General features: G+C 41.0%; 55 protein-coding genes, 4 tRNA genes and 1 pseudogene. 21 read left to right on the top strand and 39 right to left on the bottom strand.

Going from position 1 to position 57,671, the window contains the following annotated elements:
- Positions 1-48 precede the first annotated feature (48 nt).
- The 3 genes from FTU29_RS17695 to FTU29_RS17685 form a co-directional block, all read right to left on the bottom strand.
- A complete protein-coding gene (locus FTU29_RS17695) occupies positions 49-414 on the bottom strand; it encodes a hypothetical protein (RefSeq protein WP_180121998.1) in 366 nt (121 codons plus the stop codon).
- 20 nt (positions 415-434) lie between these two features.
- Positions 435-659 carry a hypothetical protein gene (locus FTU29_RS17690; protein ID WP_180121995.1) on the bottom strand — a complete coding sequence of 75 codons (225 nt, stop codon included), beginning with the start codon at positions 657-659 and terminating at the stop codon, positions 435-437.
- Positions 660-748: 89 nt separating this feature from the next.
- Positions 749-931, bottom strand: coding sequence for a hypothetical protein (locus FTU29_RS17685; RefSeq protein WP_180121993.1), 183 nt, complete (start codon positions 929-931; stop codon positions 749-751).
- Between the two features lie 825 nt (positions 932-1,756).
- Here FTU29_RS17685 and FTU29_RS11815 point away from each other — a divergent pair.
- Positions 1,757-3,277: a catalase gene (locus FTU29_RS11815; RefSeq protein WP_111884100.1), complete on the top strand. Its 1,521-nt coding sequence runs from the start codon at positions 1,757-1,759 to the stop codon at positions 3,275-3,277.
- Between the two features lie 81 nt (positions 3,278-3,358).
- Here FTU29_RS11815 and FTU29_RS11810 read toward each other — a convergent pair whose 3' ends face one another.
- From FTU29_RS11810 to hcaE, 9 genes are all read right to left on the bottom strand, one after another.
- Positions 3,359-4,414 (bottom strand): MBL fold metallo-hydrolase, encoded by a 1,056-nt coding sequence (locus tag FTU29_RS11810; RefSeq protein ID WP_180121991.1) that lies wholly within the window; start codon positions 4,412-4,414, stop codon positions 3,359-3,361.
- 60 nt (positions 4,415-4,474) lie between these two features.
- Complete coding sequence (locus FTU29_RS11805; protein WP_180121989.1) at positions 4,475-5,416, bottom strand: cation diffusion facilitator family transporter; 942 nt, start codon at positions 5,414-5,416, stop codon at positions 4,475-4,477.
- A 230-nt stretch (positions 5,417-5,646) separates the two neighbouring features.
- The gene (locus FTU29_RS11800; protein WP_180121988.1) at positions 5,647-6,549 is read right to left on the bottom strand and encodes a DMT family transporter; all 903 of its coding nucleotides are present in this window, start codon (positions 6,547-6,549) and stop codon (positions 5,647-5,649) included.
- A gap of 435 nt (positions 6,550-6,984) precedes the next feature.
- Complete coding sequence (gene hcaD, locus FTU29_RS11795) at positions 6,985-8,220, bottom strand: 3-phenylpropionate/cinnamic acid dioxygenase ferredoxin--NAD(+) reductase subunit (RefSeq protein ID WP_180121986.1); 1,236 nt, start codon at positions 8,218-8,220, stop codon at positions 6,985-6,987.
- Between the two features lie 11 nt (positions 8,221-8,231).
- Complete coding sequence (locus FTU29_RS11790; protein WP_180007135.1) at positions 8,232-9,194, bottom strand: 3-carboxyethylcatechol 2,3-dioxygenase; 963 nt, start codon at positions 9,192-9,194, stop codon at positions 8,232-8,234.
- Between the two features lie 65 nt (positions 9,195-9,259).
- A complete protein-coding gene (gene hcaB, locus FTU29_RS11785) occupies positions 9,260-10,078 on the bottom strand; it encodes a 3-phenylpropionate-dihydrodiol/cinnamic acid-dihydrodiol dehydrogenase (protein WP_078192772.1) in 819 nt (272 codons plus the stop codon).
- A gap of 2 nt (positions 10,079-10,080) precedes the next feature.
- Positions 10,081-10,407, bottom strand: a complete 327-nt coding sequence (gene hcaC, locus FTU29_RS11780; RefSeq protein ID WP_067763933.1) for a 3-phenylpropionate/cinnamic acid dioxygenase ferredoxin subunit — start codon at positions 10,405-10,407, stop codon at positions 10,081-10,083.
- On the bottom strand, positions 10,407-10,925 hold the full coding sequence (gene hcaF / locus FTU29_RS11775; protein WP_067763936.1) for a 3-phenylpropionate/cinnamic acid dioxygenase subunit beta: 519 nt from the start codon (positions 10,923-10,925) through the stop codon (positions 10,407-10,409). Before hcaF ends, hcaC begins: the two co-directional genes overlap by 1 nt.
- Positions 10,922-12,289 (bottom strand): 3-phenylpropionate/cinnamic acid dioxygenase subunit alpha, encoded by a 1,368-nt coding sequence (gene hcaE, locus FTU29_RS11770; RefSeq protein WP_078192774.1) that lies wholly within the window; start codon positions 12,287-12,289, stop codon positions 10,922-10,924. Before hcaE ends, hcaF begins: the two co-directional genes overlap by 4 nt.
- A gap of 278 nt (positions 12,290-12,567) precedes the next feature.
- Here hcaE and hcaR point away from each other — a divergent pair, with 278 nt between their 5' ends.
- The gene (gene hcaR, locus FTU29_RS11765) at positions 12,568-13,473 is read left to right on the top strand and encodes a DNA-binding transcriptional regulator HcaR (protein ID WP_078192775.1); all 906 of its coding nucleotides are present in this window, start codon (positions 12,568-12,570) and stop codon (positions 13,471-13,473) included.
- Between the two features lie 406 nt (positions 13,474-13,879).
- On the opposite strand, the gene FTU29_RS11760 is transcribed toward hcaR, so the two are convergent.
- The 8 genes and pseudogenes from FTU29_RS11760 to FTU29_RS17680 all read right to left on the bottom strand — a co-directional run bounded on the left by FTU29_RS11760 (position 13,880) and on the right by FTU29_RS17680 (position 22,444).
- A complete protein-coding gene (locus tag FTU29_RS11760; protein WP_078192776.1) occupies positions 13,880-14,737 on the bottom strand; it encodes an alpha/beta fold hydrolase in 858 nt (285 codons plus the stop codon).
- A 294-nt stretch (positions 14,738-15,031) separates the two neighbouring features.
- The gene (locus tag FTU29_RS11755; protein WP_180121984.1) at positions 15,032-16,300 is read right to left on the bottom strand and encodes an OprD family outer membrane porin; all 1,269 of its coding nucleotides are present in this window, start codon (positions 16,298-16,300) and stop codon (positions 15,032-15,034) included.
- A 536-nt stretch (positions 16,301-16,836) separates the two neighbouring features.
- Positions 16,837-17,856 carry a 4-hydroxy-2-oxovalerate aldolase gene (dmpG, locus tag FTU29_RS11750; protein WP_111884105.1) on the bottom strand — a complete coding sequence of 340 codons (1,020 nt, stop codon included), beginning with the start codon at positions 17,854-17,856 and terminating at the stop codon, positions 16,837-16,839.
- Positions 17,857-17,867: 11 nt separating this feature from the next.
- Positions 17,868-18,764: an acetaldehyde dehydrogenase (acetylating) gene (locus FTU29_RS11745; RefSeq protein ID WP_078192779.1), complete on the bottom strand. Its 897-nt coding sequence runs from the start codon at positions 18,762-18,764 to the stop codon at positions 17,868-17,870.
- Positions 18,765-18,800: 36 nt separating this feature from the next.
- Entirely contained in the window at positions 18,801-19,598 is a 798-nt protein-coding gene (gene mhpD / locus FTU29_RS11740) for a 2-keto-4-pentenoate hydratase (protein WP_078189749.1), read from the bottom strand.
- Positions 19,599-20,287: 689 nt separating this feature from the next.
- Positions 20,288-20,956, bottom strand: coding sequence for an HAD-IA family hydrolase (locus FTU29_RS11735; RefSeq protein ID WP_180121983.1), 669 nt, complete (start codon positions 20,954-20,956; stop codon positions 20,288-20,290).
- A 152-nt stretch (positions 20,957-21,108) separates the two neighbouring features.
- Complete coding sequence (locus FTU29_RS11730; protein ID WP_111884107.1) at positions 21,109-22,080, bottom strand: RluA family pseudouridine synthase; 972 nt, start codon at positions 22,078-22,080, stop codon at positions 21,109-21,111.
- Between the two features lie 55 nt (positions 22,081-22,135).
- Positions 22,136-22,444, bottom strand: a pseudogene (locus tag FTU29_RS17680) (hypothetical protein).
- 394 nt (positions 22,445-22,838) lie between these two features.
- Between FTU29_RS17680 and FTU29_RS11725 the strand changes: the two are divergent.
- The 6 genes from FTU29_RS11725 to FTU29_RS11700 all read left to right on the top strand — a co-directional run bounded on the left by FTU29_RS11725 (position 22,839) and on the right by FTU29_RS11700 (position 29,070).
- Positions 22,839-26,267 (top strand): Rne/Rng family ribonuclease, encoded by a 3,429-nt coding sequence (locus FTU29_RS11725; protein WP_180122055.1) that lies wholly within the window; start codon positions 22,839-22,841, stop codon positions 26,265-26,267.
- A gap of 185 nt (positions 26,268-26,452) precedes the next feature.
- On the top strand, positions 26,453-28,294 hold the full coding sequence (locus FTU29_RS11720; RefSeq protein WP_078192782.1) for a long-chain-acyl-CoA synthetase: 1,842 nt from the start codon (positions 26,453-26,455) through the stop codon (positions 28,292-28,294).
- Between the two features lie 140 nt (positions 28,295-28,434).
- A tRNA-Lys gene (locus FTU29_RS11715) sits at positions 28,435-28,510 on the top strand.
- Between the two features lie 21 nt (positions 28,511-28,531).
- Positions 28,532-28,607 (top strand) — tRNA-Lys (locus FTU29_RS11710).
- A gap of 49 nt (positions 28,608-28,656) precedes the next feature.
- Positions 28,657-28,732, top strand: a tRNA-Lys gene (locus FTU29_RS11705).
- Positions 28,733-28,994: 262 nt separating this feature from the next.
- Positions 28,995-29,070: transfer RNA gene (locus FTU29_RS11700), tRNA-Lys, on the top strand.
- A gap of 137 nt (positions 29,071-29,207) precedes the next feature.
- Here the strand turns inward: FTU29_RS11700 and FTU29_RS11695 are convergent.
- On the bottom strand, positions 29,208-29,861 hold the full coding sequence (locus FTU29_RS11695) for a hypothetical protein (RefSeq protein ID WP_257226926.1): 654 nt from the start codon (positions 29,859-29,861) through the stop codon (positions 29,208-29,210).
- Between the two features lie 301 nt (positions 29,862-30,162).
- On the opposite strand from FTU29_RS11695, the gene FTU29_RS11690 reads away from it, so the two are divergent.
- Complete coding sequence (locus tag FTU29_RS11690) at positions 30,163-30,420, top strand: PspC domain-containing protein (RefSeq protein WP_180121981.1); 258 nt, start codon at positions 30,163-30,165, stop codon at positions 30,418-30,420.
- A gap of 118 nt (positions 30,421-30,538) precedes the next feature.
- Here FTU29_RS11690 and FTU29_RS11685 read toward each other — a convergent pair whose 3' ends face one another.
- Positions 30,539-31,645, bottom strand: a complete 1,107-nt coding sequence (locus FTU29_RS11685) for an HPP family protein (protein WP_078192783.1) — start codon at positions 31,643-31,645, stop codon at positions 30,539-30,541.
- 258 nt (positions 31,646-31,903) lie between these two features.
- Complete coding sequence (locus FTU29_RS11680) at positions 31,904-32,416, bottom strand: hypothetical protein (protein WP_180093243.1); 513 nt, start codon at positions 32,414-32,416, stop codon at positions 31,904-31,906.
- Positions 32,417-32,616: 200 nt separating this feature from the next.
- On the opposite strand from FTU29_RS11680, the gene glyQ reads away from it, so the two are divergent.
- From glyQ to FTU29_RS11640, 8 genes are all read left to right on the top strand, one after another.
- Positions 32,617-33,600, top strand: a complete 984-nt coding sequence (glyQ, locus tag FTU29_RS11675) for a glycine--tRNA ligase subunit alpha (protein ID WP_078192785.1) — start codon at positions 32,617-32,619, stop codon at positions 33,598-33,600.
- Positions 33,600-35,669, top strand: coding sequence for a glycine--tRNA ligase subunit beta (gene glyS / locus FTU29_RS11670; RefSeq protein WP_180121979.1), 2,070 nt, complete (start codon positions 33,600-33,602; stop codon positions 35,667-35,669). The genes glyQ and glyS overlap by 1 nt, the downstream gene beginning before the upstream one ends.
- Positions 35,670-35,776: 107 nt before the next feature.
- Positions 35,777-36,250, top strand: coding sequence for a hypothetical protein (locus FTU29_RS11665; RefSeq protein ID WP_180121977.1), 474 nt, complete (start codon positions 35,777-35,779; stop codon positions 36,248-36,250).
- 234 nt (positions 36,251-36,484) lie between these two features.
- Positions 36,485-36,769: a DUF3060 domain-containing protein gene (locus tag FTU29_RS11660; RefSeq protein ID WP_180121975.1), complete on the top strand. Its 285-nt coding sequence runs from the start codon at positions 36,485-36,487 to the stop codon at positions 36,767-36,769.
- A gap of 106 nt (positions 36,770-36,875) precedes the next feature.
- Positions 36,876-37,265 (top strand): hypothetical protein, encoded by a 390-nt coding sequence (locus tag FTU29_RS11655; protein ID WP_180121973.1) that lies wholly within the window; start codon positions 36,876-36,878, stop codon positions 37,263-37,265.
- A gap of 353 nt (positions 37,266-37,618) precedes the next feature.
- Positions 37,619-38,266 (top strand): hypothetical protein, encoded by a 648-nt coding sequence (locus FTU29_RS11650; RefSeq protein ID WP_180121971.1) that lies wholly within the window; start codon positions 37,619-37,621, stop codon positions 38,264-38,266.
- A gap of 259 nt (positions 38,267-38,525) precedes the next feature.
- The gene (locus FTU29_RS11645; RefSeq protein ID WP_180122051.1) at positions 38,526-39,014 is read left to right on the top strand and encodes a hypothetical protein; all 489 of its coding nucleotides are present in this window, start codon (positions 38,526-38,528) and stop codon (positions 39,012-39,014) included.
- A 111-nt stretch (positions 39,015-39,125) separates the two neighbouring features.
- The gene (locus tag FTU29_RS11640) at positions 39,126-39,635 is read left to right on the top strand and encodes a hypothetical protein (RefSeq protein ID WP_180121969.1); all 510 of its coding nucleotides are present in this window, start codon (positions 39,126-39,128) and stop codon (positions 39,633-39,635) included.
- A gap of 30 nt (positions 39,636-39,665) precedes the next feature.
- Here FTU29_RS11640 and FTU29_RS11635 read toward each other — a convergent pair whose 3' ends face one another.
- From FTU29_RS11635 to FTU29_RS11620, 4 genes are all read right to left on the bottom strand, one after another.
- The gene (locus FTU29_RS11635) at positions 39,666-40,091 is read right to left on the bottom strand and encodes a hypothetical protein (protein WP_180121967.1); all 426 of its coding nucleotides are present in this window, start codon (positions 40,089-40,091) and stop codon (positions 39,666-39,668) included.
- 55 nt (positions 40,092-40,146) lie between these two features.
- On the bottom strand, positions 40,147-41,100 hold the full coding sequence (locus FTU29_RS11630; protein WP_180121965.1) for a 2-hydroxyacid dehydrogenase: 954 nt from the start codon (positions 41,098-41,100) through the stop codon (positions 40,147-40,149).
- Between the two features lie 97 nt (positions 41,101-41,197).
- Positions 41,198-41,389 (bottom strand): hypothetical protein, encoded by a 192-nt coding sequence (locus tag FTU29_RS11625; protein WP_078189765.1) that lies wholly within the window; start codon positions 41,387-41,389, stop codon positions 41,198-41,200.
- A gap of 124 nt (positions 41,390-41,513) precedes the next feature.
- Entirely contained in the window at positions 41,514-42,785 is a 1,272-nt protein-coding gene (locus tag FTU29_RS11620) for an alpha/beta fold hydrolase (RefSeq protein WP_180122049.1), read from the bottom strand.
- 116 nt (positions 42,786-42,901) lie between these two features.
- Between FTU29_RS11620 and FTU29_RS11615 the strand changes: the two genes are divergently transcribed.
- Together FTU29_RS11615 and FTU29_RS11610 are read left to right on the top strand one after the other, a co-directional pair.
- Positions 42,902-43,678, top strand: a complete 777-nt coding sequence (locus FTU29_RS11615; protein WP_180010256.1) for a class I SAM-dependent methyltransferase — start codon at positions 42,902-42,904, stop codon at positions 43,676-43,678.
- A gap of 9 nt (positions 43,679-43,687) precedes the next feature.
- The gene (locus tag FTU29_RS11610; protein ID WP_180084743.1) at positions 43,688-44,266 is read left to right on the top strand and encodes a hypothetical protein; all 579 of its coding nucleotides are present in this window, start codon (positions 43,688-43,690) and stop codon (positions 44,264-44,266) included.
- A 78-nt stretch (positions 44,267-44,344) separates the two neighbouring features.
- On the opposite strand, the gene FTU29_RS11605 is transcribed toward FTU29_RS11610, so the two are convergent.
- The 3 genes from FTU29_RS11605 to FTU29_RS11595 all read right to left on the bottom strand — a co-directional run bounded on the left by FTU29_RS11605 (position 44,345) and on the right by FTU29_RS11595 (position 46,691).
- Positions 44,345-44,755, bottom strand: a complete 411-nt coding sequence (locus FTU29_RS11605; protein ID WP_180084744.1) for a GFA family protein — start codon at positions 44,753-44,755, stop codon at positions 44,345-44,347.
- Positions 44,756-44,828: 73 nt separating this feature from the next.
- Positions 44,829-46,034, bottom strand: coding sequence for a TIGR03862 family flavoprotein (locus tag FTU29_RS11600; RefSeq protein ID WP_180084745.1), 1,206 nt, complete (start codon positions 46,032-46,034; stop codon positions 44,829-44,831).
- Between the two features lie 6 nt (positions 46,035-46,040).
- Positions 46,041-46,691 (bottom strand): SAM-dependent methyltransferase, encoded by a 651-nt coding sequence (locus tag FTU29_RS11595; protein ID WP_180122047.1) that lies wholly within the window; start codon positions 46,689-46,691, stop codon positions 46,041-46,043.
- 83 nt (positions 46,692-46,774) lie between these two features.
- Here FTU29_RS11595 and FTU29_RS11590 point away from each other — a divergent pair, with 83 nt between their 5' ends.
- On the top strand, positions 46,775-46,960 hold the full coding sequence (locus tag FTU29_RS11590) for a DNA gyrase inhibitor YacG (protein ID WP_078189771.1): 186 nt from the start codon (positions 46,775-46,777) through the stop codon (positions 46,958-46,960).
- A gap of 87 nt (positions 46,961-47,047) precedes the next feature.
- Here the strand turns inward: FTU29_RS11590 and FTU29_RS11585 are convergent, their stop codons facing one another.
- The 5 genes from FTU29_RS11585 to FTU29_RS11565 all read right to left on the bottom strand — a co-directional run bounded on the left by FTU29_RS11585 (position 47,048) and on the right by FTU29_RS11565 (position 51,485).
- Positions 47,048-47,692, bottom strand: coding sequence for an MBL fold metallo-hydrolase (locus FTU29_RS11585; RefSeq protein WP_180101481.1), 645 nt, complete (start codon positions 47,690-47,692; stop codon positions 47,048-47,050).
- 12 nt (positions 47,693-47,704) lie between these two features.
- Positions 47,705-48,727: a ferrochelatase gene (gene hemH / locus FTU29_RS11580; RefSeq protein WP_180121963.1), complete on the bottom strand. Its 1,023-nt coding sequence runs from the start codon at positions 48,725-48,727 to the stop codon at positions 47,705-47,707.
- 65 nt (positions 48,728-48,792) lie between these two features.
- Positions 48,793-49,821 carry a DUF4062 domain-containing protein gene (locus tag FTU29_RS11575; RefSeq protein WP_067764038.1) on the bottom strand — a complete coding sequence of 343 codons (1,029 nt, stop codon included), beginning with the start codon at positions 49,819-49,821 and terminating at the stop codon, positions 48,793-48,795.
- A gap of 121 nt (positions 49,822-49,942) precedes the next feature.
- Positions 49,943-50,827, bottom strand: a complete 885-nt coding sequence (gene murI, locus FTU29_RS11570) for a glutamate racemase (RefSeq protein ID WP_180121961.1) — start codon at positions 50,825-50,827, stop codon at positions 49,943-49,945.
- A gap of 49 nt (positions 50,828-50,876) precedes the next feature.
- Entirely contained in the window at positions 50,877-51,485 is a 609-nt protein-coding gene (locus tag FTU29_RS11565) for a DUF1285 domain-containing protein (protein WP_180121959.1), read from the bottom strand.
- A gap of 194 nt (positions 51,486-51,679) precedes the next feature.
- Between FTU29_RS11565 and FTU29_RS11560 the strand changes: the two genes are divergently transcribed.
- Positions 51,680-53,392, top strand: a complete 1,713-nt coding sequence (locus tag FTU29_RS11560; RefSeq protein ID WP_180089040.1) for an electron transfer flavoprotein-ubiquinone oxidoreductase — start codon at positions 51,680-51,682, stop codon at positions 53,390-53,392.
- Between the two features lie 223 nt (positions 53,393-53,615).
- Here FTU29_RS11560 and FTU29_RS11555 read toward each other — a convergent pair whose 3' ends face one another.
- From FTU29_RS11555 to FTU29_RS11540, 4 genes are all read right to left on the bottom strand, one after another.
- The gene (locus tag FTU29_RS11555) at positions 53,616-53,999 is read right to left on the bottom strand and encodes a hypothetical protein (protein ID WP_180121957.1); all 384 of its coding nucleotides are present in this window, start codon (positions 53,997-53,999) and stop codon (positions 53,616-53,618) included.
- A gap of 341 nt (positions 54,000-54,340) precedes the next feature.
- The gene (locus tag FTU29_RS11550; protein WP_180121956.1) at positions 54,341-54,820 is read right to left on the bottom strand and encodes a hypothetical protein; all 480 of its coding nucleotides are present in this window, start codon (positions 54,818-54,820) and stop codon (positions 54,341-54,343) included.
- Positions 54,821-54,948: 128 nt separating this feature from the next.
- Positions 54,949-55,740 carry a hypothetical protein gene (locus FTU29_RS11545; protein WP_067764051.1) on the bottom strand — a complete coding sequence of 264 codons (792 nt, stop codon included), beginning with the start codon at positions 55,738-55,740 and terminating at the stop codon, positions 54,949-54,951.
- Positions 55,741-57,671 (bottom strand): type VI secretion system Vgr family protein (locus FTU29_RS11540; protein WP_180121954.1); only part of this gene is annotated, 1,931 nt, incomplete at its 5' end.

Raw genomic sequence — 57,671 nt, 5'->3', positions numbered from 1 at the left:
AAAGTGCTTTCGAAGTTAAGCTTTTATTGCTAACTTACTTATCTCATTTTACGCCTTTGCAATGCTAGCCAGTTGTAAGCTCTTTAAAAATTCAGCCTTATATTTTGGACTATGGCCTAATGCACCCCGATGATAGCCATTTGGGATCGCCTGATAAACTACTGGCAATTTTTGTTTGCACACTTGCTGGTAATAACTTTGTGTACCGCGATGATCGAGCAAATGGTCTGCTGTACCCTGAACAAACATCAATGGTACGGTTGGCTTCATATATTCAATCGACTGTCGTTTTAAGTAGCTTAATAAAGGCTTTAAGTCTGCATCTTTTTTAAAGATTGGCTGAGGTGCTTGTTCTAACTCAGTTTGTAGTTCTGACAAACAGCGTTTACGGGCCTGATTTAGTAAAGACTGCATATCTGGACTAACCTGTTGATCTACATTGATGGATCTGCTGCGGCTGCTCCCAACAACACGATTGGGAAAAATGCCGCTACATTGGTATCTGGATTTGGATTGGTTTCTACGTATTCAGCAATACATTCATATTGATAACCATCTGGTGCCAAGGGTATTGCAGCTTTAAAATTTAATTCAAGCGCATCTTTTTGTCCCTGAGCTGCAACCGCAATAGCAGCTGCACCACCTTGACTATGCCCCATCACCATCCAGTCTTTATTAAATTGCCTCGGCTTCCAAGAATGCAGTGCATGTACAGAATGCACCAAATTATAAACTTAACTGACTACATTCATATGAGGGTGCAGTTTTGGCTTACCCAGTCCTTATAATCTGTTGCAACCACTACATAGCCATGCCTCAAACAACTGTCGAATGCACCATCTATGACTTGTTGCAAACTTAGCACACGCACACCTGTATAATCACTTGAAGGAGCACTTGTATCAGCCACACAGTCGTGCCATGTGCTCATGCCAATACGGTCCAGTCTTGTTTAAGTGCTTATCCTTTTGGGCGTAAAATATATCCCGAGGTCAAAATGGGTTCGCCATTAACCCCCTCAACTACGATATGCGATCACGTAAGGTTGCCTAGTATGTTGATATGATGTAGGAATCGACTCAAGCTGGAGTGACAACACCTGACCTGACAACAATAAAGATAGCTGTACCAACTGGCATCACCCCATAAAAATTTATTTACAATTTTCTAAAACAACTTAGACCACTTGCCAATATTTCTTCAGCTATATTTTTAGCTTATTTTAAGTATTAAATAATGTCTTTAATGTTGAAAAACTCTCCAATATTAATAGCTCAAAAATGTCTTTCATTAACTAGAATCAGCTAAGAAAACCTATATTAAGGCCAAAATCCATAATATAAATATGGATTTAATTAGTTCGTCCTCTTCAACCTATCATAGCAACATATTTGAGTTTAATTCATGGATAAAATATTAAAACAAAATATATAAATAAATAATATAAATTCAATAACTTAATCAATCGAATTAACCATTTATTCAAAACTATTTTTCCATTTGTCAAAAGCCACAGAAAGCTTTAGAGTCAATAAGTATATAAAGATTTTTAAGCTTTTAACGGCTACAGTTTTATGACTTCTCTTCGATTGATTGCTGCTTGAAAAATTTTAGAATGAGAGAAAAACTGTTGTCACATTGTCACTTTAAAATGAATTAACAAAACGGTTAATGTCATGTGCTGTTGAGCGTGTTATCAATTGATAAGGTTATAACTCCCAACTTTAATACATGATTATAATAATGGAGATACTCAATGAGCGACGACGTTAAAAAATGTCCTGTCACCCACCTAACAACTGATGCTGGTGCTCCTGTTGTAGACAACCAGAACAGTATGACGGCAGGTGCACGTGGTCCTTTACTTGCCCAAGACCTATGGCTTAATGAAAAACTCGGTAATTTCGTTCGTGAAGTAATTCCAGAGCGTCGTATGCATGCCAAAGGTTCTGGTGCTTTCGGTACGTTTACCGTGACTAACGATATTACCCAATATACCCGCGCTAAAATTTTCTCAGAAGTTGGTAAAAAAACTGAACTTTTTGCTCGTTTCTCTACCGTAGCGGGTGAGCGTGGTGCTGCAGATGCAGAACGCGATATTCGTGGTTTTGCCCTGAAATTCTATACTGAAGAAGGTAATTGGGATTTAGTTGGTAATAACACACCTGTCTTCTTCCTACGTGATGCTCGTAAATTCCCTGACTTAAATAAAGCAGTGAAACGCGATCCTAAAACCAATAAGCGTAGTGCAACTAATAACTGGGATTTTTGGACTTTACTACCTGAAGCTCTACACCAAGTTACGATTGTGATGTCTGACCGCGGTATTCCAGATGGTTACCGTCATATGCATGGTTTTGGTAGCCATACTTTCAGTTTTATTAATGCCAATAATGAACGCTTCTGGGTTAAATTCCACATGCGCACTCAACAAGGCATTAAAAACTTAACCGATGCTGAAGCTGAAGCGATTATTGCCAAAGACCGTGAAAGCTCACAAACCGATCTGTTCAATGCAATTGAACGCGGCGATTTTCCAAAATGGAAAATGTACGTTCAAATCATGCCTGAACTTGATGCAGAAAAAGTACCTTATCACCCATTTGATTTAACCAAAGTATGGCCTAAAGGCGACTATCCGTTGATTGAAGTGGGTGAATTCGAACTCAACCGTAATCCTGAAAACTATTTCCAAGATGTTGAACAAGCCGCTTTTGCACCAAGTAACTTGGTGCCGGGCATTAGCTTCTCACCTGACCGTATGCTGCAAGCGCGTTTATTCAACTATGCTGATGCTGCACGTTATCGCGTGGGTGTAAACCATTACCAAATTCCTGTAAATGCACCACGTTGCCCTGTTCATTCCAACCGTCGTGATGGTCAAGGCCGTATGGATGGTAACTATGGTGCAACACCGCATTATGAACCAAACAGCTTCAGCCAATGGCAAGAGCAACCACAATACAAAGAACCACCATTGAAAATTACTGGTGATGCTGACTTGTGGGATTATCGTGAAGATGACAGCGACTATTTCAGTCAACCACGTGCATTATTCAACTTAATGAATGATGAACAAAAACAAGCATTGTTTAATAACACTGCTGGCGCAATGGGCGATGCACTCGACTTCATCAAATATCGTCATATCCGTAACTGTTACGCATGTGATCCAGCTTATGGTGAAGGTGTTGCAAAAGCATTAGGCTTAACTGTAGCGGATGCGCAAGCTGCTCGTGCAACTGATCCAGCTCAAGGTAATCCAGGCTTGCTTTAAGTTTTATCTTTGAATAAAAAAACCACCTTTTAAGGTGGTTTTTTCTTGGCATTAAATATTCCAATTACCTTCTATTAATCCTTAAACAATCAATTTTTTGCCTTCATGCATGGTTAAAAATGGATTCATTAACTTTGATGTTTTTCGCATTGCATGATGTAAGTCATGTTCTGGTTGGTCTCTAGCTTCATCAGTCAACTGAAAAGTCCGATAATGCATTGCCAATGAACATTTTGACTGTAAATCTTTATGCGCCTGAAAAGCTTCTTCGGGATTCATGTGCAAATATTTCATTAAACGACGTGGCTCATAAGCTCCAATCGGTAATAACGCTACTCGGGGTGCACCTAAGCGTGTATGGATTTGTTTGAAATGTGCGGCATAGCCCGTATCTCCAGCAAAGAAGAAATGTCCTGTACTATGCACGATGGAAAAACCTCCCCATAAGGCATGATTTTGATCTCGCCAACCACGACCTGAACCATGCTGTGCAGGCGTATAAACGATACGCAAATCTTCAAACATTTCCGATTGCCACCAATCAAGTTCAATGACATTGAAATGTGTGGGTAAATAATAAGCATTGCCTAAACCAGTATAAATCGGCATAGCAAATTGTTCATGTAACCAATTCAAGGTTGCTAAATCCATATGATCATAATGATTATGGCTCAGTAAAACCCCATGAATTGTAGGTAATTCTTCTAAGGCAATTCCTGCAGGACAAGCACGTCGTGGTCCAGTCCCTTGACGTGGGCCTGCATACTCCGCCCATACAGGATCGGTCAAAAAATTATATGGCCCAATTTGAATCAAAACCGTCGCATGTCCGACAAACCAAACCAACCAATCATCCATTTTAGCCAATGGCCGATTGTGCGGAATGCTACGCGAAGAAGCAAAAAACTGTTGATATTCTTGCTCACGATCTACTTTCCATGTATCGCTTTTACGCGTCATGATCCATTTCAGCATATCTTTACGCGTAAACGCATCGGGATTTCGAATGGTATTAAAGAATTTTTCCCCATTAAAATGGTCAGTTGCCAGATAATCAAATACAGGCTTCGTCCACGTATGTTTCATACAGCTTTTAGTACTGATTTGAAACTGTGCTGATTGAGTTTTTTGATTCATGTGTATTTAAAATTCATTCACTATGCTGACAAACCTTGCAAAGTATTTAACCTCGCAGACCTATTGATCAAGACGACCTTTCATGCGCTCAAGCCAAACCTTCCGAGATTGAGGCTTGACAAAGAGTGCCACAATTTCAGGATGAAGCTGTTTAATTTGTGCTTCAATTCTGTTGACACAAGCTTCTATATCATCTGACGTTAAATTATCTTTAAATTCAAGACTCAAAGATGCCAAAACTTGATGTGCACCCATCTGCTCTGTTAACACCCCATTGGCAGAATGCACTGCTGGATCTTGCTCTGCAACTATCAAGACATTATGCCTCAATTGTGGGTCAGCAGTTTCTCCCATGAGCAATCCTTTAGTCTCACGTGCAAGTAAAATTGCTGAAATAGCGAGTACAACCCCAATTAGAATTGATGCCAGACCATCAAGCATTGGCATATTCAGCGCGTGTGATAAATAGATACCGATCAGGGCAATAAACAGACCAATCAGCGCTGCTGAATCTTCAAATAACACGGTAAATGTCGTCGGATCTTTACTGCGTCGAAATGCTTCAAAATAGCCCTGTTTCCCTTTGATTTTACGAAATGCTTTCAATGCCACAAACCAAGAGGTCCCTTCACACAAAATCGCAATACCTAATACCATATAGTTAATCATCGGATTTTGCATTTCTTCGGGGTGATAAATATGACTAATCCCTTGATAAATCGACACGATCGCACCCAAAGCAAAGACCATCAACGCCACAATAAAAGCCCAAAAATACAGCTCTCTCCCATAGCCAAACGGATGGCGTGCATTTGCTGGCTGCTGCGATTTTTTCATACCGTAGAGCAGTAAGATTTCATTTAAAGTATCAACCACAGAGTGAATAGCTTCACTCAACATGGCCGAACTATTCGTGATATAGGCAGCGACAAACTTCACCAGTGCAATCGCTAAATTGCCGAAGAGCGCTGCATATACCACGATTTTGTTAGATTCAGACATTTAAAATTGTCCTAAATTTATTTTTATCAAACAGATCTATTTGATTTTATAGCTCATTCCATAGTACTCAAACTGACTGTAGCTGTTGTTTGTTATTTTGTTGTTTTTACACCAACTGTCGATTGTTTCGACAATGCCATCATGTTCCATGTGAAACACGCTCTTTAGCGCAAAGGTATAGAAAAAAAAGGAAGCCGCAGCTTCCTTATAATTCTGTAGATGTACACGGTTCAACGCACTTTATTAAAATATTGCTCGCGCCACTCTTTCCAAAAGTACATCACAATACCAAACATCACAATGATGATGCCAACAAAGGCATTGGAGCTAATATATTCACTGTTCAACGTAGCTCCCAAAACCAATGCTATGACAGGTGTCATCACATTACTGAGTGACACCGTTGATGCCGCCAAACGTTTGATCAGCCAGAAGTAACACAGCATTGCTACAATGGATGACATGATCATGGTAAAGACAAATCCAATCATCGCACGGCCGCTTGGCAATTCGGTTGGAAAATGCTGCCAAATAAATGGAATAATGAGCATCGATCCTAAAGCAGAAACAATCAGAGAACCGGTTGCCTGTGACATCGGCTTTAACGGTGCGTTAATCTGTTTCACCCAAAAAATCGAACTGATATATGACACCATACTGATTAGCATCAGTACAACGCCAATTGGATTGACTTTGCTATCAGCAGAATCTGCAAAGACAAAAGTTAGACCACCCACTGCAACCGCCATGCCCAACCACTGCAAAGCGACCAATTTATGTGTTTTTAAAATTACATGCCCAATCAAACCGGCAATTAAGGGTGAAAAACCAAAAATCAGTGCCATTAAACCAGAGGTGAGATAATTGGCTGCCAGATAAATAAATAACTGTGCACCAATCAAATTTAAACTCCCTGCCACATAACTTTTTAATGAGGTTTCATCAAACGGCAAAGGATCACGCATCAATTTCAACAGAAACAGCGCAATAATAGATGCGCCGAAGTAACGGATAATCAACACCCACATCGGATGTATTTCCTGCACACTCCACACAATCGCGAGCGGCGTCGTCGCCCAAATCAGTACCAAAAGAGCATATATACTTGCCGTCAGCGGCAGTGAAGATTTCATTTCATTCTCAAATTTGATTGTTCTAACGACTTAACCTGAAACCCACTATTCAGATCTGGAACTACTCGTAAGACCAGTAACTAATAAAGTTTAAGACCAATTATTGCTCTCCACTTTATCAACTAAATTGGAGGCGGTATGAATGCCACCCGATCGTTTGGGGTATAAGGACTTCTCTTCAACCGATCAATAATCTCCCCTAACCACTCTTAAAAAAAAGAGGGGGAAACATCTAAACGAAATCCATTCTTCACAAAGACTACTCCCTCCTTTGAAAAAGGAGGGCTGGGGAGGATTAAAACCGTTGAATAGATCTATATAAGCTAAAACTATATACATGGACTACAAAATAGCTTTATAAGTGCGATGCTAAAACTAAAGACATAAAAAAACAGACCTACGTTACCGCAAGTCTGCTCATCTTAGACATTCAGCTTACTTTACAAGTTTACGTAAATCTTGGCTTAAATCTAAATATTTATCCGCTTCAAACGCTGCATTCTTGCTAATCAATTTTTTCAAATGACGCATCTCTTTCGCAGCATTCACCGTAATACCACCAACAATGACACCGTCAGTTACACCAAACAATACAAATGAAGACTCAGCCGCCAATTCAGGATTTACTTCGCCACGTGCAATCCATTCGCTTGCAGCCATATCACCCACAAATTGATAGTTGATATTCAATTGATCTGTCCAGAACCACGCTGGATTTGGGGTTGGATGTTCAACACCCATTACATGACGAGCAAAGATACCTGCTTGAAGATTGGCATTTTCCCAAGTTTCGACACGACGGTGGTTACCACAGTCACGAAGCTGAGTCGCAACATCACCCGCTGCATAAATATCTGGATGTGAAGTTTGGCAGTTATCATTCACTTTAATGGCAAAATCAACGTCTAAACCTGCATCAACCGCAAGTTGAGCATTTGGCACAATGCCAATACCGTAAACTACAGCATCTGCACGAAGTTCTTCGCCGCCTTCAAGCGTGATCACCACTTCTTCGCCATCAAGCTTACAGTCAGCAATAGAAGTCGAAAGACGAACATCTACACCTGCAAGACGTTGTTGAGCCAATAAGAATTCGCTCAATACGCGTGGAGATGAACGCCCCATCACCATTGGACCCATTTCAATCACGGTCACGATACAGTCTTTAGAACGTGCTGAAGATGCAAGCTCAAGACCAATCACACCACCGCCGATCAATACAATACGGCGACCCGCTTGTAATACAGGCACCAATGCTTGTGAATCTTCAAGGTTACGTAAGGTATAAACGTGTTTACCCAAAGCATCGAAATTCGGTAAACGGCGTGCTGCACCACCAGTTGCTAGAAGCAACTTGTCAAATGACACAATTTCACCATTTTTCAGTTCAACTGTTTTCGCATCGCTATGGATTTTCACAGCGCCATTGCCACGAATATGTTCAACACCGAGTTCTGCCAATTTTTCTTCTGACAGAATTTCGATTTTGGTCTCTTCAGGTTTTAGAATTACGTCTTTAGACAAAGGCGGACGTTCATAAGGAAGATGTGTTTCATCACCCACCAAAATGATTTTGCCTTCATACTTGTTCGCACGGAGTTCTAAAATGGCGCTAGCACCAGCTTGACCAGCTCCAACAATAACGATGGTTTCGATACCATTTTGGCTCATGGGTTTGTTCCTTATTTCAATTCTGCAGATACGATGCCGAAGCCCGCAATCCACTCACTAATATCTTCGTAGCAATGTGTTGTCATGTCGTATTCGCCCACTTCATGTAGTGCAGCAAAAGCAGCCATCCAAGAACGAACTTCTTGACCGCCACGACCGCCTTCAACACGAATTTCAGCTTCAGTCATCGCTTCAATGGCAGCAAAGTCAGCTTTGGCGAAAGTATCAAGTAATGCACGATCCCATTCTGGGTTTAAAGGCACTGCGACAGAAGTATCACCCGCTGCGAGTTTTTGACCGACAGCAATGATTTTGCCTTGACGTGTATTACGTGCCTCTTCAGTTGGATTACGACCTGCAATCAGGAACTCTTCCACTTCTGGTGGAACTGAACCCATTTGCGGTGTTGGTGGATCATGAGACAAACCACCTGTACCCAAAACAAGTACACGTTCATTCTCTAAGTTCAATGATTTAATGAACTGACCGACTGCACGACCCAAAGCGACTGTACGCTTGGTTGTTGGCATCGGTGCAGCTGCACCATTGATAAAAATTGGAATCGTTGGATAACGATCAAGCTTGCCACCACAAAGGAAATGTAATGGTTGAGTCACACCGTGGTCTGCCTGCATACGATAAGAGTATGCAACATCGACACCTTCATCCAATACGCGACGAACCAGACTAATTGCTGTTTCTTCAGGCACATTGATGTGGTCATTGTCTTTACCATAATCCCAATCACCTGCTGCTTTGGCACGAATACCGACGCAGAAAGATGGCATGAGGTCATAGAAGAAACCATTGAAATGGTCTGGACCAAAAGTAATGATCAATGTTGGATTATAGTCTTCAACTTCTTTAGCGAGTTTGGCAAAAGTTTCGCGAACTTTTTCCTCTTTGTATTTCTCTTGCGGAGAAGCGAATTCCATTAGGGGACTGTGCGATGCACAAATAAGTTTAACGGCCATGGGTGACTCCTAAACGGAAGGCAGCCAAGACGGCTGCCGAGTAAGTCCTTTACGTATTTGGCGAATTAAATCTCGTCAAAGAAGCCAGCACGTGGTTGACGTAAACCACGGATACCCAGACCACATTCAGCATTAATTAAAACACCAGTTAATGGGCGGTTGTTTTGACGAGAAGCCAATAACACGTATGAACCAGTCATATCTTCAGGTTCGGGTAAGAAATTGAGCGGCATGCCGCGTGCAATCTTCTCAGGATCACGTGCATCGAGTAGACCAAGGTTTTCTTGGCCTAAAGAAGCAGCACCTTTGATGTTGACATTCATACCCGACGGAGCAACAGCGTTCACTCGTACTTTAGGCGCAAGCTCATAGGCTAATTCTTTCATAATCCCAACGCCAGCATGCTTAGACGCTGTGTATACAGGGCCTCCGCCTGCCGAATACAGTGCTGAGTTAGACAAAGTAAATATGATAGAACCTTCCGAAGCTATCAATGCATCAAGTGCAGCTTTGGCACCTAAGATGAGAGATTTGGTGTTAATACCCATAATCTCATCAAAAGCTTTCTCCAGCTGTTCACCCGATGTATTGACGATATCTGCGTAATGATCCCAGATACCTGCGTTTCCGACGAAACAGTCAAGTTTGCCATAATGTTCTACAGTTGCTTGAACTGCACGAACATTATCCTCATAGCTGGCTACATCTCCTGCGATCGCAAGCACGCGGTCACCAAAATGTTCTTTCAATGCATCAACTTTCGATTGAGAACGTTGAAGAACAGCAACTTGTGCACCTTCTTCTAAGAAACGTTCAACCAATGCCCAGCCTAAGCCTGAACCACCACCGGTAATAAGTGCAACTTCGCCTTGTAGCCAACCCATGATTACTCTCCTGCCATCTCTACGTATAAAGCACCATCTTCAACAATCACAGGGAATGTCTTGATAGGATCTGTTGCTGGTAAGCATAATGCTTGACCAGTTTTCAAACAGAATCGAGCCGAATGAAGTGGACATTCAACAGTGCCATCATCTTCAAGGTAACCTTCAGACATTGAAGCATTACCATGTGAACAACGGTCGTTCATCGCGAAAAATTCGCCATTGTTGTTGAATACTGCAAGCGCATCGATACCGTTAACGCCGCAATCTACTTTCAATGCTTCGCCTTCGTCTAATTCGTCAACTTGGCAAACAAAAATCTTATTCATTAGAAGAACACGCTCAGGTTATGTGAGTTGTAAGTCACCTGATCAAGGGTAATCTTACGGTTGAAGATTTCGAAACCTTGCTCAGTGTCGACTTTGCGGATCTTGTCGTGACGCTTACCACAGTAGATTGTTACATCTTTCTCTTTCTGGGTACGGTACAACAAGTACGTTACGTAAACGTCGTATTCGCCTTCAACTTCAGTCGCTTCAACAATCACATTTGAAACCATGTGTGTTGTACGTGAAGGAGGTTCTTCGGCCCATGCCATACCTGTCTCAAGACGGGCAACACGGCGTTCCAACAAATCTTTGGTATCGTTAAATACCCAAGTTGTAGGTGGCTCGATCGAACGACGACGGTCACGTGTTTGCGCGTTTGGTGTTGTGCGTAGCGTATAAGAAATATCTTCCGCTAATACAGCTAACCAATCACGGAACTTCCAATCGTCCAGCAATTTTGCTTCACGATAAAGAAACTGACTAATTTGGTGATGGAGTTCTAAACTAATTTGACTCATTTCATAAGCTCCTTCTCATATTCGTCAGCCGCAGCTTCAACGTCTTCCCATTTTTCATGAATCAATAGGTCAGCCCAACGACGGTACATACCTCGTGCAGCTGTTTCTGAGAAAATGTAGTTGGTGATACCAGGGATACCATCTTCACGTACTTTCTCGTTACCTTTACCCATTTCCATAATTAATTTGTTTTGACGGGCTTTATAACCACGTAAAACTTTTTGAATTTCAATCCAGTTTTCAGAGTCATCTTGCTCTAGGAAACCAGCAGGACCGAAGGCACGTGTTGCAGAACGTTCAAATGCTGCTTGTACATCTTCTGGCGCGTCCGCATCACAGATACAGAATGCCCATACTTCAGTTTTGTTTGGACCACGTGGGTGCCATACACGAAGCGTTGCAGTACCGTTCAACCAAGATAGTGTTGGGAACATGGTGTTGTGACCAGCAAGACGCAGTGCACGAGTTTCACCTAGGCGTTCTTTCACTTCTTCATACGTTTCACGGAAGTAGTTTGCTACTTCACCATCCACCCATACGTTTGCGTCTGGTTTCTCAGTGAAGAAGAAGCCTGAACCGTGACCACGTGAACCGTATTGGATCGCGTCTTTGGCAGTTTCCCAAACTGGACGGGCAGTTTGTGCAGCACCTAATTTCTTAGAAGATTCATCATCTGGTTTAGCACCAAGCACCTGAATCGCAGATGCATGAGAGAACAACGCGTGGTATTGGTCAGAAGCGAACTGTTCAGCTGCAAATTTCCAGTTACAGTCGATTTCCCATTTGTGTACACCACCAACGATCACAGTACCACCTTCACGACGGTCTACAACGCCGTCCAGGTACCAAGCGATATCGCCCATGTATTCTTCTAGATCTGGAGTTGTTTCATCCCAGCAGCCGAATACTAAGCCTTTGTATGATTTAACGCGGTTAACTTCTACCAGACCCCATTGCTCTTTACATGCACCATGTGGGTAAGCACGATCTTCAAGCGGGATATCTTTTAGAGAACCGTCAATACCGTATGACCAGCCGTGGTATGGGCAAGTGAACGCACGTGTATTACCACAGTCCGCGAAGCTCACACGCATAGAGCGATGACGACATTGGTTTAAGAATGCTTTGATTGAGCCATCTTTTTGACGTGCCACGATGATTGGATCTTCACCCATATAGGTATTGAAGAAATCGCCGGCTTTAGGAATTTGGCTCTCATGGCATAGGAATAACCATGTACGACCGAACACACGTTCTAATTCAAGTTCGTAAATGTCTGGATCGGTATAGATAGATGGCGTGATACGTCCATTTTGTGCATCGACTAAAGCATCGATTTCGCGCACATCAATTTTTCCACTCATGAAAAGCTCTCCTGTGACCATAAGGCACAAAGTAATAGACTCAACTTTTCAACGATGATGGATTTTAGAGCGATATTCGGGAAATATTTATTTTGTTTTAATTAAGAGATTTTATAGATTATTACGGTAGATTTTTTTTATAGTATTTTTTTTAAATTACCGAGAACACCATTTATTTCGTGAATGGCAAAATAATCCTCACGCAATAGTTGTTTATAGATTATACTGAACGAACTTCTAAGTAAGACATTTTTTGGATTACTCCACGGGTTGATTATATGGAATTACGACACTTACGCTACTTCATTACTGTCGCTGAAGAACTCAATTTCAGTAAAGCTGCGTTAAAACTTTATACTGCTCAACCTTCTTTAAGCCAACAAATTAAAGATCTTGAAGAAGATGTCGGCGTAAAATTGTTGCACCGGACTAAACGCAAAGTTGAGCTCACAGAAGAAGGTGCCGTATTTCTAGAACAAGCACGTTTGACACTAGCTCAAGCAGACAAGGCCGTAGCGATGGCACGTCAGGTTTCACAAGCCAAACAACAGATGCTACGGATTGGTTTTGTGCCTGTCGCAGAGATGAAAATCTTCCCTTATGTACTGCCTAATCTACGTGTTCAAAACCCAGAACTCAAAATTGAATTACTTAGTTTAAATAATCGCGATCAGATGAAATTGCTACAAAAAGGTGAACTAGATATCACTTTTACTCGCAATAACTTTCATAGCGACGAAATAGAAAGTCAGTTTGTACTACGTGAACCATTGATCTTTATTTTACCCAAAGATCACCCTTTAGCGAAGTACGAACGTATTCCAGTTAAAGCATTGAATGGTATTGATTTTATCATTCCTGCACGCGAACAATCAGGCACATTGCATGAAGCCATTTTAGACTTTGCTTCTAACCATGGCGTTCAATTTAATATCGTGCAAAAAGCCGACAATATCCTGTTTAACATTAACTCCATCGGCATGGGCTTAGGCTGCACGATCCTACCGGGATACATCGCGCCATTAACCATGAACAATACTGTGATTCGTCCTTTAGATGTCGAATTACCGTATCTAGACCTGTACGTAAGTTACCGAAAAACGGCGAGTTCTGTGGCTGTAGATAAATTCCTTGAACTGCTAACCAAAGTTTTTTATCTCGATATCAATCGCGAACAGCGTTAATTTTCGCCAAGTCATAATTTATAGATATAGCACCATTATTTTTAAAATGAATAATGGTGCTTTTTTTATGGCTAAAAAGTCGCTTTTTTAATCGTTTAAATGTTTTAATCGACGCATTTTATCTATCATACATATCGACTTGATGGAAAATAACTTATAAATTTTAGTTTAGACATTGATAAAAATTGCTAAAAATAGCCGATTTACAACTTAAGTCTAATAAATAATTCCCCTTCCCCAACCATTTAGATGAGCTTATTTTATGCCTTTTTACTGATTTAGACCGTACACTGTCGACCTTTTAATGAGAATAATACTCATTTAAAGTATTTCTTTCAAAAGATTTATATAAAAAAAAGGATGGCAAAACCATCCTTTTTTTGAATTTCATGTCAGTGACAAGAAATTACACACCACGCGCTTTTAAATAATCTTTAATCACGGTGTTGAATTCTTCTGCTTTTTCAACTTGAGACCAGTGGCCACATTGGCTGAAAATATGCGCATCAGCATGAGGAACGGTATTCAAAATATCCCACGTACGAGATACAGGAATCACCACGTCTTGTACACCATGAATCAACAATACTGGCACAGTAATGTCTTTCATTTTTTCAAAGTCGAGTGGGAATTCGAAACGGTCACGGTCGCGTGCGCCAACAACATCCATCAAACGATTTGATGCATAGTCATTTGCAGCAGAAGCGAAACGTACTTTTACCAATTCGTCTGTGATCAAGTCTTTGTTTACAACAAACATAGACAAGGTTTTCTTGATGCCTTCCTCGGTTAATACAGGGTTTGCATGTGCCTTAAGTGCTGCAGTTTGTTTAGCACCGCCTGTACCCATAGACACGATACCCAATACACGTTCTGGATAGTCCAAAGCCATTTGGAATGCTAACCAGCCACCGAGTGAGTTACCCACTAACCAAGTTTTTTCAATACCTAGGGCATCTAACGTACGTACAGCGTGATCAACCCAAGCACGGATACCATAAGCAGTATTCGGTGCAACAACAGTTTGACCATAACCAATCGTATCGATAGCGATACAACGTGCTTGTTCACCAATTTGTGGAAGGTTTAACCACCAGTTTGCAGCAGCAGATACACCTGTGCCTGAACCGTGTAAAAATAGAATTGGTGTGCCTTCACCCACTTCGTGGTAATGCGTTAATTCGCCTTCAGCAGTTTCAATCCATTTATCTTCTAAACCAAAGAATGAATCAGTTGTATAGTCAGGAATCTGAACAGTGCTCATACATGCTCCTCGTATTGCGTAGAGCTTATGTTTCAATCCATAGCGGATTTAAACACAAGGGGGACTCTTTTGGATTTTGTGGTTTTTACAGTCTCATATTACCTGTTCAGCCACTGCTAACTGATACATATTTACGATCATAAACAACAAATAGACTATAATTTAAGTTATTGTTTTTTAAATATATATCTCAAAAATATATCCATAAAATCTTTGAGGTATTTCTTTTTTAAATAACCCAGCAAATAAAAAGGGAAGCAATGAATCCACTTCCCTCTTTTTTATCCTGAGAAATTAGAACTTATAGGTATAAGTTGTCGCGACACGGTACTCTTGCAAGTCAGATTTGTAATCGAAATCGGCATCGATATACATTGCCTGGAAGCCTAAGCCCTTCAACTTACCTTCAGGCACGGTGTAGTTCACAATTAAGTTCAATTCATCTGACTTCTGATCTTTAAGACCAGCAATTTCTGCATCTGAACCAGTGAAATACACAGCAGTTGTATTTAAGCCTTTCACACCCATTTCTGAGAAATCATAACCATAAGTAAAGCCCCATGATTTTTCATTTTTTGCAGTAAATGTTGCTATACCCCAGTTGACTAAGTACGGCTGCGGCACCCATCCACCCAGTGTTGGGAATGCATTATCACCAAACATTTGTTGATAACCCAAACCAAAGGTATGCGAACCGTAATTCACTTTCGCACCAACCGATAACGCTTGGTTATCAATTTCGCCATACAGTTTGTCACCCGAATCTGAGTTATCAAAATAGCGGATATGACTGTCTAACTTGACTTTTTCACCCAGTTTAGTTTTGTAGTTCGCACCTATATAGTGCTGTTGGTAGATATCCTGTACATCGGCATACCAGTAGCTACCACCAATTTCAGGCGTAAATTGGTGATCAATCCCCGCAATATACATCCCGTCAGATGCTGGACCGTTGTCAAAATGACCTATTTTTCCATTCGGCAGCTCTTTACCTGGTGAAAATAAAGTTAAATCACGGAACTGGTTATCATAACGATTATTAATACCGTCAATATAAGCCACGGTCAACTTGGTATCTTTCAGGTCTTTCGACTCCAGCCATGCACCGCTATAAGTCGTCATTAACTGACGTGATGGATCAAATACTAGCACTGGAGATACCGGCAATAGCTCACCGACTTTCAATTCAGTTTTTGACACTTTGGCTTTCAGGGTCACACCCACTTTACCAAAGTTATCTTTTGATTCTTTACCATCGTGCGGCAAAATAAAGTCTGCATTGGTATCACGGCCATTGAGTTTAAAGGCATGCTGTACCAGCAGGTCCGCGCCGACTTGAATGCCCGCGCCAATATCCTGATAACCTGACTTCGCATCCAGCGTAATGCCTTGCGACCATGAACCCCAATTTTTATTTGGAGTATCTTCAATTTGACGATCCAAATAAAAGTTTTTAAATTTCAATTGCACTTGGCTGTCGTCAACAAAGTCCGCATAAGTTGCAGATGTTCCTAATGTTGCTGTCGCAGCAAGAATTGCTATCCATAAATTTTGACGACGCATGGCTTATTCCCAGTGATCAAATTAAGCTATGACATCATCATGCTCAACAATACCTTGGAAAAAAATCCGACTACAGTATTAAGGTTTATCAGGCTTTTGTACGACTTGAACTTTGGAAGTTATTTCTGGTTATTTTCCTTAGAGATTAAAACAATAACTCTTATTTATCATTTAGAACAACTGATTAAATTAACCCCATGTTTTATTAACATAAAATTTAAAGTTTTTTATTATTTGCAATTACATGCGCTGTATTAATTGCTTTTAAGTTTAATCAAAGTTTTCTAATGAGATTTATCCTCATTTAATTTATAAAATTTAGCTATGACATGATATTTAATTTATATAATCATCAACAACTTAAAGTTAAATTCTACTACTATGGCTGCTCGAAATCAGCCATTGGTTCGCAGAACTTTTCTTATTTCAATCCGCTTTCTATGCATCAATTCAATCTCAACTAAAAACCAAGCCCATATAGTCAGTGGAGACATAAAAAAAGCGCCCATTTCGGGCGCTTTTTGATTTAAAGCAAATTAAGCATTGGCTTCTTTTGCTTTAGACATGGTCAATGCCAAATCTTCGATCATATCTTCTTGACCACCAACCGTACCACGACGACCAAGCTCAAGAAGAATTTCACGCGCAGAAACGCCATATTTCGCTTCAGCACGTTTCGCGAATAACAAGAATGATGAGTAAACACCGGCATAACCTAAAGTTGCTGCATCACGGTCAGCACGGATCTGATGTGTCATCATTGGAATGATTAAATCTTCCGCAACATCTTGAACTTTAAACAAGTCCACACCTGTCTCCATTTGCATACGGTTGGCAACCGCAACAAACAATTCAAGTGGAGTATTACCTGCACCTGCACCTAAACCTGCAGAAGCTAAATCGACACGCGTTGCACCAGCTTGAACCGCTGAAACAGAGTTCGCAACACCCATACCTAAGTTATGGTGACCGTGGAAACCGATTTCGATCTCTGAAGCCAGGTTGGCACGTAAAATACCCACGCGGTCAGTCACGTCTTGAGGCAACATATAACCAGCAGAGTCAGTCACATAAATACAGTTTGCACCGTATGACACCATTTTGCTGGCTTCTTCCAAAAGTTTTTCAGGAGTTGCCATGTGCGCCATCATCAAGAAGCCCACAGTGTCCATGCCAAGTTTACGTGCAGCAGTAATGTGCTGTTCAGAAACGTCAGCTTCAGTTGAGTGCGTTGCAACACGAATGGTTGCTACACCAACATCATGTGCCATTTTCAAATGGTCAACCGTACCAATACCAGGAAGTAAAAGTGCAGATACTTTCGCCTGTTTCAGGTTTGGAATCACCGCTTTTAGGTATTCTTCATCGGTTGCTGCTGCAAAACCATAGTTCACAGAGTTACCGCCTAAGCCGTCACCATGCGTAACTTCGATTAAAGGTACACCTGCATCATCCAAAGCAGTTGCAATGGCAACCATTTGTTCAGGTGTAGTTTGATGGCGCATAGGATGCATACCATCACGTAAAGTCATATCATTAATAATAATCTTAGACATTTTGGTATTCCTTAAGCTTCAGCAGTGTTTAATACGCGTTCTGCAAACATTTCTGCAGTACGTGCAGCTGCCGCAGTCATAATATCGAGGTTACCTGCATATTTAGGAAGATAATCACCTAAACCTTCAACTTCTAAGAAGATTGAAACACGGTTACCGTCAAATACAGGACCATTTACAAGTTTGTAACCTGGTACATATTTTTGAACTTCAAGAATCATCGCATGTACAGATTCAGTGATTGCTGCTTGATCTGGTTCACCTTCAACAAGACAGTGAACAGTATCACGCATCATCAGTGGTGGCTCAGCAGGGTTAATGATGATGATCGCTTTACCTTGTTTCGCACCGCCCACTTTTTCAATAGCGCCAGCAGTCGTACGAGTAAATTCATCAATGTTTTTACGTGTACCTGGACCCACAGATTTTGTTGAAACTGTTGCAATGATTTCGCCGTATTCAACAGGCTGAACTCGTGAAATCGCAGCAACCATAGGAATCGTTGCCTGACCACCACATGTCACCATGTTGACGTTCGGAACTTCACCTGCGTCCAATAACGCTTCTAAGTTTACTGGTGGTACGCAGAATGGACCGATTGCAGCAGGTGTTAAGTCAATCATTAACACGCCAAGTTCATTTAATTTGCGGCTGTTTTCAGCATGAACATAGGCAGAAGTTGCATCAAATGCGATTTTAATGTCGTCTTCAATTACGTGTGCAAGTAAACCATCTACGCCTTCAGCAGTGGTTTTTAAACCCATTTTAGCAGCGCGAGCCAAACCTTCAGACGTCGGGTCAATACCAACCATCCATACTGGTTCTAAAAATTCGCTGCGTTGAAGTTTGTAAAGCAAGTCAGTACCAATGTTCCCTGGACCGATCAATGCACATTTAATCTTTTTCATGAATGTGTACTCTTAAAAATTCAGTAAAACCCAAGCTTATTTCGCTGCAAATGCTGCAGTCACAGAACCAAAGCCTTCAATTTCAACTTTGAATTCATCACCAGGATTTGCCACAACCATTGGGCCTAAGGCACCGGTCAATACGATGTCACCTGCAAGCAATGGACGACCACGACGAACCATTTCGTCAGCCAACCACACTGCTGCATTTAATGGGTTAGAAAGACACGCTTTACCCACACCTTGTGAAACCACTTCTTCACCACGAGTCATGACCATTTTGCAATTTACAAGGTCAAGATCTGCAAGTTTTACAGGCTTAGAACCCAGCACAAAACCTGCTGAAGATGCGTTATCTGCCACAGTATCAATCAACGAGATTTTCCAGTTTTCAATACGGCTATCGACCACTTCAATTGCAGGCAGTGCATATTCTGTTGCACTAATAATGTCTGCATAGGTGTGTTTTTCTTTGGTCAAATCTTGGTTAATCACCAAAGCAATTTCTGCTTCAACTTTTGGCTGAATCAATAAACCAGCAGGGATTTCTTCACCATCGCCATACGCCATGTCAGCAAACAACATACCGAAGTCAGGTTGATCAACGCCTAACTGCGCTTGTACAACTTTTGAAGTTAAGCCAATTTTACGACCTACAAGGCGACGACCTTCTGCCACCGCACGTTTGGTATTCACTTCTTGAACGGCATAAGCAATATCTACATCAGCACTTTCACCACCAAGTTGTGGACGGATCGGTGCAATCGCAGCCTGATTTACTTCCGCATCGCGTAATGCTTGCGCAACTGATTCAACAACAGCAGAATTCGACATCAATGTTTCCTTAAACTGCAAAAATTGGATGCACAACGTGTTTCATCCCGATCACCATCAAAATCAAAGTGATGAAAGTCATGTCAGGATTCGCCTAAAGCATTTCACTTGACATACTACACGTTATGTTTAGATGCATTTAGCATCGAGATTTTAGAAAGTGAATACCAATACTTATTTTATTTATGACTATAGCTATTAGCTATAAATTAATCATTATTTATTATTAATATTCAAAAACTTAAGTCAAAATAATTAAATAAAATTCACTATTTTTTTCGCCCTTAAATCTGAATCTCTACTAAAAAACTTGGCTTATACGACTAAAAGATAAGATTAAAAGATTATTTTAGCGTCAGGCCAACTTTTACACATAGGTGTTCAATTTCATCTGATTTAGTTTAATAAATTAAAAAATTAAAAATAAATCAATAAACAACAATAAGATAAAACCAAAAATTCAAACAAAAAATCTATTCCAGCTTGTGGTAAAAGGCCAAATAGTTGCGCTCAACTTTTTAAGGTAAATTTGCTAGAAGACTGCTTGTTATTGTAGAAAAATCTAGTGTTATTACTTTTTTAAATAATTGAATTTACTCATTTCATCAAGTAGAGCTTGCGTTACTATTCATTTGGTAACAAAAAAGGTGAAAACAAATTTCACCCTTTTTACTCGTTTGTATCTAAAACTATACAGCTAGACGTAATTTCACGTGTTCTAGTAGAAATTCAGTCAAATCACCTACGCTATGTGCAATATGTAAGGGTTGAAAACACTGGAGTGTTTCTACAGTATGCACTCCATAGCTCACGCCTACACGTGGCATCTGAATATTGAGGGCCATTTCTAAATCATACGACGTATCACCAACCATAATGGCTTGATCGGCACGTAGTCCTGTTTCCGCCAAAATTTCTGCCAACATCAACGGATCTGGCTTAGATTTGGTTTCACTGGCTGCTCGGGTCGCACAAAATAGCTCATGACTTTGCGTTTGAGCCAAAACACGGTCTAGACCTTTACGACTTTTTCCTGTTGCAACAGCCAATTGTAGACCGACATCGCGTAATTCCTGCAACATATCTGCGACACCATCAAACCACATATCCCCTTTGGAATGGGCCACATAGTGATCGGCATAACTTTGCAAAATGTCGCTGTGTAATTCGGGAACCGTCGGAAATAACCGCTGTGCGACTTCTGGTAGACCTAAACCAATAATACTTTTCGCATCAGCATCGGTCAGCGGCTGTGAAAATTGATCTGCTGCAAATTTTAAACTCTCCACAATTTGACCCACAGAATCAAATAAAGTGCCATCCCAATCGAAAATGACTAGTTTTATAGCTGAGTTCATACGTTTTCCTAGATTTGATTCAGTGTTTGGTAATTCAGATTCTGGAGTGCATCAATTTATTTACCTCACCCCGGCCCTCTCCTTAAAGGAGAGGGAGAAAGAAAACTTACGAAGCAGTCCTGCTCAGGGGGGAGAAGTCTAATATTTAAAACTTACTCGTCATCTTCCGAAGACTTCACCACTTTGTCGGCTTTTTGCGCGCGTAGCTGCGCCACAAGGCTTTGCATATCTTCTGGCAATGGCGCTTCAATGGTTTGGTAACCCGGAATTTCTAAACGCATGGCATGCAGACATAAACGACGTGGCTTTGGACCACGGTATTCAGTTTCATGACCATATTTTTCATCGCCCACCAATGGATGACCAATACTTAAACCATGTACACGGATCTGATGGGTACGGCCCGAAAGTGGAGACGCATACACCAATGTGGCATGCATAAAACGTTCTTTCACGTTCCACAGCGTCTTCGACTCTTTACCTTCTTTAGGTGATACACGAACACGACGCTCGCCATTTGCCAGTTCGTAACGATGCAAAGGCTGATCAATCAGCTGCTTATCCAAACTCACCACGCCTTTCACCACAGCAGCATAAGTTTTTTGGATTTTGTGTTCGCGCAGCATGTCTTGCAAGGTTTTCAGCACACTACGTTTCTTGGAAATCATCACCAACCCAGAAGTGTCGCGGTCAATTCGGTGAATCAGCTCAAGGTATTTCTTCCCTGTTGCGGCACGTAAGCCTTCGATCAAGCCATACGCCACACCACTACCGCCGTGAACAGCAATACCAGAAGGTTTGTTTACCACCATTAAGCCTTCATCTTCGTACACCACACGGCTCAGTAAACTTTGTGCCACTTTGTCAGATACGGGAACCGCAGACTCATCTTTTTGCTCATAACGAATTGGAGCAACTCGAACTTGGTCACCAATATTGAGTTTGGTTTCCGCTTTGACGCGTTTTTTATTGACGCGGACTTGGCTTTCACGAATCAGACGATAAATGCGACTTTTAGGCACACCTTTCAGACGACTAAACAGGAAATTATCAATACGTTGACCCGCCTGATGCTCGTCCACTTCAAACCAGGTGACGCTTTGCCATTCTTGCGTAGAATTCATACAGTTACTGTGACCTAAAAAAATACTAAAATTGATTAAAAATTGATCATTTAAGCTATACTTTTCGCAAGAAACATAAGCTTAGCCCATAGGCAGATGATGCAAGGTTTGATATAGTCAGCGCACGGAAACCACCGTAACTGAGTAAAAGTTGATTCATTTCAGTATTTACTGTCATTGAACTTTCAAGCAATTACTCATTTAGCTCGGAAAGGTCCCAAAAGAATTATGCCGACGCCGAAGGCTTATTATATCGGCAAAACTGCAAACTGTTGCGTTTAATTGTGCCGTAGGTACATAAAACAGTTTGCCCCAAAAAAATATGTGCCAACCAAGGTTGGTTTTTAAACGTAAACTGATACACATCAGACCAGTCGCTCCCTGGAAATCGTGTTCAGGCCACAACGTTTGATGCATTGGATCTGCACAGTTTGTAAAGGTACGATGATAATTCCGTATCAAGACGCTCTATCAGATATGAATGGATGCTCTTCGAGCAATGTGACAGTGAAAGTTACTCACATCCAATGCACCGTTTGTCCGCCAGTGAAACGCGTTCAGGTGACTTTAATCGTTTAAAAGATTGAAGCCGTATTGCCATCATCAATACGTGAATCAAAAACCGTTGCCCGCCCAAAGAAGGTCGGTACACATGCACAGATGATGTTTTTCGATCTGTGCAACTTGATCCATGCTATCTGATGCTCGCTACGAGTCAGGCGATGTTCTTCTGTGTATCACTATTAGGTGTTACACCCATGAAACGTATGTTGATTAATGCAACACATGCCGAAGAAATTCGCGTTGCACTTGTCACTGGTCAGCGTCTTTACGATTTTGACTTAGAGAATCGTACCCGTGAACAAAAAAAATCGAATATCTATAAAGGTCATGTGACTCGCGTAGAGCCGTCTTTAGAAGCTGTATTTGTTGAATACGGTGCAGGTCGTCAAGGCTTCTTGTCGATGCGCGAAATTGCTAACTCTTATTACAAAGCTGATCCTCGCCAAACTTCAAACATCCGCGAATTGATCACTGAAGGCACTGAGCTTTTAGTTCAAGTGGAAAAAGAAGAGCGTGGTAATAAAGGTGCTGCCCTTTCTACATTTATCTCACTTGCTGGTCGTTATTTGGTCTTAATGCCAAACAACCCGAAAGGTGGCGGTATTAGCCGTCAAATTTCAGGTTCAGTTCGTGAAGAATTGAAAGAAATGTTGGCGTCTTTAAATGTCCCTCGTGGCATGAGCGTGATTGTACGTACTGCAGGTATTGGTCGTTCTCAAGAAGAACTGCAACTTGACCTGCAACACTTGCTTGACCTTTGGGCACAAATCCAAAGCACATCAAGTTCAGGTCCATCACCAATGTTGGTTCACCAAGAAGCCGGTGTGGTTACACGTGCAATTCGTGACTATTTACGTGATGATGTTGCTGAAATTCTGATTGACTCTGAGCAAGCGTATAACGAAGCGTATAACTTTGTTAAAGCAGTGATGCCACGTCAAATCGACAAATTAAAAACCTATACGTTAAATGAACCGTTATTCGCTCATTTTGGTATCGAAAGTCAAATCCAAACTGCCTATGAACGTGAAGTAAAACTTCCTTCTGGTGGTTCAATTGTGATTGACCAAACTGAAGCATTGGTTTCAATTGATATTAACTCTGCAAAATCAACACGTGGTAGCGACGTAGAAGATACAGCGCTCAATACCAACCTTGAAGCTGCTGAAGAAATCTCTCGCCAATTACGTTTACGTGATATCGGTGGTTTGGTTGTGATCGACTTCATCGACATGACCAAAGACCGTAACCAACGTATGGTTGAAGCTAAACTTCGTGAAGCAACACAAAGTGACCGTGCACGTATCCAATTCGGTCAATTGTCACGCTTTGGTTTGATGGAAATGAGCCGTCAACGCTTACGCCCATCGCTTGAAGAAGCCACTGGTTATGTGTGCCCACGCTGTCATGGCACAGGTATGGTACGTGACCTACGTTCTTTATCACTTTCAATTATGCGTAAAGTGGAAGAAATTGCGCTACGTGAACGTCATGGTGAAGTTCAAGTTGAAGTGCCTGTTGAAATTGCTGCATTCTTATTGAATGAAAAGCGTCACAGCCTTGTATATCTTGAACAAACTTCAAATGTTCGTGTGACTGTACTTCCACACCCTCACCTAGAAACACCACATTACGAAATTTCGTATAACCCTGAAGGTTTTGCACCAACAAGCTATGAACGCACTGAAGCGACACGTTCTAGCGAAAAAGAATTGGGTTACGAAGCATCTGAATGGCATTTAGGTGAAGAACAGGCCGCTGCTGCTCAGCAACAAGCACCTGTACAACAACAAGAAAAAGGCCACAAAAAGAATAAGCAACAACCCGTTGCTGCTCAACAAGCACCTGCACAAGTTGCCGCTCCTGCAGCATCATCTAGTCCATGTGCATGGTTAGAAAACTTATTTGTTCAAAAACAAGCTGCAACCGTTGACCAGTCGCGTACTGCAAACAATGCCGCTGCTGCAATTGAACAAATGGTAAATAGCGGTGCTGCAAGCCGTGGCCAGTTTGGTCAAATTACCCCTGCATCGGCAGCGCCTGTTGTTGTCGTAGACAATAATGCTTACCTTGCGCCTTCTTCTGTTGTGCACAAACAAGAACGTGACAGCCATTCAGAAAAAGCTGACCGTGAAGAAAAACGTCACAACAAAAAGCGTACTAAGCATAAAGAACCACGTGAACAAGAAGCTCAATCGCATCAAGTTCATGAAGAAGTGTTACAACCTTCACGTCAAGACCGTCAAGAACAGCGTAATAACGAAGCACGTCAAAACGAACGCCAAGAGCAACGTTCTGAACGTCAAGAACCGCGCCAAGACAACCGTCAAGACCAACGTGAAAACCGTCGTAACTCACGCCGTCAACATAACAATGAACAAGTACAGCACGATGTTCAAAACAATGAACAACCGCAGTCTGTTCCACGTCGTGACCGCAACAACCAACAACGTCCAAATCGCCCAAATCGCCACCGCGATCAAAGCGTATTGAACGAGCAAGTGATTGCTCAGGAAGTTGCAACTGAGCAACAATCTGAAAACCGCAATCAACGTCAACCTAAAGTTGAAGTTGTTGATGCACCACGTCAAGACGTGATACCAACAGCACTTGTAGTAAATGTTGATCAAGCTCAAAGCGAAATCGTAGCGCTAAATACTGCCCCAGCAGTTGAAAAACCTGTAGAAACCCCAGTAGTCCAAAAAGCCGCTGTCGTTGAAGCAGAAAAAGTGGAAAAACCTGCGACTGAAACAAAAGAAGTAGGACATAAACCACAGCATGCTCAGCAAAAACCGTCTCGTGCAAGCAATGACCCACGTCAACGCCGCCGCGAACAACGTGCAGCTCGCGCTCAACAAGCACAGGCTCCGAAAATTTCGCCATCTCAAGTGCCGACACTGGGTCAATACACTGTAAGCAGCTTGATTAAGCATGTATACGGTGAAGACTGCTCAGTACTGATTGAGCAATTTGGCTTAATTCCAACATTCAACCGTGCATTGCAAAAATTCACGGAAGAATATGCCGCGACTTTGACTGCACCTGCAGCTGAAGCAGCTGTAGAGAAAAAGCCTGTCACTCGTGATGTTCAAGTTACAAAAGCTGCACCTGAAGCTGAACCAGCGCCAATGTTGGATTTGACACCACCAAAGCCTGTGTCAGATAAACGTGTTGCTAATGACCCACGTGAGCGTCGTCGCCTTGCTAAACTTGCCGCTGAACAAGCGAAACAAGACCAAGCAAAAGCACATGCTGAGGTGGAAGCTACGCCTGTCGCAGACACTGCTATTGAGGCGCCTGTAGTTGCAGAAGCTAAAGCTGCTACAGTTGAAGCCAATGTATCCGACGTTGCAGGTCAAACTGAAGCACCTGAACCCGTTCAAGCTGAAGTACCGACACCCGTTCAAGCTGAACTGGATGTGAGTGCGCAGCCTGAAAAGACGGAAGAAGTGTCTGAAGCTCCTACTAAACCAGTAGAAGAAAAAGCTCAAGCCGTTGAAGCGGAAAAGAAAGTTGAGGTTCCTGTAGACGAAAACTCGGCCGCTGAAGGTGAAAAACCTGCACGCCCTCGTCGTCCTCGCGGTCGTCCACCGAAAAAAGCAAACACCGCAACTGAGCAGTAATTTGCTATTTTGCAGGTGAATAAAAAAATCCAGTCATTTCGGTGACTGGTTTTTTTTTGATACTTTTGTCAAATTAGGTTGATTGCACTAGATCGAAACGATTAAAAGACAATTGTAGAATTTGCTGCAAATTTCATTGCAAAGAAATAGACCGTATCGGATTACGAAAAATAAATAGGATTCACATGAGCCAAACTACACAACACGACCTTATTGGGATTGCTGATGTTGCAGCAAAAATTCCCGCGTTCATTAGCAAAGTACCCAACCTGTTGAGTGGTCTAAAGCAAGCCTATTTACGTACCCCAAATACTTCCGCAGGCTTGGGAATTGCATTTGAAAAAGCCGTAAAGCGTAATCCTAAAGGTTATGCGCTTTATTTTGAAGAGCAAAAATATACCTATAACGAACTCAATGAATGGGCCAATCAAATTGGTCACTATTACCTTGCACTCGGTGCAAAAAAAGGTGATGTGATTGCGGTGATGATCGAAAACCGATCTGAACTCGTGGCAACCATCGTAGCTTTAGCCAAAATTGGCGTCACCAGTGCTTTGGTCAACACATCACAAGTCGGCAAAGTCCTGACACACAGCATCAACTTAGTAAACCCAATTGCGGTAATTGTGGGCGAAGAATGCCGTCAAGCCGTAGAAGAGATTCGTGGTGATCTCAGTGTAGCTGCAGATCGTTTACATTGGTTCGCAGATCAAGCCACTCGTGTAGATGCTGGTCAAGCACCTAAAGGCTTCTTAAACCTTGCAGAAGCGATTGATGAATTTCCAAAGTTCAACACACCCACCACTGCAAGTGTAAAAGGCAAAGACGGTCTATTTTATATCTACACCTCTGGGACAACAGGCTTACCTAAAGCGGTGATTTTCACCAACAGCCGTTGGACTTTGGCTTATGGAACATATGGTCACGTCCTTAATCTGAATAAAGATGATGTGATGTACGTAACTTTGCCGCTCTATCACGCTACAGGCACTGTAGTTTGTTGGTGTGGGGTGATTGCCGGTAGCGCCACCCTTGCCCTGCGTCGCAAGTTTTCCACCTCATCGTTTTGGAAAGATGTACAAAAGTTTGATGCGTCAGCCATTGGCTATGTGGGTGAACTTTGCCGTTATTTGATGGATGCTCCACATTCAGACCTTGAAAAAGGCCATCGTGTGAAAAAAATGATTGGTAACGGCATGCGACCAAACATTTGGGATAAGTTTAAAGAACGCTTTGGGGTCGAAGAAGTCCTTGAACTCTATGCTTCAAGTGAAGGCAACGTCGGCTTTAGTAATGTGTTTAACTTCGACAATACCGTTGGTTTTTCACCAACGCCTTATGCGATTATTCAGTTTGATAAAGAAAAAAATGAAGCTGTACATGATGCTAAAGGTCGCTGCATTAAAGTCAAAAAAGGTGAAGTCGGCTTACTCATCGGTAAAATTACCCGTCGCTCACCTTTTGATGGCTATACCGACACGGAAAAAAACAAATCCGTCATTATGAAAGATGTATTTAAGCATGGTGATTCATACTTCAACACTGGTGACTTGGTTCGTGACATTGGCTTCCGCCATGCACAATTTGTCGACCGTCTAGGTGATACTTTCCGCTGGAAAGGTGAAAACGTTTCAACCACTGAAGTTGAAAACATGGTGAGTGAGTACGATAAAATTGCTGAAGCTGTGGTTTATGGCGTAGAAATTCCAGATACCAATGGCCGTGCAGGTATGGCTGCCATCACGCTCACCGATGGTGCCGAACTCAACGAACAAGATTGTAGTGAAATGGTTCTGCAATTTAAAAAATGCTTACCAGCTTATGCCGTGCCAGTATTTTTACGTGTACAGAAAAAAGTCGAAACCACAGGCACATTTAAATACCAAAAAAACAAGCTGAAAGAACAAGCTTTTGATCCTAAGCAAACTGATGAACGTTTATTGGTATTGCTGCCAAATGCAACTGCTTACTGTGATTTAACTCCTGAAATTTATGCCAATATTCAGGCATATAAATACCGTTTTTAAGCAAATAGCGCTCATTTTAGCGACAGATATCCGCTAAAATGAGCTACTTTGTTGTATTTATAATCAAACACAAGCAAGTTTATGAATTTTTACTTGCGCTTGAAGCAGATCTTGCTACAATACGCACCATCAAGCGAAATGGGTCGTTAGCTCAGTTGGTAGAGCAGTAGACTTTTAATCTATTGGTCCCGCGTTCGAGTCGCGGACGACCCACCATTTCCTTCGATACCACAAGATGGGTCGTTAGCTCAGTTGGTAGAGCAGTAGACTTTTAATCTATTGGTCCCGCGTTCGAGTCGCGGACGACCCACCATCTTTCTAAAATGCCAGTTTTAGATTACAATCTTGTGCATACCCCCTAAGGGTCGTTAGCTCAGTTGGTAGAGCAGTAGACTTTTAATCTATTGGTCCCGCGTTCGAGTCGCGGACGACCCACCATTCTTTCTTAGGGCTTCTTTCTTCCGGCAGTTGAAGAAAAAGAAACCTGCAGGTTCCGACCAAGACAAACCATCACCATTATTGGTTTTGATTCGCCATTCTCGAAATTTTGCTATAGCGATGTTGCGAAGTATCATTCTTGTCTTGCTAGATGAAGTATTTGACCTGAAAAATTTTAGATAACAAATATTCCCTAGTATTCAAAACTACGCGCTTCGTTTATCTTGCTAAAATTTTAAAATGCTCTTTTAAAATTTTCCCAGGGTTGTTAGCTCAGTTGGTAGAGCAGTAGACTCTTAATCTATTGGTCGTGGGTTCGAACCCCACACAACCCACCAATTCTGTTTTGTCTTAACTATATCGTATTAATAATTCAATTTTTTATAAGCTAGTTGCATTCGATTAGCCAAGAACTACGAATTTCACGCCGATACTCAAACGCAATTTATAATTTTATTTACTTCATTCGCAGTATTTAATTTGGGTCTTTCACCAAAGTATAGGCATGTTGAGGCTGAGGATAACCTTTAGAAAATAATTCCTGATTTCGATCGACTTCACCTTGACGAATTTTGTCTAAATCCATAGTGATTTTATTTTCATTAATCACGTGATAATAAAAATTCACGCCTTCTTTTCGATGAACCACCAGCTCGGTATGTGCTTCATTGACACTCCACGTATCCTTACGATATTTCACATTAATGCCTGGCGTATTGGTTTTTTCAGCAAATACTTTTCCAATTTGAATAATACTGCGGTGTACCGTGCCATCTGGTAATAAGTTGAGGATGAACTCCGCATCGCCTTCTGGGCATGGAATAAAACTGTCATCGCATTTTACTTTAGCATGAAAACGTCCAATAAAAATTTTGGCATGTTCAGGAACAGGAGCTGACTTTAATTCATCATCATTCGGCAATGTCGCCTGCCCTGCCACTTGGGTTAATTTTTTTCCATGATCTTGCTTCGCTTGAACTTCCGATGCGACAGTTGATGCCGAACTTTCACCCTTATCCGCTGCGGGTTGAGGCGTTGGACTACAACCAATAAAAGAGAGGCTGAACACTCCTGCAAACACTGAAAGATATGCAAATTTCATCAAAAAAGGTGAAGCCGATGTTTTCATATAATGTGCCAAGACCAATCATTCATTGGTTTTTTCAGTTCTTGCTGACTTAATATTGTAATCAAAAAATCAACGCTGTATACATATATTTGCGATATATGTTAATCATATCTCATTGTTATCGTTGATATTTAATTAATACTCAAGCTATTTTAAAGGCAAACTAATCAAACCAATTCTTCAAATTACATAACTTTACTTAATTTTTTTTCTGCACCCTTTAAATCGCAAAGCTTGTCACCATTTCTATAATATGAATTTGGAAATATTCAAATTTATTCTTTTTTTGAAGGAGACCTGAATGGCCAATGTTGGTTTATATCGCTCAAACCGCTCTAACATGATTGCTGGTGTGATGGGGGGTATTGCTGAACGTTTTGGTTGGAACGCAAATTTACTGCGTATTATTTTTATCTTTGTATCATGCTTAAGCGCAGCCTTTCCCGGTATTTTGGTGTACTTGGTTTTATGGTTAGTCATGCCTAAAGCACAAGATAACTTTTTCCGTACCAATGGCTATTCAGACCCTATTCGTGCTGTGAATGATGACAGACGTTAAAATCCTTTGACCCAGTTTGGTCGCTACGGTTTCTCCCCCAAGATTCCGTAGCTTTTTTTTGCCTATATATTGGCAAAGCCATATTTAAGTCTGATGAATTTAAATCAAAGTTTAAGGCTTAAGATTTTGTTTGCTGATTTAACTGTTGATATAAGGCGGCAATCATATCGGCACGGCTAATCATTCCCACCAACCGTTTTTGCTCAACAACTGGAATATAATTAAAAGATCTTTCCACAAAATATGGTACCAAGTCTTCAATCGGTTGATCAGGCTGCACAGTCACCACTTTGGGATTCATAATTTGATAAACGTGATTTTCCCAACTGGCTTTGGGGTCTGCGGCACGTTTAAACCATTCCACTACATCATATAAAGCCAAATTTCCCACCAAGCGATCCAAATCACTCACCACAGGCAAACTCATCAAATTGACTTGTTTAAACTTTTCCAATGCTGACTGAATATCATCTTCTGCACGCAGGGTAATCACTTGCTGACTCATGATGTCACGACAATGAAACTGGCTTAGGCCACGACGACTGGCTAATTGCTGTGCTTCTAAAATAATTTTTTGTAAGTCATATTCACTAATATCAAGCAACTGACTTTGCTGTTCTAAGACTTGCTGAATATCCGCTGGCTGAATCGACACTTTTTGTGTCGGTGTTGGATCTGTCGTCCGAGTATTGACTTGTGCTTTTTGTGGATACTGCTTGCCTAGTAATCGGTTATAAATGATAGCAACCACCATCAAGAGGACCGAATTTAAAAGGACTGGATAAAAAAGAAAGGCATAGCCTAAATCATGGACTGCCTCTCCGCCCAATACCGCTGTAATCGCCACGGCTCCACTTGGTGGATGCAATGAGTCTGTGGTCATCATTAAGATAATCGCTAATGCAACCGCGATACTAAATGCTTCGGTTAAATTAGGAATAAACATCGCACACGTCACGCCAATCAAGGCCGCAAGACTATTACCGACTACCATATTCCACGGCTGTGCCAATGGGCTGGCAGGTACAGCAAAGAGCAGTACGGACGATGCGCCCATCGGGGCGATATACCACGCATTTAAGTCATCTAGCGCCAGCCAACTGATCAGTGAAGAAATACTCAGGCCCAGCAAAGCACCTACCCCACACAGGATGCGGTCTTTTAAAGGCAGAACTTTAAAGTTGGGTTTAAGCGTATTGAGCCAAGCTGATTTTGCGTGAAACACGAGATACCTTGTTTGTTGTTTTGCGAGATGTGGCAATTATAAAGCCATGCAAGCAATAAGATGTATTCAACTTACATCTTTATCTTATAAATTTTACTTTTGATTCTTTTGAATGATGTATACGCCGCTTACTTGCGTAGTTTTATCCCAAGAAATGAGCCTAAAATTCTCATTATATGTTACTGATAATTAAAATAAAAAATCTATCAGCGCTCACATCTGTACTCACTAAAACAAAGGAACATTTAGGCGGTCAGCTTATTCATCTTGATCAATTAAATCTTCACTGCCATAAATAATTTTCTGAGCTGTTTTATCATACACAATAGGAAACCATTCATAATAAGCCGAAGGGATTCGTTCAACTCGAATACGTCCAATCACATAATTATGCCCACCCAATAAATCAACAGCGAATCGAGCTGGACGAGCGATAACTAGCTGTGAATTATGATCAATGACGAGCTCAGTTTTTCCCTGTTCTACAGCGGTGGTAAACCGTCCGTGAATAGGTGAGTCAAAAGCCATTCCTCGTGTGACTTTTCGCGTCCCCTGCTGACCATTGACCTCAAGCAAAAGACCTTCGCTCATTTGATACTTTGAGCTGACCACTAACTGCTGTTTAATCAAATTCTTACATTCCGCGTTGCAAGAATTTGTAATAGTCGCAATTTTTGAAGCGTGAAGTGATGAATCTGAATACAAAGCTACAGGCGTCGTACTACAGGCAGATAGCACCATACTTATCACAATAAAAGACTTCTTAAACATTGTTATCGCTCATCATTCAATTTATTCATCCACTTTATGCCACAAGTAACTTCGTTTTTATTCTGTACAATAGGAAAATATAAAATTCTGCGCATCATTAAAACATCAAAGCTTGATTCAAGAATGATTAACCCTTTGCCACACACCCCCAAAATCCTTATAATTGAGCACAATTTTTATCTAATTTTAAGTGGATGACCATGAGTCGCGCCATATCGCATATTGATACCTTCCAAGGCTTAATTCTTGCCTTACAAAACTACTGGGCTGAACAAGGTTGTGTAGTGTTACAACCTTACGATATGGAAATGGGTGCAGGTACTTTCCACACTGCAACTTTCCTACGTGCTTTAGGCCCTGAAACTTGGAACGCGGCTTATGTTCAGCCTTCTCGTCGTCCTAAAGATGGCCGTTATGGTGAGAACCCGAATCGTCTACAACACTACTACCAATTCCAAGTCGTGTTGAAGCCAAACCCAGACAACATCCAACAGTTGTACTTAGATTCATTAAAAGCCATTGGTATTGATACCCTTGTTCACGACATTCGTTTCGTGGAAGACAACTGGGAATCTCCAACACTGGGTGCTTGGGGCTTAGGTTGGGAAGTTTGGTTAAACGGTATGGAAGTGACTCAGTTCACTTACTTCCAACAAGTCGGTGGCGTTGAATGCTACCCAGTGACTGGCGAAATCACTTACGGTCTTGAACGTTTAGCAATGTACCTTCAAGGCGTAGATTCAGTTTACGACTTGGTTTGGACTAAAGGTCAATTTGGTACAGTGACTTACGGCGATGTATTCCATCAAAATGAAGTTGAGCAATCTACCTATAACTTTGAATATGCCAACGTTGAAAAAATGTTTGAGCTATTTGACTTCTATGAAGCTGAAGCAACTCGTTTAATGGAAGCTGAACTTCCACTTCCTGCATACGAACAAGTGATTAAAGCATCTCATAGCTTTAACTTGCTTGATGCACGTGGCGCAATTTCAGTAACTGAACGTCAACGTTATATTTTACGTGTACGTACATTGGCTCGTGCGATTGCGCAAAGTTATGTTGCTGCACGTGCGAAGCTGGGCTTCCCAATGGCAGAACCAGCTTTACGTGACGAAGTATTAGCTCAGTTAAAAGCACAAGTTGAAGCGGAAGCAAAAGTAGAATCTAAGGAGAGCAAATAATGTCTAAACATACAGTATTGTTCGAATTAGGCTGCGAAGAACTTCCACCAAAAAGCTTAAAAAAATTACGTGATGCGCTTCATGCAGAAACGGTAAAAGGCTTAAAAGACGCAGGTCTAGCATTCGATTCAATCGAAGCTTATGCAGCACCACGCCGCCTTGCGCTTAAAATTGTGAATGTCGATGCTGCACAAGCCGACACACAAAAACGTTTTGATGGCCCTGCGAAACAAGCAGCATTTGATGCCGAAGGCAAACCGACCAAAGCACTTGAAGGCTTTATGCGCGGTCAAGGCATTACGGTTGATCAAGTATCAACTTTCCAAGCAGGTAAAGTTGAAAAAGTGTGCTACTTAAAAGATGTAAAAGGTCAAAGCCTTGATGTTTTACTTCCTCAAATTTTACAACACGCTTTAGATAACCTACCTATCGCAAAACGCATGCGTTCTGCTGCAAGCCGTACTGAGTTTGTACGTCCTGTAAAATGGGTTGTTTTGTTGAAAGACAGTGATGTAATTGAAGCAACCATTCAAGATCATCAAGCAGGCAACGTGACTTATGGTCACCGTTTCCATGCTCCTGAAGCAATTACACTTGCAAATGCCGATGCTTATCTTGATGCCCTGCGTACTGCAAAAGTGATTGCAAACTTTGAAGAGCGCCAAGCCATCATCGACCAACAAGTCAAAGCTTTGGCTGATGAAGTAAATGCCATTGCGATTGTCCCTGCGGACTTACGTGACGAAGTAACAGCATTGGTTGAATGGCCAGTTGCGCTTCGTGCAAGCTTTGAAGAACGTTTCCTTGCTGTGCCGCAAGAAGCGTTGATCACAACGATGCAGGACAACCAAAAGTACTTCTGCTTAGTAAATGCCGACAATAAGCTTCAACCTTACTTCATTACCGTGTCAAACATTGAGTCGAAAGATCCGTCTCAAATTATTGAAGGTAACGAAAAAGTCGTTCGTCCACGTTTGTCAGATGCTGAATTCTTCTTCTTACAAGACCAAAAGCAACCGCTTGCAGCTCGTAAAGAGAAACTTGCAAACATGGTGTTCCAAGCAGAACTTGGCACACTATGGAACAAGTCTGAACGTATTGCTAAATTGGCTGTGGCTTTGTCGGCTATCACAGGTGCAAACCCAGCAGATGCTGAAAAAGCTGCACTCCTTGCAAAATGCGACTTAACGTCTGAACTTGTGGGTGAATTCCCTGAGCTTCAAGGTATTGCGGGTACTTACTACGCACGTATTGAAGGCGAAAATGATGAAGTTGCTGAATCTTTAGGTGAACAATACTTACCTAAATTTGCAGGTGACGTTTTACCAAAAACTAAAACCGGTACAACGCTTGCACTTGCTGACCGTTTAGATACATTGACAGGTATTTTTGGTATTGGTCAAGCGCCGACAGGTTCTAAAGACCCATTTGCACTACGTCGTTCAGCCATTGGTATCTTGCGTCTTGTGACTGAAAATGATTTAGATGTTTCGATTGAAGATCTAATCAAACTTGCACTTGCTGCTTATGGCGATGTATTGAAAGATCACGGCAAGACTTTAAACGATGCTGTTGCATTCCTTGAAGGTCGTTACCGTGCGAAATACGAAGACCAAGGCGTGGCTGTAGATGTGATTCAAGCTGTTCAAGCACTTTCTCCAAAATCACCACTCGATTTTGACAAACGTGTAAATGCGGTAAATCATTTCCGTGACCTCCCTGAAGCTGCTGCACTTGCTGCTGCAAACAAACGTGTTGCCAATATTCTTGCGAAAGAAGCTGCGCCTGAAGGTGCTGTGGTTGAAGCAAACTTGGTTGAAGATGCTGAAAAAGCATTGTTCGCTGAACTTGCAAAAATCACACCTGTAGTTGAGCCGTTATTTGCTGCGAAGGACTACACTGCTGCCCTTTCTGCACTTGCTGCACTTCGTGCGCCAGTCGATGCATTCTTTGACGGTGTAATGGTGATGGCAGATGATGCTGACCTAAAAGCGAACCGTTTACGTATGCTTGCACAGCTTCGTGACTTGTTCACGAAAGTGGCTGATATTTCGGTACTTCAACACTAAGTTTAAGTATTCATTAAAAACCCGCTTTAAAGCGGGTTTTTTTATGCCGTTTGAAATCTAGGTAAAATCCTGTTAGAAATAGCGGGATTTTTTGATAAGAACAATATATGAAAAGTATTACAGTCAATCATCCTTACCGCCCAGATCTCTATCTTTTTATCTTACATGCAGTCCTGATGGCATGCAGCTTTTACCTTTGGAAGGTTTATCCATACATTCCAAACAAGCCAGATATGGGTGCTTTATTCTTTTTGATTATTTCTGTTTTGGGTGGATTTATTGGAATCATCATCGTTGCGGTGACTTTGCCCAGATTAGACCGCACTGTGCGTTACTTAACGCTTTCAAAATTTGTTTTAAGTTTGGTGTATTGGTTGTCGAGCACAACCATTTTCGTTTTATTTGGCAGTACTAAATTTATATTCAATAACCCCCTTGTGTTATTTGTCTTTGTTTTTCTATTTTTTAGCAGTCTGTATTTTTCAATAATTCGTGTTGCTGATATGCGTAAGAAAGATTGGCTCATTATCGGTGGAGTATTGGGTGGCCTTGTGTTGTTGTTCTTTTTGCCAAAACTTTAATCGCTAAATAAACCAGCTAAGGCTTCATTGTATATTTAGGATAACGTACTGATAATTCAATGAGACGGTTTGAAACATTAGATAAATCACCAAGCGAAATCACTTCTTAATACATCAATGTGAAAAAGATCTGGCATTGCACTCAATATCTCGTTTTAAATAAAGATGAATAAAAAATTACTTAGCTTTGGACTATTGATTCTATCTTTTTCTTCTGCAAATGCTGGAACGGAAATGACTCATTCCCAAATCAGCATTTCTTCACCCGATACCGTTGCAAGTTATGATTGCGCAGGACGCTCAGTGAATATTCCTGCTCCAGATAGCCGTATTACTCTAAAAGGCAGTTGCCCGATGATTACGGTTGCAGGTCCAAATACAATGGTCTATGTAGAATCAGTCAATAAAATCAATATTTATGGGCCGAATTCGAAAGTGTATTATCAAAAAAGCACCCATCCATCACGCCAAGTCAGCATCAATGCCGTTGGTCCAGGAAGTGCGGCCTATAAACGTTAAATATTAAGTGAATGAAGTTGAATTTAGGTTTAAGACTTAAATCTATAGCCAATAATTCACCAATTCCCTATACTCAATCCAACAACACTCAACAAGAATGAACCTTATGAAATTGAAAGCATTCCTTTTGACTGGTCTTGCGGGTATAACACTTTCTGCATGTACATCTGCACCAACGATTCCACAACTTGAAACAGGTGTATTACAAGAAGTTCAAAACATTGATGTCTACCCAGATACCACAGATAACAAAGCAAAACTGACTAAATTTGTAGATAAATGCGTGATTGAATTTACAGGCAATTTAGAAGAAGCAAAATCGGTTGAACAATGGTCATTTAAAGGCTTAACCCTTATTTCAGGTGGTACAGCAACCTTTGCCAAAGATGGTACAAGTTCAGCGCACAATTTTGATTTAAATGCGTCGGATGTACAAAAGAACTTCCTTGCATTACGCGGTCATTTTGCAAAAGATGCGCTTACACAATGTGAATAAATAATAAGAACCATATCTCCAAAATGGAGGTATGGTTTCATTTTTTCCTTGAATCTTGAACAATAATTCGTTCAAACCCATAATTTTTAATCATGAAAATCGTAACTAGCACCACACCACAGCAACGCGCAAAACACATATAAGCCACTGTATTTTCATAAAATTACAATACTACGTTAACTTAACCAAGTTTCCACACTTCAAACTTCCGCGTATCTGAGCTGTTAATGCATTGTGTGACTTATCGCACAAAACCACTTTTTGCTTTTTTTTACTCTTAAGATGTCCTCTGCTCCAAAAGCGCAAATGCTGAGTGCAACAGCAGCGTTCAATAAAAGAGGACAATTGCAAAGATGAAACCTTTATTTAAAACAACACTGATCACCGCAGCATTATTCGCAAGCACCCCACTATTTGCGAACACCGCAGTAGAAGCCAATGCGAAAGTTGAAACACAGCAACCGTCTGTACTGCAAAATCTAAAACAAGACATTAATCAGTCTGCGCATACAGCCGGTGACAAAATTGAAAAAGGCGTCGATAAGACCAAAACATTCACCCAAGAAAAATGGCAAGACACCAAAGAATTCAGTGCTGACAAAAAGCAAGATGCAAAAAATAAATGGGCTGACCTAAAACAGTCTAAAGATGAAAAGTCAGATGCAGCGAAAGCCAAGATCTATGCCAAGGCTGAGCAAAATAAAGCTAAGCTTGATGAGCGCAAAGCACAGCTCGATGAAAAAGCTGCAAAAGACAAAGCAAAACTCGATGAACGTAAAAGCAATGTCGACAACAAAGTTGATCAAACCAAGAGCTATTTAGGTGAAAAAGCTCAGGAAGGTCGCCAATTTTCCAGTGAAAAATGGCAACAAACCAAAGCGAATTTCCAAAAAGGTCAAGAAGCCAATGTGAGTGGCAGTAGCAATGTACAGTTGCAAACGCCTGTCGCACAAGCTGAAGTCCATAGCTCACATGAAGCCAGCCTAGGCGCTCACAAATAAGTAAACTGGCTTTCATACCCTCTCCTCCAGAGAGTAGGCTCACCCTTCGGTGGGCCTTTTTACCTTATGCAAAATACAACCGTGTACAAAGCTGTCATTTGCTGTATTGATTTTGCTACGGCAAGTTTTTTTCGCTGCAATTTTTCCTATAATGCGTTAAAACCATTCATCAGATAGAAAATCTATAAAATTCAGAGGTGAAGCTGTGAAGATTTCATTAAAAGCAACGTTATGCCTAAGCTTAATATTCACGACACCCATGCTTTGGGCACAAGATAACACAGCAGCGCAAAGTACTGAGCAACAAGCGAAAAAGCCTGTGAGCCCTTATGGTGATAATCCAAATTTATTGCATGTGTGGGCCTATAAAGCCCAAGAAGGCGTGGTCGGTGCTGCTAAAAATATTGGCGAAATGACTGAACGTGGAATTTCTAAAATTAAGCCTTCGGTTGACCAAGCTTGGGACAATACGAAAACTGCTACACAAAATACAGTACAACAGGTTGATCAGGGCGCACAGCAAGCCACCCAAAACGTCAATGAAAAATTGAAGCAAACCCGTGAAAATATTACAGGTAAAACTAGCCAACCTGCGCCCACTAGCCAACAGTCGTTGAGTGAACCGTCTTCAGGCAATACGATTAATACGGCTCCAAGCAACAATGCGGGGCAAAATAACAATCAATATCCACAAAGTAGCTATCCATCAAGTTCGACGTCTACGACGTATCCAGTGACTGATTTATAATTTAACAGCACATTTAAAAGCTCAACTTTGGTTGGGCTTTTTTAAAACCAAAATTGAATGCTTTTGGTCTTTGGCCTATGCCTATAAAAACAATGAATTAATGAGAAAAAAATGCGAATTTTATTTGGTATCTTGCTTGGTATTCTGCTCTGCGTTGGCTCTGTGATTGGCTTACAACGTTTTCCACAATTGTTGAAAAGTTATCCACAGTTGCAAACTATTTTTCCCCAATTGTACGATTCATACCAATATAACCATGATGCCGAAGGTAAATTATTACAAGCCTTAGAGATGCTAGATGACGAAGAATACAAATCGACTGAAGGCAATGAAGCGACACTGTATCAACTCGATGGTCAATGCAAAATAAACCTCTATGTTTTTGGAGAATCCAATCAATCCCTAACAAGTTATTATTTTCACAATGATCAGATTATACGTGCCTATGAGACAAATTTGATCTACCCAAATGGTGGCTTTAATCCTGTACCCAATACCAAAGAGCCATTTAAACTCGAAAAAAGTTATTTACGAATCATGATGCCAAACAGTATCAAGACTGAACTTGAATTTGAGCGGATCAAAAATCATTTCAATGCTAAATTTTTGAAAAAATGCTGAAATTTAACTATTAAATTAAGCATTAATGCATTAAGTAGTAGGCTTGAGATATCGCCTACGTACAAACGATGCTGTACAGATTTGAATAAGCATCAACAGGCAAAATGGATAGTCAACCCAGACTGATAAATGATCAATATGAGCAACCAATCCAAAGACAGAAAAATAGACCTGTCCCACAATAATAGGTACTACAACCAGCCATAGTCCCCAATACCAATAGCGATTTAAAAAATCAATAAGTGCTAAGACGAAATGCGCAATAAAAAATACCGAAACCAGCACAACTTGTAAGGTCGGCATAAATTTATGAACTTCAAAATCGGGGTTCTGGAATAAATAATTTTCACTGATATTTAGTACATAACTGTACCATGCCCAAGTAATGCATGCGGTAAAGAGAATCAGCATGCAAAATAATCTTAAACTTTTTTTATTGGCAAGATCGACCTGCATAGACATCCCTATTTATATAGAGCTTTGTTCAAAAATAAGGTTCCTTAAACTCGTTTTAATTCACCTGCCGAATGACCATCCCCGCTTTAAAGGCCTCTACATTTTCCACCAATTGCTGCACAATGCGTTGTCGTGCATCGACGCTGCCCCATGCACTATGTGGAGTAATAATTAAATTTGGAATACTTGGGTCAAGCAACACATTGCCCTGCTTGGGTGGCTCAACCGTCAAGACATCGGTTGCTGCGCCTGCGATCCTCCCTGATTTTAATGCCTCGGCTAATGCAGTTTCATTTACAACACCACCTCGTGCGCAATTGATCACAAAGGCCGATGCTTTCATTTGAGCCAAGCTTTCATGATTGAGTAAATCACGGGTTTCCTCTGTTAAAGGACAATGCAAACTCAGAAAATCGACCTGCGCTAGCATCTCAGAAAATGCCACACGCTCAGCTGCCATAGGTCGATTCGGTAGCGCACCAATCATAATTTTCATGCCAAACGCTTTAGCCAAATGGGCCACGGCTTGCCCCAATTCGCCATAGCCGACAATCCCCAAAGTCTTACCAGCCAGCTCAATAATTGGAAAATCTAGTAAGCAGAACTGATCTGCTTTTTGCCAATTTCCTTGTTGAACCGCCCGATCATACTGTCGAAAGGATGTCGCCAAGTTCAACATTAACATCAAAGTATGCTGTGCCACCGCAGCGGTGCCATAAGCTTGGCAATTACACACCACGATGCCTTGTTGCTGTGCGTGTACAAGGTCAACATTATTGGTGCCAGTGGCAGAAATCAAGATCAGTTTTAATTGCGGATTGAGCTGCATGTGCTCAGCATTGATGTGTACTTTATTGCTGATAATCACATCAGCCCCTTGTATACGCTGAGCAAGCTCTGCAGCCGTTGTTGCGGGATAGAGCGTCAATTCATCAAACTGTGCTTCTAGTCCGCTAAAATCTAAGTCCTGTTTATCTAGAGACTGATAATCTAGAAATACCGCTTTCATGGCTGCTTCCCTTTTGGCCGATTATAAAGATTCGATTGTGGATGATTAAAACCTGTGATGCACCAAAGTGCAATCGAACAGCATATAAAAAAACCCGCTATTTCGCGGGTTTATCGAGATGATGTTGCAGTGAATTTCGAATTTTGAGTATGACATAAATGGTCAGTATCGTAAGTAACAACATACTGCTGCTAAAAATCAGTATGCTTGAACTAACCCCCTGTGCATAGGCTGAACCCATGGTCAGCACTAAGATGAATAATACAGCAAGCATCTGCGTTGAATGCATACTGATACCCCTCATATTCCTTATGATGTTTTGGGCAGTATGATTGTTTTTTATACTGCCTTTCTCTCATCATAATCTCTTCCTACAAATTAGCAAGCTTTGGATTTTCAACTAAATATCGAGCTTAAATTTGTTCGGGTTGCACCACGAACTGGCAAGACGCATCGGGGTTTTCGACAAAGAAGACTTGACCAAATTCATCGCTACTCAAACGCAGTTCTTTATAGTTAAGGGTGTAGTAGCCCACATATTTCTGCATTAAAAGAGGGTGCATACCTGTCGCAAGTTCATCTTGTGCTAAGACTAATTTCATTACCTGACGGTCATTCATCACCACCATGTAACGCTCATCTTGAACTTGTACGTATACTAGGCCTGTGCCCTTCGGCTGCAAAGGGATCAAAAACTTGTGATTCAGCGCAATCACACCGGCTGCATAGCTTTCAATTTTTTGGCTAATCACATTAAACACTAAACCATGTTCAAACTGGTCGAGTAGTAGGCTACGATTTTCCTGTGGCAAAAAGGTCGTGATTCCCAACTTTTGTAGATCTTGCTCACTGACTTGTTTGTTATTAAACAATACCCGTAATAAGGTTTGTTTTTGTTTGGCATCAAAAAATTGAGGGTCAAGCTGAAACGAATTGCTTTTTAAAATTTCACCCAAGGCATCACGATGACGAGTCAGTAAATTTTCGATGACTTTTCGATAGTAGAATTTACTGTTTTTCTTAACCCGACGCATTTTTTGATAAAAATACGGCGCATCAAAAGGATGTCTTAAGAAATCATTTAACAGTTCTGAACTCGCCAACACTGCAATTGCATCATGCCCTGTGAACGGTAGATGCAACACATGCACATGCGGAATTAAAGCCTGTAATTTTTCAAAATGCGCGCGATCTTCTGGACAATAAGGATCATACACCACGATATATTCGCGTGTAGTCGATACATCTTCAGCAAGTACTCGCATATTGGCATGCAGATTAGGTTGAAAGAACATGCCATAGCGTGTATCGACAATGTCTTCAGGGTCTATGGAGAACTGTGGCACCATACTCACCACGCGCTGGAATCCAAATAAATTGGCATACTTAATGGCTGCATAGCCACCCATGGAACCACCATAGGCAATTCGCAGCTCAAATTGCTCTAGGATCGTCTTGATGGCTTGATACATCGGTTGCATTGACGATGCTGGAAACCACGATTTTTGTTTCGGCATCACACCGATCACATTAAAATCATATTTTTGCAAAGACTTCTCAGCATTAATGCTCAAACCCTTGGCACGGGTAATCAAATCACCGAAGGAGAAAATAAGCTCACGAGAACTACCGGGCTGAAAAATGACACGAATTTGATCATCTTCAAAAATGATGTGCTTTTCCATTGTGCTTTGCTCCAGTCCTTGTTGCGTCACGCTTTTCCTTCCTTGTTGCATTCAAAGTTTATCTTGTTCCGAATATGCTATTTTATAGAGGCCATACAGATTAAAAAGTGCAGAATATGACACATTCAATACATCCTGCCGCACAACAAGGCTTTAGCTCTGCAGCTGAACTCTATCAACAAGCCCGTCCTGACTACCCGATTGAAATCAGTGCGTGGCTACAACAACATTTAGCTTTAGCCCCTCAATCCCATCTGGCGGACTTAGGTGCAGGTACAGGCAAATTTCTCGAGTATATTCGCCCACTCAGTGAAAATATCACCGCGATCGAACCTGTGCATGAAATGCTGCAACAATTGCAGAAAAAACATCCGCATATTGCAACTTTAGCCGCCCAAAGTGATCAGATTCCACTGCATGATCATTCTGTAGCAGCGGTATTTTGTGCCCAATCATTTCATTGGTTTGCCACCCCCGAAACCCTCAATGAAATCAGTCGTATCTTAGTTCCCAATGGTGATCTTGTTTTGATTTGGAACCAGCGTGATATTCAAGTCAATTGGGTCAAACAACTCGCTGATGTCTTGAGTGAACTCGAAGGTGACACACCACGTTATCATAGTGGGCAATGGCAAAAAGTGTTTGAACAGCAGCAAACATTTAAATTAATTGCCGAAACGACCTTTCAACAATTGCATCATGGTACAGTGGAACACGTGGTTTCCAAACGATTATTGTCCACCAGTTTTATTGCAGCGTTAAGCACGGATGAACAACAAAAACTGAAACAACAATTTGAAAATATCGTGGCTGAATCAACCCAAAAGACTGCACAGGATTTCATTGATTTCCCCTATATCACGCATGTCTATATCTTTAGAAAAACACATTAGGACACGATTATGCTCTTGCCAATCTCTTTAAAAAAACTCAGTGTCATCTTCCTCATGGGTACAGTCTTAGGACTCACTGCATGTGAAAAATCATCAAAAACGGTGGAACAAAATAGTGAAATCAGTTCCGACGATCAAATCATGAAAGAGCTAAATAGTGATCCTATTAAAAACTTTGCCAAGACCCCAGATGATCTACACGACTTAACGCTACTGACGCAATATGACGAGAGCTTTAGTCAAATTAGCGATGAGATGGAAGATGAGCTGATGAAACTGCGTGAGGAAGGCAAACTCACTGATGAATTTGCTACACAGCGTAAGCGTGACAACATCCAGTCAGCACTGAATATGCTCAAAGAACTCGAAATGAAAACTGAGCAAGGCCGTTACATTCAAGGCTTGATGTATCAGTACTGGGACAATCAATCACAAATTTATCGTGAGAAAAATCAAACAGCCGATGGTGAGTTAAAAAATCCTAGTGATAGTGTCAAAGGTCTCGGTCAGTTTATTCATGCACAAGAACAATTAGGTCATTGGCAGGAACAATATCCCGAGCTTAAACATCCTGCTCAAGCTCAATAAATTAAAAGTCGAAAAATGACTTAAACAAAAAGGGTTCCACGTGAACCCTTTTTTATTTAGAAATACAACGCAAAAAAATTAAGGATGCTCTGCATATTGCGGTAAATCATCATGAATGCTTTCCCATTCTGCTTTCGAGCTGACAAATATATGGCAGACTGGTACTTGCTGTATGGGTGTATCCAGTGTTCCTATACGTAAGCGATAGTAATCCGGGGTATCGGTTTTAATACTCATAATTGGTGAACCACATTCCCCACAAAAACAACGCTGTGTGGTTGGTGAAGATTTAAACTTTTTCAATACCTGTTCACCCGACACAATTTTGAAATCTGCTTTGGCTATTGGAGCATTGGTCGCAAATGCCGTGCCATTGGCTTTTCTGCACCGAGAACAATGACATTGCACGATCTCACCAATCGGACCATTGATCTCATAACAAACCGCTCCACACAAGCAGCTTCCGGTATATTGTTCTTGTACGCGCATAGTGGTCTTTCTTAGAAGAATTTCATCTCAAAATATCACAACTCCTCAGCAAGATTGTGACAATTTGAAGCGCTTAGCTCTGCAAAGAAACCAGATAGTTTTGAACCCCTTCACCCGCTGCTCGACCGGTTGCAAGGCATGCTGTTAGCAAATAGCCTCCTGTAGGCGCATCCCAATCCAACATTTCTCCGCAGACAAATACTGCAGGATTGCTCTTCAATTGTAAGCCATCATTTAGGACTGAACGCTTCACACCGCCCGCGCAGCTAATCGCCTCATCTATCGGGCGAAATCCATCAAGTTGAATATCTAAGTGTTTAATTTTCGCAGCAAGTAAGGCAGGTTCATGCCACAAAGATTTATCCACCAGTTCACGGACCAGTGCAGCTTTCGCCACATCTAAACCGGCTTTACGCCAAACATTGGTTAAAGATTGCTTTTTCGAAGGCTGTAGTTTCTTTGCCAATTGCTCAACACTTTGATCTGGCAATAAGTCCAAAGTCAGCTGCATGGGCTGAGCAGATTTCACCTGTTGACGCAACGCACGACCTTGTTTGTAGATCAATCCACTTTCCAGTCCATAGTGTGAAATGATGATATCGCCTTGGGTCGGCTCGGCTTGCTCGACCCATGCATTGACTCGCTTTAAAGGCTGTCCAAACACAGGCTGCATGAACTTCGACCAAACGCGTTCCACGCCTGCATTACTGGCCTGAAAAGCTTCAATGCTCTCAGGCTGTAGCCATTTTTGCCATGCGCCATCACTGCCTAAACGTGACCAAGACACAGCCCCACACGCCATAATAATCGCATCAAAGCCAAGCGCTTGATTTGATCCATCAACAAGGTTTTGAATTGTCAGCTGATTGGACTGTAAGTCCAAAACTTGATGTCGATAATAAAACTGTACCCCGTCTAGACTAAGACGTTTTAACCATGAACGCAGTAAAGGCGCAGCTTTCATTTCAATAGGAAAGACCCGACCCGATGAACCAATATAGGTTTCAATGCCCAACCCCTTCATCCATTGTTGAATCCATGCTGCATCCCACTGCTTAACCCATGGACTCAGCCATTCCACTTGATCATAGCGCTGCACAAATTGTTCAACGGGTTCTGCATGCGAAATATTCAGCCCCGTCTTGCCCGCCATTAAAAATTTACGGGCTGCCGATGGTTTTTGCTCATAAACATGAATGTCATAGTCAAATTGGCTAAGCACTTCCGCAGCCATCAATCCCGCAGGCCCTGCCCCAATGATTGCAATACGCTGAGTCATGCCCAATTATTCCGCAGATGCTTCGGTGGGTTGCTTACCTTGTAGCGGCTGAAAATCATCAAAACGTGTGGTGTAATCTACAGGCTTGGTAATGATTAGCTGCTGACAGAGTTCACCGCGTTCTAGATATTTAATTTCAAAATGCGTGCGTGCTGAAGTCTCTGCAATGCGTTCTTTGACAAAAGGTAGCTTCCAAACATCGATTAACTGCTGCTGTGCTTCCTCAATATATTCAGGAATATTACTCGCCAAGGTAATCTGACCACCCTGCTGCAAACGCGACAATAGAAATTCAAAAAATGGCATATTTAACCAGCGCTGTGCAGGATTATGCGGTTCAGGGTTTGGATACAAAATAAAGAATTGCTGTACTTGCGCAGGATGTAAGGCATGTACTACCCAAGGTAATGCATCAGCATGAATTGGAGTTAAATTGCTTTGCCCTTCAAGTTGATGCTGCTTTTGCATTGCCACAAATTTTTCACGTGTCCGCTCAACAGCAATCAATTGAAATTCAGGGTGATTGGCTGAAAATAATAATGCATGTTTACCTTTACCAGCCCCAATTTCCACACAAATCGGTGTGGAATCAATCGGCTGAAAATCACGGGGAGCTCGCATACGCTGCGCTTGAAATTGACGAATAGGCATAAACAGATCAAACTAAACAGAACGGCATAAGTCTAACAACTGCGACTGTATTTGCCTAATTGAATCATCCGTTTTTGCTGGAGTTAAGCATGCCCACCACCATGAATTGTCCACGCTGCGGCGCATTGACGACTTGGGAAAATAATGAATATCGCCCGTTTTGCTCAGATCGTTGTAAATTGATTGATCTCGGTGCATGGGCCAATGATGAATATCGTCTGCCGACACAAGATGCACCTCAGGCTGATGGCGGCCGTGAAGAAGATCAGTTCTAAATACGTTTAGCTCAGATTTAAATATAAAAAAAGGTCTAACCTAGTAGACCTTTTTTTATTTTAACGAATCCAGTTAAAGCATATTGCTTAACCGGCTTTACCCGCAACAAAAGGATTGTGCTGCTTTTCATAACCAATGGTACTCATTGGACCATGCCCTGAAATAAACTGGGTGTCATCTGGCAAGCTAAAACATTCACGCTGAATGGAGTCGAGTAATTGTTGATGGTTACCACGTGGAAAATCTGTCCGGCCTATCGAGCCTTTAAATAACACATCACCCGTCCAAAGCACGGCATATTTTGCGTTATAGAACATGACATGACCCGGTGTATGCCCCGGTGCAAAACGTACTTCAAACTCTTCTTCACCCAGTTTCAGTGTTTCGCCACCTTCTAACCACTGAGTCACATTGACATTTTCAGGGATCGGGAAACCGTATTTCGCAGAAACTTCCTGAATCATGTCCAACCAAAAAGCATCCTCTTTGTGTGGGCCAATCACCGGAACATTCCACGCTTGGGTTAATGCCCCAACCGCACCTGCATGATCTAAATGCCCATGCGTCAGCCACAATGCTTTTACCGTTAAACCAAGCGCTTCAACTTCAGCTTTTAATTTTTCCGGCTCTCCCCCTGCATCAATCAAGACCGCTTCTTTCGACTCAGAGTCCCAAACAATTGAACAGTTTTGTTGAAATGCCGTGACGGGCACGATTTTAACTTGCAACATAGGGCGATAACCTCAAGGCGATGAATGGGCTAATGTTTGCTTTAAGGCATCAAGATTAGCTTGAAGTAATAAATTGAGCAATGCGACATGATCATCCCGCGCGTTTAAAGCGGGAATATAGCCATATTCACCACCGCCTGCAGCTTGGAAAGTTTCAGCATTTTGCAGCGCCAACTCTTCTAGCGTTTCCAAACAATCCGCTGAAAATGCAGGGCTCATAACCTGTACCGATTTCACGCCTTGTTTGCCCCACGCTTCCAAAGTGGCATCGGTATAAGGTTTCACCCATTCTTGCTTACCAAAGCGCGATTGGAAACTAATCTCATACTGTTCAGCAGTTAAACCCAAGGCTTTTGCAACCAAATGACCCGTCACACGGCAACGATCTGCATAGGGATCACCTTTATCAGCATAAGGCTGTGGAATGCCATGAAAAGACATCAGCAACTTATCCGCGACCCCATGCTCCGCTTGATAATCACGCACACTTTGCGCTAAAGCTTGAATAAATAGCGGGTGCTGATAGTAGTCACGAATAATGCTCAAACCCGGCAAATTACGCTGCTGTGGAATCCATTTAGCAATGGCATCGTATAAAGGTGCCGTAGATGTTGCTGAATACTGTGGAAACAACGGAAATAATAGAATGTGGTCTTGAGGCTGCTCAGCCAATTGCGCTAAAGCGGTAGAAATCCCTGGATTACCATAAGTCATGGCCGGAATCACATTCAGTTCAAATTCTGGATATTTTGCTGTGAGATGCTGTTTTACTGCGGCAACTTGCTCAAATAAAATTTCACGCATGGGCGAATCATTACCCCAAACCATGTCATAAGCATATGCAACACGTTTAGGGCGAAATGGCAAAATAAACAAACGTAGAATGATTTGCCAAATTGGTTTCGGGATTTCAATCACCCGCTGATCTGACAAAAACTGTTGCAGAAAACGACGCACTGCGGGCACAGTTGGCGCATCAGGCGTACCTAGATTCGCGAGAATAATGGTGACTTTAGCTTTTTCGGCAGGCAACATTACGCTTTTTCCATCAATTTGAATGACGCTAATGTAACAGCTTTTTATCCATTTAATAAAATAGATTAATATGCAGATTTAAATTGAAAAACTCGATCATTATCAAGCAAATTACTTTCTAACAATTTTTGACCTTTACTGGTCACTTGCCACAACATCCGCTGACGATCATCTCGGCCATTGGGTACAATCCAGTCATTCTGCCGCATCTGGCTTTTAATGCTGTGTAAAGCACGAATATTCACTTGTGCCCGCGCAACCGCATGAGCACGTGGCATCTCAATACGTGCATCATCCAGACCTGTTTCATTCAAAAACTCATTCATTCGTTTAGAGAAGAATTCTTCAGGGGTTGGATTAACAAAGGTTGCGCCTAAAATCGACAAGAGCTGCGCCCACGTCATTTTCTTCTGTACTTTTAATTCTTTGAAATTACCATCTTGATAAGCGTGCATGCGGTATTCAAATGAAAATAGTTCATGCATCGACACTTTTGGTAAAGATAAGAACGGATCAACTTCGCGTTTTCCAGACTCTGTTTCGAGTTGAACTAACTGGGCTTTTAAACGATCAATTTCATCATGTAAAGCTTGAGTATTCTGTGGACGCACCCAACCTGTAACAGGATAGCGTTCTAGCATTTGTGGCATGTTCAATCGAACTGCCATTTCTAAATCACGCAAACTACGATAGGTAAAAACTTGATCGACTTCATTTTGTAATAGTTTTCTAAATTCTTTAAATTTTTCACGAAGTTCAGGTTTAGCATCATGTAAGGCATCATCACGTGAATCTGGATCATCATGCATAAACACAATGACAGGTTTTTGCTTGGTCACCGCATAGATGTATTCAAGATGCATATAGCCCACACCAGACACAGACTGCTCACCGTATTGACTACCCAATAAAATCATCACATAGTCACAATCGTCAATTTGACGACGTGCAAAAGCAGTGCTCAATGGTGTGCGTTGTTCTAGCCCCCATGAGAAAAACCCCATTCCCACAAGCGTCTGAGCCAAAATAATCCGTTCTGGCTGCATTTCGCTACCAGATGTGGAAATGAATACTTGATAACGCTTATCGAGCATTAGTGATCCTCTCCCGCTGCATAACGCACTCAGCATCGAATTGATCTTAGCTGGAAAATGCGACATGACTACCCCAATATAAAACTAATTTTTTCATTTAACGTTGTCCAAAATGACTGATTTAGTCTTCTGAACTTATAAGTCCGATGTTGGCAATGTTCCAAGAAATATCATCTTGAATCAGGCGCGCCACAACCGGTTTTAAATTTTCCGCATTATTGCCACTGACATAGCACTCTATACGCAAACAATTTTCTCTTTTCTGATCAAATAATAACTCATTTTTAATCAAAATTCGGGCTGTTTGTCGTGCAACTGCAAAACCTGAGTCAATTAATGTCAGCTTCTGACCAAAAATATACTGAATTGCCGATTTTAGGAAGGGGTAATGTGTACATCCAAGCACTAAAAAATCTGCACCTTGATTTACAACTGGCTGTAAAACATCAGTTAATGTGTTAAGACAAGCCTCACTCATCTGCGCACCTGCTTCTACAAAGGGTACTAATTCCAAACTGGTAACAGTCAGAACATTGACCCCTGCCGGCTCAGCAAAACGATGCATCACATCTTTAATCAACTTTCCACGAAATGTCGCAGGTGTTGCAAGAACAGCCACTGTTTTACTTTTTGTTTGCAGAACGGCAGGCTTTAACGCAGGAACTAAACCAATAATGGGGAAGTTCTCCCCATAATGTTCACGCAAATAATCTAAACTAAATGCCGATGCCGTATTGCATGCCACTACCGCGACTTTACACCCCTGACGGTATAACCACTCTATGGCATGTGCAGTCAATTCACGGATATCCTGATCTTGACGCGGGCCATAGGGTACATGTGCAGTATCGGCATAATACACAATGCGTTCATTCGGTAAATAACGTGCAATTTCCAACGCAACAGATAAACCACCAATACCTGAGTCAAATACCCCAATAGGCGCATCAGCAGTCGCTTTTGGCATGGGTACATTTAAGGGGTAAATGGGATGAATGGCGGTCATAGGGTCACTTTAATTTAGATTCAGAATGACAAGGTGGAAAGCTTAAACCTCAGGTGCCTAATTGCAAGTGCAAATCACCACTTTGTAACACTAAAATGGACTCCCCTTGCTCATTTTCAAGCAGCTCACCCATCTCGACTAAATGAAAAAAAGCTGCACGTTGAATTAAGGCATTTATACCAAAACGAACATGCACATAAGGACGTAGTTCACCCTGATATTCACGCATAAAAATAGGATGTTCATCATCCACAACAATCACGTCTTGTGTTGTGGTCGTAAACTGGATATAGCGCTTGTTTTCTAGCTCAAGCGTATCGACTTGATTAACAAATAAAGGCTCATCTTCCACCTGTATTTCAATTTGTTCCACAGGGGTTTTTAAATAGAATTTCCCATCTTCTTTCCAAAGCACGGTTGAGAACAGATCAATGAGTGCTTGCCGCTTGATCAATTGACCATCGTGCCACCATTCTCCATTGGCTAAAACCTTCAAATCCATTGCACCACAATGCTTTGGATGCCATTGATCTAATGGAGGGATTGACCTTTTGTGACCGGTCTGTCCATCTTTTAAGTATTGTGCAATGTTCATTAAATTTCTATCATCCCTATTAATGAATTTTTTCGTCGGGTTTTCGTTCAATTGCTGCTTCATCCGCCTAATAAATACCTTAGTGACGGAAAAATAATATGATTCAGCCAATTGGCTAGAACTCGGTTTAAAACTATACTAGCCCACAATATCAAAGACACGATAGAAAAATTGTGTCTGGGCATTAAGAACACTCATGGCAGCACCATTTAAATGAATTGAATGGATGCCACCTTCCGAAATATGAGGAGTCCTACATGGAACACATCGAACGTGAATCGATGGAGTTTGACGTAGTTATCGTCGGTGCAGGTCCTGCCGGCCTATCTGCTGCGATTAAAATTCGTCAACTTGCAATTGAAAATAACCTAAACGATCTGTCCGTTTGTGTCGTGGAAAAGGGCTCCGAAGTTGGTGCGCACATTCTATCCGGTGCTGTGCTAGAACCTCGCGCAATGAATGAATTGTTCCCAGACTGGAAAGAACAAGGTGCACCGTTAAATGTGCCTGTCACTGAAGACAAAACCTATTTCTTATTGTCTGATGAAAAATCACAAGAAGCACCGCATTGGATGGTGCCTAAAACCATGCATAACGATGGCAACTATGTTATTTCGTTAGGTAACGTGGTTCGCTGGTTAGGTGCTAAAGCTGAAGAATTAGAAGTGTCTATTTTCCCAGGCTTTGCAGCATCTGAAATTCTTTACCATGAAGACGGGACTGTGAAAGGTATTCAGACTGGCGACATGGGTATTGGTAAAGATGGCGAACCAACGCACAACTTTACCCCTGGCTATGAACTGCATGCGAAATACACATTATTTGCTGAAGGCTGTCGTGGTCATTTGGGTAAACGTCTGATTGCTCAGTTCAATTTAGATAAAGATGCTGATCCGCAACATTACGGTATTGGTATTAAAGAACTTTGGGAAATCGATCCTGCTAAACACAAACCAGGTTTGGTGATGCACGGTGCAGGTTGGCCTTTAAGTGAAACAGGTTCTTCAGGCGGTTGGTGGTTATACCACGCTGAAAACAACCAAGTGACTTTGGGTATGATCGTTGACTTGTCATACACCAATCCACACATGTATCCATTTATGGAAATGCAGCGTTGGAAAACACATCCACTGATCAAGCAATATCTTGAAGGTGGTAAACGTATTTCTTACGGTGCACGTGCGGTTGTAAAAGGTGGTTTCAACTCACTACCTAAATTCACTTTCCCAGGTGGTAGCTTAATTGGTGATGACGCAGGTTTCCTAAACTTTGCAAAAATCAAAGGCTCTCATACAGCAATGAAATCAGGCATGCTGTGCGGTGAAGCTGTATTTGAAGCGATTGCTGCGGGTGTGGAAAAAGGTGGTGACCTTGCCATTGCACGTGTGACTGAAGGGGAAGACTTCTTCGCTAAAGAGTTAACTGCGTATACTGACAAGTTTAACAACAGTTGGTTGAAAGAAGAGTTATATAACTCTCGTAACTTTGGCCCTGCTATGCATAAGTTTGGTCAATGGATGGGTGGTGCGTTCAACTTTGTTGATCAAAACATCTTTAAAGTGCCGTTCACGCTGCATGACTTACAGCCCGACTTCAGCGCTTTAAAAACTGTCGATGCTGCGAACTTCAAACCGAATTATCCAAAACCAGATGGTAAAATTACATTTGACCGTTTGTCTTCAGTATTCGTATCAAATACGGTACATGAAGAGAACCAACCTGCTCACTTGAAATTGACAGATGCTTCTATTCCTGTAAATGTGAACTTACCAAAATGGGATGAGCCTGCTCAGCGCTACTGCCCTGCTGGCGTTTATGAAATTATGGAAGAAAATGACGGTTCTAAGCGTTTCCAAATTAACGCAGCAAACTGTGTACACTGTAAAACGTGTGACATCAAAGATCCGTCTCAAAACATTACTTGGGTAACACCTGAGGGTGGCGGTGGTCCTAATTATCCTAATATGTAATCTCTTTTGAGATTGAAATAAACCCGCTTAATGCGGGTTTATTTTTTAATATACAATCACACTCTTTAAATAAATATTATTACAAAAAAACTAATTCCTATAAAAACTGAATTTCATAATTAGTTTATTTTAAATAATTATCAATGTGTCATTTTATATCCATTAGATTTAGATATTTTATAAATAATTAAAAGAAATAATTTCACTAAGCCTAAATAAAAATTTAAATTTCATCTATGTAGTAATATATTCTTTTAGATCCTTCAATTTTATAATAATTAATTTTAATTTCTCTAGAACTTTCCATATTACAAAGCTTACTTACAACTTCATCTCCTCCACCGTACATTGTAACTTCCTTATTTTCAATCAGAAAGTTAAACGATGTAGGCTCTTCATGATTTCGATGAATTTTTTCCAACTTATATTTTAAGGTTAGATCTTTTATTTTAGAAAAATCAGTACTATTAAATGGAAAAATCCCCCTATTACAACCCCCTAAAAAAATCGCTTGTTTATTTTTCTCGTATAAATATGCTATTTTTTCGTCATCAGCATATACATGCGAGCTAATGAGCATCATAAAAACTAATATATTCTTCTTCATTTTAATGGCCTACTCTCTCTAATTTGAGTAACCCTATATTGATCATACTGAACAGCATCACTTTGAAAATATGCATTATCAGGATGATGAGATAATCATTTTTTAGCCATCACATTATAATTTATTCCGACCTAAAATACTGTAGCTCAATCAAATACTACATCTATATTTAAGTATTATTTTTTTAAAACAAGTAATTTAATTTCACCAAAAATTTAAAATGATAGCTTTAAACCCAATATCTTTATTTAATAAACTTATAAGTCTATAAAATATTGAGTTTGCTTGAGACAACAAACCCGCTTAGGCGGGTTAATTTTAAATTATTATAAAAAAATCAACTACCTTCTTATTTCAAACGCTTGAAAGTTATTAGGATGCTTCTGTTTTCTATATTGTTCAGATTTTACAATAAATATAACATCAAACAATCCCTCATAAGAATATATATACCTATAATTACTTAATCTTGAGTCAAAATCAATTTTCTTAAAATTTAAAGAACTATTATTTTCAAAAAAATTGTCATTAAAATTTGGGATAAATTTAGTATAAAATACATTTTTACTATGTAATTTAATAACACTCCATTCAGAATCACCAACACTTTTAATTAAATTAACTTGCAAGTCTGGAAAGTTCGGGATATTAAAATATACTCCTTGCTCCTTCTTAAAGTTATTATTTTTGTGGGCTAAAATTTCTAACTTACCAAGCATTAAATCTGATTTATTAAAATCTCCATTTTTTACACAAAAAATAATTCTTTCAATTAATAATTGGTAATTAATATTATTTTTTGAAATAAATTCATTATTCATATTCAATCCATTTATCGACTTATCATTAACACTATTATTTGCATAACAGCCGAAAAAACTAGTACTTACCCATACGATTACTAGTAAAAAAATACGCATTCCATATCCCTTACAAGTATGATTTGAAATTAATTTTCGTAATAGCCATTCTCAAACAAAGGATCAAGTTGACCATTTTCCAACTTCCACGATGATACACTGAAATCATGCTCACCATCAGCATCAAATAAATCGACACCTTTACCATCCTCGGGATATTCAGGATAAATGTAAGCATTATCTCCATATTTTTTATAAAATTGACTACACCACATATATGGATTTACCACCCTAAAAGGGGGAATTTTTCCATCAATTTCAATGTATCCTTTTCCATTTGGCAAGTCATCAATGACATCATCTAAAATATCTTCTGCTTCTTCAGCACAGGTATCATTCAAAATTACATTATAAGGTTTTCCTTTAAGCACTGCCGCTTCAACTTTTGCTACTTTTTGTTTAATTTTATGAAATTTTTTTTCCGTGATATTTATTTTAAATATTTGAACAACTTCATAAATTAAATAAGAAGTTGTACTTGGCCTTTTATTTACGTATCCATTTGCATAAATTTTTTCATTTCCGTCTATCTCTTCTTCACCTTTTTTATATTCTATATCTCCCAACTCTTCTGTTGGGCCAAAACTAAAAAAGGCCTCCACAACATTATTTTTGGTTATGTAAAAGAAAGCATGGCCATAATCACTACCCTCCCCTTGCAAAATTTGAACTTTTTCAACTTTATTTTTTAAAATACCTACTTTGCGTTCAACAAAAGCTGTTTCTGCTAAATTTGCTTCAAATCCAACCAACAAAGAATAATTATCAATTTTAATTTCAGTTTCAGGCTTTCCTTCTTGTGTATCAACCATTTGACTCATTTAATTATTATCCTTTAAAAAATCTTCAGCATCTTGACCAACCAAAATTCTTAATTTTTCCTTCTGCTGAGTAAAAATACGTTTTGTCATTGCGTTAATGTCACTTATTCCAGCCAAGTATTCTCCATTTGGTTTTACAATCACATATTTTTCATTTGGCATTATTTTTTGAGTATGATCTATGACCTTAATTTGTTGACTGAAGCTTTTCAGTTCATTTGGCAAGGTTGTGATTGGAACATTTACTTGTTGAGGCCCCACAAACTTATGCTGCCCTGCCTTCACCTCAAACTTACCGCTAGTAGTAGGCAATACACCCGCACTACTAATTTCAATCTGACTACCACCAGCAACTAAAACAATTTTTTTGCTTGCTTTGATTTCAACTTTATCTTCCGTGGAAATAATTTGAATACCTTTTCGTGCAATCAGATCCGCCCCATCTCCTTGGGCTTGGATTTCAACTTTGCCTTTGCCTGCATACGCGCGTAAACCTTCTTGTGCTGCAAATAGACTGATCTTGCTTTGTGCATGGGCAATCAAGGATTTTTGACTGCTGATATTGATGCTATCGCCTGCACTTTGGCTGATCTGTCCATCTGCTGAAAGATGAATATCCTCCTGACTACTCACAGCAATGGAGTTTGGTGCAGATAAAATCATTAAGGCTTGTTTAAAGGCATCGGCTTTTTCTTTACTGCCTTTTTCGATTTGGCCAAGGAAGTTTTTCAGATTATCTAAGACTTCAAGCGGGTCAGTTTGCTGGTTTTTCGCCACTTCACTTAAGGCTTTACTGCTGTGTAAGTTGGCTTCGATTTGTTCTTTCGCCGCTTGTGCGTCGAGGTGCATTGCTGCTGCTTGTTGTTGTGGGTGTGTGCTGACAAGGAGCCCCTGTCCTGCACGTACTGCGCCCCACTGGTCGGTTCTCAGTTCAAAGCCTTCGCCTCTTCCCTCACTTTCTGCGGTTTCTTTGGGATGACTGAGGTTACCGAGGTTGAGCTGAGTGGCACCATAGGTGCTTTGTAATTGTGTCGAGATTTGTCCAGTCGTGTCATCAAAGCGCAGTTGTCCAAAACCTTCACCTTGGACTTCCTTACTTTTTATTCCAGCCAATTTTTTGGTGTCAGGTAGTTTGCCTTTACTATCAAATTGGGTTGGACTGCGCTGTGCTTCATGTATGCGCCCCACCACAAATGGTCGGTCGATATTGCCGTCAAAGAAATCAATGACCACGATTTCATTAATACGTGGTAAGAAACGTGCACCATAGCCTTCACCGGCCCATGGGGTAAGCACATCTACCCATGCAGAATCCGTATCATTGTCATTACTACCTGCACCGCCATCATGGCTGTGGTCATCTCCACGGGTAAATAAAAAGCGGACTTTGATACGCCCCCATTCATCGACATGTATTTCTTCACCACTTGGCCCGACAACTTTAGCCCGTTGCGGATGGGTGCTTGGACGGTGTTCGAGTGGGTTATATTCAGGAACCGTCGCAATATTGCGGCGTTGTAATGTGAGCTGATTGGCCTGACGCTCGGCCTGTTCATGGATGGGTTTAATCTTCCACTGACTTTGTTCAATCAGTTGATTGACCTGTTCAGTGAGATCTTTGGGTAAGTTATTTTGGTTATAGAATTTCTTTTCTGTGATTAAAAATTGTTTGTCTGCACCACTGTGTTGATCGATTTCTGGGTGTTCATTCAATTCAAACCAATAACCGACTTGTGTATCACGCACGGTCGATTGTGCATTGAATTTTTTCGATTGTAGCTCGTGGTAGCGCGTAAGGTTTTGCTTCAATTTTTCAATTTGGCTGTTGGATGAAGCAGTGGCTTGATCTTCACCTTTTAAATCTTGCATCCATGCAGGGCTGACATGCCATGCTTGTTCTAGACTTAAGCTGGCATTGTCTTGGCTTTGGC

The sequence above is a fragment of the Acinetobacter sp. YH12086 genome, from assembly GCF_013419345.1.
In the GTDB taxonomy this organism is placed as follows: domain Bacteria; phylum Pseudomonadota; class Gammaproteobacteria; order Pseudomonadales; family Moraxellaceae; genus Acinetobacter; species Acinetobacter amyesii.
The sequence above is the reverse complement of the archived record's forward strand: the minus strand, read 5'-3'. Positions and strand labels throughout refer to the sequence as shown.

Excerpts from the sequence above, each read along its gene's own strand:
- FTU29_RS11565 (WP_180121959.1), bottom strand. The coding sequence starts at position 51,485 with ATGAAGCAGCAATTGAACGAAAACCCGACGAAAAAATTCATTAATAGG.
- FTU29_RS11590 (WP_078189771.1), top strand. The coding sequence starts at position 46,775 with ATGCCCACCACCATGAATTGTCCACGCTGCGGCGCATTGACGACTTGG.
- FTU29_RS11665 (WP_180121977.1), top strand. The coding sequence starts at position 35,777 with ATGAAAAGTATTACAGTCAATCATCCTTACCGCCCAGATCTCTATCTT.
- FTU29_RS11735 (WP_180121983.1), bottom strand. The coding sequence starts at position 20,956 with ATGAACTCAGCTATAAAACTAGTCATTTTCGATTGGGATGGCACTTTA.
- FTU29_RS11655 (WP_180121973.1), top strand. The coding sequence starts at position 36,876 with ATGAAATTGAAAGCATTCCTTTTGACTGGTCTTGCGGGTATAACACTT.
- FTU29_RS11620 (WP_180122049.1), bottom strand. The coding sequence starts at position 42,785 with ATGGAAAAGCACATCATTTTTGAAGATGATCAAATTCGTGTCATTTTT.
- FTU29_RS11635 (WP_180121967.1), bottom strand. The coding sequence starts at position 40,091 with ATGCAGGTCGATCTTGCCAATAAAAAAAGTTTAAGATTATTTTGCATG.
- FTU29_RS11660 (WP_180121975.1), top strand. The coding sequence starts at position 36,485 with ATGACTCATTCCCAAATCAGCATTTCTTCACCCGATACCGTTGCAAGT.
- hcaB (WP_078192772.1), bottom strand. The coding sequence starts at position 10,078 with ATGGGTTGGCTACAAGGCGAAGTTGCACTTATTACCGGTGGTGGTTCA.
- FTU29_RS17685 (WP_180121993.1), bottom strand. The coding sequence starts at position 931 with ATGAGCACATGGCACGACTGTGTGGCTGATACAAGTGCTCCTTCAAGT.
- FTU29_RS11760 (WP_078192776.1), bottom strand. The coding sequence starts at position 14,737 with ATGAGCACTGTTCAGATTCCTGACTATACAACTGATTCATTCTTTGGT.
- FTU29_RS11625 (WP_078189765.1), bottom strand. The coding sequence starts at position 41,389 with ATGCATTCAACGCAGATGCTTGCTGTATTATTCATCTTAGTGCTGACC.
- FTU29_RS11725 (WP_180122055.1), top strand. The coding sequence starts at position 22,839 with ATGAAACGTATGTTGATTAATGCAACACATGCCGAAGAAATTCGCGTT.
- FTU29_RS11680 (WP_180093243.1), bottom strand. The coding sequence starts at position 32,416 with ATGTTTAAGAAGTCTTTTATTGTGATAAGTATGGTGCTATCTGCCTGT.
- FTU29_RS11800 (WP_180121988.1), bottom strand. The coding sequence starts at position 6,549 with ATGAAATCTTCACTGCCGCTGACGGCAAGTATATATGCTCTTTTGGTA.
- murI (WP_180121961.1), bottom strand. The coding sequence starts at position 50,827 with ATGACCGCCATTCATCCCATTTACCCCTTAAATGTACCCATGCCAAAA.
- FTU29_RS11575 (WP_067764038.1), bottom strand. The coding sequence starts at position 49,821 with ATGCTCGATAAGCGTTATCAAGTATTCATTTCCACATCTGGTAGCGAA.
- FTU29_RS11600 (WP_180084745.1), bottom strand. The coding sequence starts at position 46,034 with ATGACTCAGCGTATTGCAATCATTGGGGCAGGGCCTGCGGGATTGATG.
- FTU29_RS11815 (WP_111884100.1), top strand. The coding sequence starts at position 1,757 with ATGAGCGACGACGTTAAAAAATGTCCTGTCACCCACCTAACAACTGAT.
- FTU29_RS11640 (WP_180121969.1), top strand. The coding sequence starts at position 39,126 with ATGCGAATTTTATTTGGTATCTTGCTTGGTATTCTGCTCTGCGTTGGC.
- FTU29_RS11560 (WP_180089040.1), top strand. The coding sequence starts at position 51,680 with ATGGAACACATCGAACGTGAATCGATGGAGTTTGACGTAGTTATCGTC.
- FTU29_RS17690 (WP_180121995.1), bottom strand. The coding sequence starts at position 659 with ATGGGGCATAGTCAAGGTGGTGCAGCTGCTATTGCGGTTGCAGCTCAG.
- glyS (WP_180121979.1), top strand. The coding sequence starts at position 33,600 with ATGTCTAAACATACAGTATTGTTCGAATTAGGCTGCGAAGAACTTCCA.
- glyQ (WP_078192785.1), top strand. The coding sequence starts at position 32,617 with ATGAGTCGCGCCATATCGCATATTGATACCTTCCAAGGCTTAATTCTT.
- FTU29_RS11645 (WP_180122051.1), top strand. The coding sequence starts at position 38,526 with ATGCTTTGGGCACAAGATAACACAGCAGCGCAAAGTACTGAGCAACAA.
- dmpG (WP_111884105.1), bottom strand. The coding sequence starts at position 17,856 with ATGTCTAAGATTATTATTAATGATATGACTTTACGTGATGGTATGCAT.
- FTU29_RS11720 (WP_078192782.1), top strand. The coding sequence starts at position 26,453 with ATGAGCCAAACTACACAACACGACCTTATTGGGATTGCTGATGTTGCA.
- FTU29_RS11585 (WP_180101481.1), bottom strand. The coding sequence starts at position 47,692 with ATGTTGCAAGTTAAAATCGTGCCCGTCACGGCATTTCAACAAAACTGT.
- FTU29_RS11650 (WP_180121971.1), top strand. The coding sequence starts at position 37,619 with ATGAAACCTTTATTTAAAACAACACTGATCACCGCAGCATTATTCGCA.
- FTU29_RS11805 (WP_180121989.1), bottom strand. The coding sequence starts at position 5,416 with ATGTCTGAATCTAACAAAATCGTGGTATATGCAGCGCTCTTCGGCAAT.
- FTU29_RS11745 (WP_078192779.1), bottom strand. The coding sequence starts at position 18,764 with ATGAAAAAGATTAAATGTGCATTGATCGGTCCAGGGAACATTGGTACT.
- hcaF (WP_067763936.1), bottom strand. The coding sequence starts at position 10,925 with ATGAGTCAAATTAGTTTAGAACTCCATCACCAAATTAGTCAGTTTCTT.
- FTU29_RS11605 (WP_180084744.1), bottom strand. The coding sequence starts at position 44,755 with ATGCGCGTACAAGAACAATATACCGGAAGCTGCTTGTGTGGAGCGGTT.
- FTU29_RS11630 (WP_180121965.1), bottom strand. The coding sequence starts at position 41,100 with ATGAAAGCGGTATTTCTAGATTATCAGTCTCTAGATAAACAGGACTTA.
- FTU29_RS11550 (WP_180121956.1), bottom strand. The coding sequence starts at position 54,820 with ATGAATAATGAATTTATTTCAAAAAATAATATTAATTACCAATTATTA.
- FTU29_RS11790 (WP_180007135.1), bottom strand. The coding sequence starts at position 9,194 with ATGGCCGTTAAACTTATTTGTGCATCGCACAGTCCCCTAATGGAATTC.
- FTU29_RS11610 (WP_180084743.1), top strand. The coding sequence starts at position 43,688 with ATGCTCTTGCCAATCTCTTTAAAAAAACTCAGTGTCATCTTCCTCATG.
- hcaR (WP_078192775.1), top strand. The coding sequence starts at position 12,568 with ATGGAATTACGACACTTACGCTACTTCATTACTGTCGCTGAAGAACTC.
- hcaE (WP_078192774.1), bottom strand. The coding sequence starts at position 12,289 with ATGAGTGGAAAAATTGATGTGCGCGAAATCGATGCTTTAGTCGATGCA.
- FTU29_RS11615 (WP_180010256.1), top strand. The coding sequence starts at position 42,902 with ATGACACATTCAATACATCCTGCCGCACAACAAGGCTTTAGCTCTGCA.
- FTU29_RS11695 (WP_257226926.1), bottom strand. The coding sequence starts at position 29,861 with ATGAAAACATCGGCTTCACCTTTTTTGATGAAATTTGCATATCTTTCA.
- FTU29_RS11730 (WP_111884107.1), bottom strand. The coding sequence starts at position 22,080 with ATGAATTCTACGCAAGAATGGCAAAGCGTCACCTGGTTTGAAGTGGAC.
- FTU29_RS11690 (WP_180121981.1), top strand. The coding sequence starts at position 30,163 with ATGGCCAATGTTGGTTTATATCGCTCAAACCGCTCTAACATGATTGCT.
- FTU29_RS11755 (WP_180121984.1), bottom strand. The coding sequence starts at position 16,300 with ATGCGTCGTCAAAATTTATGGATAGCAATTCTTGCTGCGACAGCAACA.
- FTU29_RS17695 (WP_180121998.1), bottom strand. The coding sequence starts at position 414 with ATGCAGTCTTTACTAAATCAGGCCCGTAAACGCTGTTTGTCAGAACTA.
- hemH (WP_180121963.1), bottom strand. The coding sequence starts at position 48,727 with ATGTTGCCTGCCGAAAAAGCTAAAGTCACCATTATTCTCGCGAATCTA.
- mhpD (WP_078189749.1), bottom strand. The coding sequence starts at position 19,598 with ATGTCGAATTCTGCTGTTGTTGAATCAGTTGCGCAAGCATTACGCGAT.
- FTU29_RS11810 (WP_180121991.1), bottom strand. The coding sequence starts at position 4,414 with ATGAATCAAAAAACTCAATCAGCACAGTTTCAAATCAGTACTAAAAGC.
- FTU29_RS11555 (WP_180121957.1), bottom strand. The coding sequence starts at position 53,999 with ATGAAGAAGAATATATTAGTTTTTATGATGCTCATTAGCTCGCATGTA.
- hcaD (WP_180121986.1), bottom strand. The coding sequence starts at position 8,220 with ATGAGCCAAAATGGTATCGAAACCATCGTTATTGTTGGAGCTGGTCAA.
- hcaC (WP_067763933.1), bottom strand. The coding sequence starts at position 10,407 with ATGAATAAGATTTTTGTTTGCCAAGTTGACGAATTAGACGAAGGCGAA.
- FTU29_RS11545 (WP_067764051.1), bottom strand. The coding sequence starts at position 55,740 with ATGAGTCAAATGGTTGATACACAAGAAGGAAAGCCTGAAACTGAAATT.